Origin of the sequence: Variovorax sp. RCC_210 (genome assembly GCF_041355175.1) — a bacterium.
Taxonomy (GTDB): Bacteria; Pseudomonadota; Gammaproteobacteria; order Burkholderiales; family Burkholderiaceae_C; genus Variovorax.
This window is the reverse complement of the sequence record NZ_JBFUPJ010000004.1, coordinates 339,972-393,620: the sequence shown is the minus strand read 5'-3', so window position 1 is coordinate 393,620 and position 53,649 is coordinate 339,972. Positions and strand designations below refer to the sequence as shown.

The window sequence follows — 53,649 nt, the reverse complement described above, 5'->3', positions numbered from 1 at the left end:
TGAAAGTAGGTCATCGTCAGGCTCTTACAGCCCAGAAAACCCCAGTCAGAATTGACTGGGGTTTTTTGCTTTGCGCGAACGAATTCGAAGCAGCAAAGAAACAGAGCCCGCAAAGCACGCAGACAATAAAAAGCCCGGAAGGATCAACCTCCGGGCTTTTGTTATTTAGAACAGCTGAATATCAAGCAGCCAAGCGCTGCTCAATCGCAGCCTTCGTCTCCGGCAATTCCTTCGGCAGATGATGTTCCAGCTGCTTGAAAAGCTCTTCATGCAGCTTCAACTCGGCTTCCCACGCCGCCTTGTCGATGCTGGTCACCGTTGCGAATTGCTCCGCGCTGAAATTCAGACCCGTCCAATTCAGGTCTTCATAACGCGGGCTCACTCCTGTGATGTGCTCGATGCCTTCCGTCTGGTTGCCTTCGACGCGGTCGATCATCCACTTCAGCACACGCATGTTCTCGCCATAACCAGGCCAGACGAACTTGCCGTCGGCGCCTTTGCGGAACCAGTTGGTCGTATAGATCTTCGGCAGCTTGGCGCCCGACGCCTCGAGCTTCTTGCCCAGGTCGAGCCAGTGCTGGAAATAGTCGCTCATGTTGTAGCCCATGAACGGCAGCATGGCGAACGGGTCGCGGCGCACCACGCCTTGTTGGCCAGCCGCTGCCGCGGTGGTCTCCGAACCCATGGTCGCCGCCATGTAGACGCCTTCGACCCAGTTACGGGCCTCGGTCACCAGCGGCACGGTTGTCGAGCGGCGGCCGCCGAAGATGAACGCGTCGATGGACACGCCCTTCGGATCGTCCCAGGCCTCGTCGAGCGCCGGGTTGTTGGTCGCGGCAACGGTGAAGCGCGCGTTCGGGTGCGCCGCCTTCGCGCCGGTTTCCTTGGCGATCTGCGGCGTCCAGTCCTTGCCTTGCCAGTCGATCAGGTGCGCCGGCAGCGCCTTGCCCGGTGCGTCTTGCTCCATACCTTCCCACCACACGTCGCCGTCGTCCGTCAGCGCGACGTTGGTGAAGATCACGCCGTCGTCCAGGCTGCGCATGCAGTTCGGGTTGGTCAGCATGTTGGTGCCGGGGGCCACGCCGAAGTAGCCGGCCTCGGGGTTGATGGCGCGCAGCGAGCCATCGGCTTGCGGTTTGATCCAGGCGATGTCGTCGCCGATGGTCGTTACCTTCCAGCCCTCGAAGCCTGCCGGCGGCACCAGCATCGAGAAGTTGGTCTTGCCGCAGGCGCTCGGGAACGCCGCAGCCACGTGGTATTTCTTGCCCTCGGGATTCGTCACGCCCAGGATGAGCATGTGCTCGGCCAGCCAGCCTTCGTCGCGGCCCATGTTCGATGCGATGCGCAGCGCGAAGCACTTCTTGCCCAGCAGCGCGTTGCCGCCGTAGCCCGAACCGTAGCTCCAGATCTCGCGCGTCTCGGGGTAGTGAACGATGTACTTGGTCTTGTTGCAGGGCCAGGACACGTCCTTCTGGCCGGCTTCCAGCGGCGCGCCCACGGTGTGCACGCACGGCACGAAGTCGCCGTCGGCGCCCAGCACCTCGTACACGGCCTTGCCCATGCGCGTCATGATGCGCATGTTGACCGCCACATAGGGCGAGTCCGACAGCTCGATGCCGATGTGCGCAATGGGCGAGCCCAGCGGGCCCATGCTGAACGGCACGACATACATGGTGCGGCCCTTCATGCAGCCGTCGAACAGCGGTTGCAGCGTGGCGCGCATTTCGGCCGGTGCCATCCAGTTGTTGGTGGGGCCTGCGTTTTCCTTCTGCTGCGAGCAGATGAAGGTGCGGTCTTCAACGCGTGCCACGTCGGTCGGGTCGGACACCGCCAGGAACGAGTTGGGGCGCTTGGCCGGGTTGAGCTTCTTGAACGTTCCGGCGTCCACCAGCTGCTGGCAGAGGCGGTCGTATTCTTCCTTGCTGCCGTCGCACCAGTGAATGGCTTCAGGCTTGCACAGTGCGGCCATGTCGGCCACCCAGGCGATCAGTTTCGCGTTCTTGACGTATGAGGGCGCCTGAATGGTGAGGCCCTGCATCGTGGGTGCGTTCATCGGAAAAACTCCTAAGTTGAAAAATCGTCTTTCCGAACGGGGCGCCATGCCTGCGGCGGCATGGAGGTCCGTTTGAGAAAACGTTTCGCCTTGGGGAGACTGCGTCAACGCGGGCTGCACTGCCCGCGGACAAGGTCGCCAATGCCTGTCAGCGTCAGGCCATGTAGACCGCGATGGATGCCAGCAGCAGCATCAGCACGCCACCCGCCAGGGGCAGCACGATGGGCATCAGGTGAACGACCGACTCGACGGCGTCTTTTTCGACGGCAGCGCCGTGGCTCGGTTCGACGGGTGTGGGGTTGGACATCGGGAAGTACCTCGAATACACAAATTGACAGACTCGGGCCATTTTACCGGCGGGTAGCCTCCGACCGGTCTAGGGGGTTGCGAGCCCCCCGATCGGGTTAGCCCGCTACCCATGCATGCCGGTGCTCGCAGCTCAGTGCTGCTCCTCCGCCTCGAAGCCCGCATCCTTCAGCGCGACCAGCACGCTGGCCAGGTGCGCCCGTCCGCGGGTCTGCAGCACCAGCTCGATGTCGACGTTCTGCGCCGCCAGCATGGTGAAGGCGCGCTGGTGGTGCACCTCGTCGACGTTAGCGCCTGCTTCGGCCACGGTCGCGGTGATCTGGGCCAGCGAGCCCGGCACGTCGCGCGCACTCACGCGCACCCGGGCCAGACGGCCGGCGCGCACCATGCCGCGCTCGATGATGGCCGCGAGCAGCAGCGGATCGATGTTGCCGCCCGACAGCACCAGCCCCACGCGCTTGCCTTTGAAGCGTTCCGGGTGCCGTATCAGCGCCGCGAGCCCGGCCGCGCCGGCGCCCTCGACCAGCGTCTTCTCGATTTCGAGCAGCATCAGCACGCCTTGCTCGATGTCGCCTTCGTCCACCAGCAGCAGGTCGTCGACCTTGCTCGCGATGATGGCCTGCGTCAGCACGCCGGGCGTTCCGACCGCGATGCCTTCGGCGATCGTGCTCTTGCCCTGCACGTGGTGCGTGCCCTTCACAGCGTTCACCATGGCCGGGAAGCGCGTGGTCTGCACGCCGACGATCTCGATGTCGGGCCTGCGCTCGCGCGCCGCCACCGCCATGCCCGCGATGAGCCCGCCGCCGCCGACCGCCACCACCAGCGTGTCGAGGTCGGGCACCGCGTCGAGCATTTCCAGCGCCACCGTGCCCTGGCCCGCGATGATGGCTTCGTCGTCGTACGGATGCACGAAGGTCAGGCCCTCGCGCTGCGCAAGCTCCAGGGCGTGCGCGCGTGCGGCATCGAGCGAGTCGCCGTGCAGCACCACCTCGGCGCCGAAGCCCCTCGTGCGTTCGATCTTCACGCCGGGCGTGAAGCGCGGCATGACGATCAGCGCGCGCAGGCCGAGGCGTTGCGCGTGATAGGCCACACCCTGCGCATGGTTGCCCGCAGACATGGCGATCACTCCGCGTGTACCGTTCTCGGAAAGATCGACCAGCTTGTTGCACGCACCCCGTTCCTTGAACGAGGATGTGAACTGCAGGTTCTCGAATTTCAGGAACACCTGGGCTCCGACGATCTCCGACAGGGTGCGCGATTCCACGCACGGCGTGTTGAGCACCTGACCTTGCAGGCGCGCCGCGGCGCGCTGTATTTCATCGATTCCGACCATGGCGCGCATTGTGGCTGGAATCGCACCATCAGGGTTTTTACCGTTTGCGAGTCTTCCCGAAGCCAAAAGTCTGCGTTATGGTCTCTCCGAGATTTTCCTCGTTGGAGGTTGCCTGATGGCCAAGCGTGCGGGTGTCGATGTGGTGGCTGCTGCGGTACGCGGGCAGGCATTGCCGTCGCCCGGCCTCAAGGAAGCACCGGTGCTGGAGCTCATGTGCTCGCACTTCGTGCTCACGCTCGCGGCCAAGCAGGGGCCGCGCTTCAATGTGCGGCGCGACATCAACGGCCTGCTCTCTCTCACCGGCCGGCACCTGGTGTGGCCCGCGGCGGTGCTGCAGCGGCTGCGCGAGTTTCTCGGACGGCGGTGCGCCGGCAACGAAGCATGGAAGGGCGTCGAGAACTTCGACGGCCGCACGCTGCTGGAGCGTCACGGCGTGTGGCGCGGCCCGTATGAGGAGGGCACGCTCTTCTTCTACCTCGACGAATACGCCAAGGACCAGCCGAAGGATCTGCTCTCGGTGCTGGCCGTCACGCGCGACTGGCTCACGCATGCATTGCGCAAGCAGTCGACGCTGGTCGAGAAGAACATCGAGGCCCTCGCCGGCCTGCTGCAACTGAACAAGGCCGAGCGCGCGTTGCTCCTGTACGGCACGCTCGCGCGCTACCAGCGCGACCTGCGTTCGCTGCTGGTCGAGTTCAAGGTCAACAACGCGCCCGAGGCCTACGCGGCCATCGCCGACATCGCCGGCGTGAACGCGAGCGAAGTGGGCGAGGCGCTGCGCGCGGGCTCTCGGCTGGAGCGCATCGGCCTGGTCGAGAACCTCATCTCCGAGCACAACATCACCGACCTCGCCGACCTCATGAAGGTCAGCGAGAAGCTGCCGCCCGTGCTCATGCGCGAGTACCGCGACCACAACGAGCTGATGGCCGTGTTCACGCGGCCCTCGGCCAAGAGCGCGCTCACGCCGCACGACTTCTCGTTCGTGCAGGAAGACGCGCAGATGCTCGTCACCTTGCTGCGCGCGGCGGTCGCGCGCAAGGAGCCGGGCGTCAACGTGCTGCTGTACGGCCCGCCGGGCACCGGCAAGACCGAGCTGGCGAAGGTCGTGGCGCAGGCCGCGGGGCTGGAACTCTTCGAGGTCGAGTACGCCGACCGCGACGGCAATTCTTTGAGCGGGCGCGACCGCTACCGCTCGCTGCAGATCGCGCAGGTGTTCCTCAAGGGCAGCGCGCAGGCTGCGTTGCTGTTCGACGAGGTCGAGGACGTGTTCCCGCCCATCAGCACCGAGGCCGCGCAGTTCATGGCGCGCGCCGAGCAGATTCCCGCGCCCACCAGCGGCAGCGTGAGCGGCAAGGCCTGGGTCAACCAGATCCTCGAGGCCAACCCCGTGCCCACGCTGTGGGTCACCAACCGCATCGAGCAGATCGACCCGGCCTTTCGCCGCCGCTTTGCGTACCACCTGGAGCTGAAGTCGCCGCCGCCCGGTGCGCGCGAGCAGCTCGTGAAGAAGACGCTCGAAGGCGTGGTCGTGTCCGAGGCCTTCACCGCCAAGCTGGCCGAGCGCAAGGGCCTCACGCCCGCGCAGATCCGCACCGCGGTGCGATTCGCGGGACTGGCGCGCACCGACGATGCATCTGTCGAGGCCCTCATCGAACGCCAGCTGCGCAACGCCGACCTGGCGCTCGGCACGCTGGACACCGGCCGCGGCGAGCGCCGCAGCGTGACAACCTACGACCTCGACATGCTCAACGTGGAGACCCGCTTCGAGCTCCCGCGCATCGTGGAGGCGCTGAAAGCGCGTGGCCACGGCACGCTGTGCTTCTACGGCGCGCCCGGCACCGGCAAGACGGCGCTGGCCGAGCACATCGCCAAGGCCATCGGCCGCCCGCTCATCGTCAAGCAGGCCAGCGACCTCATGAGCAAGTACGTGGGCGAGACCGAGCAGAACATGGCCGCCATGTTCCGCGAGGCCGAGAGCGAAAAGGCGGTGCTGCTGCTCGACGAGGCCGACAGCTTCCTTCAGGACCGGCGCGGCGCGCAGCGCACCTACGAGGTCACCGAGGTCAACGAGATGCTGCAGGGCATGGAGCGCTTCAACGGCATCTTCGTGTGCACCACCAACCTGCTCGACCGGCTCGACCAGGCGGCGCTCAGGCGCTTCACCTTCAAGATCAAGTTCATGCCGCTCACCGCGGCGCAGCGTGAGCACATGTTCGTCACCGAGGCGCTGGCTGGCGACGCGGCGCTGATGGCCGGCGCGCTGCGCACCCGGCTCGCGCAGCTGACCCAGCTGTGCCCGGGGGATTTCGCGGCCGTGAAGCGGCAGACCGATATCCTGGCCACCGAGTTCTCGGCCGCCGAGTTCATGGACCAGCTCGAGGCCGAGCACCGCATCAAGCCCGAAGTGCGCGAGTCGCGCGGCATGGGCTTCGTGCAGTAGCCGCAGAGCACAAGAGAAGAAGAGCACAGCGCCGGGCGGGATGCCCGGGGGAGCGCAGCGCGGGCAAGGCCGTTGCACGCTGCGAAACATCCGTCCGCCACCGTGGACATCAGGAGGAGCACATGGGTTTTCGCAAGATCGACGCGCGGCGGTTGCCGCGTGCGGGTGCCTGGGCCTCGGGCGCAGCTTTCGCCGCGCTCGCCGCGACCTGCCTGCTGGCGGGCTGCGGGGGCGGTGGGGGAGGCGGCGGCGGCGGCGGCTTGCCGATCGGCCTGCTCCCCGGCGTGACCCCGCCGCCCGCCGCGGGCGACAACAACACAGGCGGCTCCGGCATCGTGGCGTCGGCCACCGTGGCCGCCCAGTGCGCCGCGCCGCGCACCGGCATCAACCCCGCCACCAACCGCGCCTACCCCGACACCGCCGGCTCGCTCGACACCGAAAAGAGCTGGGTGCGCGGCTGGATCGACGAAACCTACCTCTGGTACAGCGAAGTGCCCGCCGCCCTGAAGGCGGCCGACTACGCCACCCCGGTGGCCTGGTTCAACGTGCTGAAGACGCCGGCCACCACCAGCTCGGGCCGCGCCAAGGACCGCTTCCACTTCACCTACGACACCGAGGTGTACCGCCAGCTCAACCTGGGCGGCGTGTCGGCGGGCTACGGCATGGAGACGGCGTCGGTGCGCAGCTCGCCGCCGCGCGACATCCGCATCGCGCTGGTCGAGCCCGGGCCAACCTCGCCCGCCGCCAAGGCCGGCATCCAGCGCGGCGCGAAGATCCTCACCATCGACGGCGTGAACGTCGTCAGCGCCACGGGCACCGCCAACGTGAACGTGATCAACGGCGCCCTTTCGCCGAAGGCCCGGGGCGAATCGCACACCTTCACCTTCGACATGAACGGCACGCAGTCGACGGTGGTACTCACCGCAGATAAGGTCACCAGCACGCCGGTGCAGAACGTGAAGGTCATCGACCCGGCCGGCGCCAACGTGGGCTACCTGCTGTTCAACGACCACATCACGACCTCGGAGCCCTTGCTCATCAGCGCGGTCAACACCTTCAAGGGCGCCGCCATCAAGGACCTGGTGCTCGACATGCGCTACAACGGCGGCGGCCAGCTCGCCATCGCGAGCCGGCTGGCGTACATGATCTCGTCGCCCGGGGTCACGGCCGGCAAGACCTTCGAGCAACTGGTCTACAACGACAAGAACCCGTTCCGCCAGACGGCGGCGCAAACCCTCACGCCCTTTCTCGGCACCAGCAACAGCGGCCAGCCGCTGCCCACGCTCGGCCTGTCGCGCGTGACGGTGCTTACCGGCCCCGACACCTGCTCGGCCAGCGAGTCGGTCATCAACAGCCTGCGCGGCGTGGGCGTGGCGGTCAACCTGGTGGGCGGCACCACCTGCGGCAAGCCCTACGGCTTCATTCCGCAGGACAACTGCGGCACCACCTACTTCGCGATCCAGTTCAAGGGCGCCAACCAGCAGGGCTACGGCGACTACAGCGACGGCTTCGCACCCGACGCCAACTGCACCGTGGCCGACGACTTCGGCCACGAGCTGGGCGACCCCGCCGAGGCCCGCCTTGCCGCCGCGCTCAACCTGCGCAGCGCGGGCGCGTGCCCGGCGCCCAGCTCGACCAAGACCCTGGCCGACGCGGCGCTCAACAAGTCGCAGCCGGCGCCCCAGGCCGAACAGCCCTACCTGCTCGACCGCTCGCCGCTGCGCGAGAACCGCCTGATCGACACCCTGTCGAACCCGGGCTGAAGCCCTCGAACCCCTCCCGCGCTTTCCCCGGGGCGGCAGGCGGCGTCCCGCGGAAAACCCCTAGGCCACGGCGCTTGCCACCCCCGTGGCAAGCGCCGTAGAGTTTGTGAAACGTTTGCGCAAAGGTTTGCGCAAACGTTTGTATTTCATTGCTGTCGAGTGAAGCAGCACTGAGAACCTAACTCTTAGCTCCAGGAGAAGCAGATGCGCAAATGGCTTGTGGCGACCTTGGTCGTCGTCAGCACGGTGCTGGCGGGTTGTGGCGGTGGCGGCAACGGGGGAGGCGCAGGGGCCGGAGGCATCGGCCTCGGCCCGGGCTTCGGCGGACAGCCCGGCTCCTCGGGCGGCACGGCCCAGAAGATCATCATCGACAGCGACTACAACACCATGAGCGACGACGGCCAGCTCGGCGTCATGGCCGCGCAGCTGCAGGCCGACGGCAAGGTGCAGGTCATGGGCATCAGCGTGGTCTCGGGCAACCAGTGGCTCCGGCAGGGCGTGGCCGACGCGCTGATGTCGGTGGAGCGGCTGGGCGTGGGCGACCGCATCGGCGTGTACGTGGGAGCGAACTACGCGCTCAACCACACGCTGGCCGACGTCGACGCCGAGATGGCCGCCGGCGCGGGTGGCGACGGCTACCTGGGCGCCTGGGGCGGCCCCGAGCCCAAGACCGACGCCGACCTGAAGCCTTCGCCCGACGGCTTCGCCAGGCACACCGTGGTGCAGCGCAAGAGCGCGGTCGACTTCATCGTCGACACCGTGAAGGCCAACCCCGGCGAGGTGACCATCCTGGCCATCGGCCCGCTCACCAACATCGCGCTGGCCGTGAAGCAGAACCCCGAGATCGTCCCGCTCATCAGGAAGATCATCTACATGGGCGGCGCCGTCGACGTGCCGGGCAACACCACCAAGGCGGCCGAGTTCAACTGGTGGTTCGACCCCGACGCCGCGCAGTTCGTGGTGCGCCTGCCCATCCCGCAGGTGGTGGTGCCGCTGGACGTGACCGACACCGTGTTCCTCACCAAGCCGGTGTACGACCGCATCGCCCACCCGGCCAAGCCCACGGCCGTGACCGACGTGTTCCAGAAGCTCAACGGCTACGGCTTCGACGGCAAGAACGGCTTCGAGACCAACGCCAGCTACACGCAGAACATCTGGGACACGCTGACGCTCGCCTACCTCATCGACCCGAGCTACGCCACGCAGACCGCGCAGCGCTACGTCGATGTGGTCGCCAAGCCCGGCGCGCCCGACAACGGCCGCTCCATCGGCTACAGCGCGCAGCCGGCCGGCCCCACGCTGCAGAAGATGACGGTGGTGCAGAGGTTCGACAACGCGCGCTTCTTCGACCTGTACGTCGACCTGCTCACGCGGCCGGTGCCGGTCGTGCTGCCGGCGTCGAACTGAGCCGCAGGCTCGCAGGTGAGCAGGCTCGCAGGTGAGCCGGGCCTTCGGCTCAGAAAGCCTCGCACACCCGCAGCACTTCGGACCCGTAGGCCTCCAGCTTCTTGGTGCCGATGCCGCTGATGCCCTGCAGGTCTTCGAGCGTCGCCGGCGCGCGCTCGGCAATGGCGGCCAGCGTGGCGTCGTGAAAGATCACGTAGGCCGGCAGGTTGTGCTCCTTGGCCACTTCGGCGCGCCACGCCTTCAGCGCCTCGAAGCGCTTCTTGCCGGTGTCGTCCAGCGAGGCGGCGGCCGGCGACGGCGCGCCCTTGGCCACCTTCTCGCGCCGGGGCTTGCGGTCCGCTGGCGACGAGACCGACTCGCGCAGCGACACCACGGCCTCGCCCTTGAGCACCGCGCGCGAGCCCTCGGTGAGCTTCAGCGTGTTGAACGCTTCCGCGTCCACCGCCAGCGCGCCGGTGGCGATCAGCTGACGCAGCACGCCGCGCAGCGCCACCTCGCTGAACTCCGCGCCAATGCCGAAGGTGCTCACGCGCTCGTGGCCGAACTGCTTCACCTTCTCGGTCGACTTGCCGCGCAGGATGTCCATGATGTGCCCCGCGCCGAAGCTGATGCCGCTCAGCTGCTGCACGCGGTAGATGGTGCTCAGCAGCTTGCGCGCGGCGTCGGTGCCGTCCCACACCTGCGGCGGGTTCAGGCAGTTGTCGCAGTTGCCGCAGGGCGTGCTCTGCTCGCCGAAGTAGCCCAGCAGCCGCACGCGCCGGCAGTCGCTGGCCTCGGCCAGCGAGAGCAGGGCGTCGAGCTTGCCGCGCATCACCTGCTTGAATTCTTCGCCGGCCGGGCTCTCGTCGATCATGCGGCGCTGGTTCACCACGTCGTTCAGGCCGTAGGCCATCCAGGCGTCGGCGGGGCCGCCGTCGCGGCCGGCGCGGCCGGTTTCCTGGTAATAGCCCTCGATGTTCTTGGGCATGTCCAGGTGGCCGACAAAGCGCACGTCGGGCTTGTCGATGCCCATGCCGAAAGCGATGGTCGCGACCATCACGATGCCTTCCTCGCGCAGGAAGCGGTCCTGGTGCTTCTGGCGCACCGCGGCGTCCAGGCCCGCGTGGTACGGCAGCGCGTTCACGCCCGCGTCGCGCAGCGTGCTCGCCAGGTCTTCCACCCGCTTGCGCGACTGGCAATACACCACGCCCGCGTCGCCCTCGTGCTCGCGCTCGATGAAGCGCAGCAGCTGCGTGGTGGCGTCTTTCTTTTCGACGATGGTGTAGCGGATGTTCGGCCGGTCGAAGCTGGAGACGAACTGGCGCGCCTCCTCGAGCTGCAGCCGTTCGACGATGTCGGCGCGTGTGAGCGCGTCGGCCGTGGCCGTGAGCGCGATGCGCGGCACGCCCGCGTAACGCTCGTGCAGCACCGTGAGCGCGCGGTACTCAGGACGAAAGTCGTGGCCCCACTGGCTCACGCAATGGGCCTCGTCGATGGCGAAGAGCGAGAGCTTGCCGCGCTCCTTCAGCGAATCGAGCTGCGACAGAAAGCGCGGTGTGTTCACGCGCTCGGGCGCCGCGTACAGGAGCGTGATCTCGCCGCGCAGCATGCGGCGCTCCACGTCCTGCGTCTGTTCCCAGTCGAGCGTGGAATTCAGAAAGGCCGCGTTCACGCCGGCCTCGTGCAGCGCGCCCACCTGGTCGTGCATCAGCGCGATCAGCGGCGACACCACGATCGACACGCCGCGCCCCGCGCGCTGCCGCGCGATGGCCGGGATCTGGTAGCACAGCGACTTGCCGCCGCCCGTGGGCATCAGCACCAGCGCGTCGCCGCCGCCCACCACGTGGTCGACGATGTCCTGCTGGGCCCCGCGGAACTGCGAATAGCCGAAGACCTCGTGGAGGATGTCGGCGGGAGCGCTGCTGCCGGAGGCGTCGATGGGGCGGGGAGCGAGAGAGGACACAGGCAACGTGGGGAAGGCCAGGAGGCCGAATGGCGAAAGGGCGGTGAAGGCGGGGGCCGCCGATTGTCCCCCAGCAGCACGGAAATGACTGTGGCACGAGGTTTGCGATGGTCACCCCCGTCCCGCAGCCTTTCTTGTCTAGACAGCAAACCGGTGCATTTCCCTCAGCGATGCACCAAAAAAGACCTTTCGGGTTATCCTGTATATACAAGCTGGGGCGCTTGGCAACAATGCGAGGCGCGTGCAGCCCGGCCCCGGGCGCATCGCCGAGCCATCTCTCAAGAAACGGAACCAGGAGTACCCATGGTCAAGACGACGGTAGTTGTGAAAGTCGCTTCGCTGCTGGCAGCAGGTGCATGTGCAGCGGGCATGGCCCAAACGGCCGCCGCCCAGGAAACGAAGATCGCGCTCGGCATGTCCGGCTGGACCGGCTTCGCGCCGCTCTCGCTGGCCGACAAGGCCGGCATCTTCAAGAAGAACGGGCTCGACGTCGAACTCAAGATGATCCCGCAGAAGGACCGCCACCTGGCGCTGGCCTCCGGCGCCATCCAGTGCGCGGCCACCACGGTGGAAACGCACGTGGCCTGGAACGCCAACGGCGTGCCCATCGTGCAGATCTTCCAGATGGACAAGTCCTACGGCGCCGACGGCCTCGCGGTGCGCGGCGACGTGGCCAAGTTCTCCGACCTCAAGGGCAAGACCATCGGCGTGGACGCGCCCGGCACCGCCCCCTATTTCGGGCTGGCCTGGATGCTCAGCAAGAACGGCATGACGCTGAAGGACGTGAAGACCACCACGCTGTCGCCGCAGGCCTCGGCCCAGGCCTTCGTGGCCGGCCAGAACGACGCCGCCATGACCTATGAGCCGTACCTGTCGACCGTGCGCGCCAACCCCGCGGCCGGCAAGATCCTGGCCACCACGCTCGACTACCCCATGGTGATGGACACCGTCGGCTGCGCGCCCACCTGGCTCAAGGCCAACGCCAAGGCCGCCGCCGCGCTCACCAAGTCGTACTTCGACGCGCTCGACATGATCAAGGCCGAGCCCGAGAAGTCGAACGAGCTCATGGGCTCCGCCGTGAAGCAGAGCGGCGAGCAGTTCGCCAAGTCGTCGGCCTTCCTGCGCTGGCAGGACAAGGCGGCCAACCAGAAGTTCTTCTCGGGCGAGCTCACCAGCTTCATGAAGGAGGCCACCCCCATCCTTCTGGAAGCCGGCGTGATCCGCAAGGCACCCGAGGACCTTTCGGTGACCTTCGACGCGAGCTTCGTCAAGTAAGGCCATGGCAGAGATGACGCAGGCATCGAACGCGGTGCGCGCGGTGGCGGTAGCGCCGGCACAGGCTGCGCCATTGGCGCAGCCCGTGCGCCGGCGCGGCCTGGCGCCGCTGGAGCCCATCGGCACGCGTGCGCGCGTGCTGCTGGGGCTCGCGTTCTTCGTGGTCTTCGTGCTGGTGTGGGCGGCCGCCACGCTCGGCGGCTTCGTGCCGCCGACCTTCCTCGCGAGCCCGCCGACCATGGTGAAGGAGGGCTGGCTGCTCTTCACCGAGTACGGCTTCCTGGGCGACATCGGCATGACTGTGTGGCGCGTGTTCGGCGGCTTCCTGCTGGCCGCAGTGTTCGCGGTGCCGCTGGGCATCGCCATGGGCACGTGGAAGACGGTGGAGGCCTTCTTCGAGCCCTTCGTCTCGTTCTGCCGCTACCTGCCGGCCTCGGCCTTCATTCCGCTGCTCATCCTGTGGGCGGGCCTGGGCGAGATGCAGAAGCTGCTGGTGATCTTCATCGGCTCGTTCTTCCAGATCGTGCTGATGGTGGCCGTCACCGTGGGCGGCGCGCGCCGCGACCTGGTCGAGGCCGCCTACACGCTGGGCGCCAACAGCCGCGGCATCGTGGCGCGGGTGCTCATTCCGGGCGCGGCGCCGGGCATCGCCGAAACGCTGCGCCTGGTGCTGGGCTGGGCCTGGACCTACGTGATCGTGGCCGAGCTCATCGGCTCGTCCTCGGGCATCGGCCACATGATCACCGACAGCCAGGCGCTGCTGAACACCGGGCAGATCATCTTCGGCATCATCGTGATCGGTGTCATCGGCCTTTTGTCCGACTTCGCTTTCAAGGCGCTCAACCGCCGCCTCTTTGCATGGGCCGCACTTTGATGACGACGCAAAACCAGCTTTCCATCCAGGGCGTCTCGCGCGTCTTCACCGGCGCCAAGGGCCAGCGCACGCAGGCGCTGCAGCCCATCGACTTCGAGGTGAAGGAGAACGACTTCGTCACCATCCTCGGCCCTTCGGGCTGCGGCAAGTCGACGCTGTTGCGCATCGTGGCGGGGCTCGACTTTCCGACCACCGGCCAGGTGCTGCTCGACGGCCAGCGCATCGAGGGCCCCGGCGCCGACCGCGGCGTGGTGTTCCAGAGCTACACGCTGTTCCCGTGGCTCACGGTGGCGCAGAACATCCGCTTCGGCCTGCGCGAGCGCGGCATGAGCGAGGCCGACCAGAAGGCCCGCAGCGAGTTCTTCATCGCCAAGGTGGGCCTGCGCGGCTTCGAGAACCACTTTCCCAAGCAGCTTTCGGGCGGCATGCAGCAGCGCACGGCCATCGCCCGCGCGCTGGCCAACGACCCCAAGATGCTGCTGCTCGACGAGCCCTTCGGCGCGCTCGACAACCAGACCCGCGTGCTGATGCAGGAGCTGCTGCTGGGCATCTGGGAGTCGGCCCAGAAAACGGTGCTGTTCGTCACGCACGACATCGACGAGGCCATCTTCATGGCCAACCGCGTGGCGGTGTTCAGCGCGCGGCCGGGCCGCATCAAGACCGAGATCGCGGTCGACTTTCCGCACCCGCGCAGCTACACCATCAAGACCTCGCCCGAGTTCATGGACATCAAGGCGCGGCTCACGGAAGAGATTCGCGCCGAGTCGATGGCGGCGGCGGAGCACTGAAAGCACGATGAAACGCGACCTGCCCACCCTGGCCCTCTACGCGCAAGTCAAGGACCACATCTCCCGCAAGATCCAGGACGGCACCTGGCCGCCCGGGCACCGCCTGCCGTCGGAGCACGAGCTGGTCGCCCAGTTCGGCATGGCGCGCATGACGGTGAACCGCGCGCTGCGCGAGCTGGTGGAGCAGGGCCGCATCGTGCGCGTGGCCGGCGTGGGCAGCTTCGTGGCCGAGAACAAGCCGCAGTCCACGCTGCTGCAGATCGCCAACATCGCCAGCGAAATCCGCCAGCGCGGGCACGACTACCGCTGCGACATGATCGAAGTGGAGCGCATCGCCGCCTCGCCCGACGTGGCCGCCTGGCTCGACCTGCGCGCCGGCGCCTCGGTGTTCCACAGCGTGTGCCTGCACCTGGAAAACGGCACGCCCGTGCAGCTCGAAGAGCGCTACGTCAACCCGCAGGTGGTGCCCGACTACCTCGAGCAGGACTTCGTCGCCATGCCGCCCAGCGAGTACCTGGTGCGCAACGTGCCCTTCGACCAGATCGAACACGTGGTCGACGCCGTGCTGCCCACCGCCGAGCAGGCCGAGCGCCTCGCCATGGAACCCACCGCCCCCTGCCTGCTGCTCACGCGCCGCACCTGGAGCCGCAACACGCCCGTCACCTGGGTGCGCTGCCTGCACCCGGCCTCGCGCTACAGCCTGGGCAGCCGTTTCAAAGCCGACGGCAACCCGACCTTCGGTTGATTTCTTGTCCACGAAGACGCATTGTTTTCTCTCGCCCCTACTTGTATAGACAGGTTCACATGCCAAGCACACACACCACTTCCCCAGAAGCCTCCCGCACTCTCCTCACGCTGACGCCCGGCCACGTCGACCTGGCGATGCTGCGACGCATCCAGGCCGGCGGCGTGCAGCTGTCGCTCGACCCTTCGGTGCGCGACGGCATGCTGCGCGCCGAGGCCGCCGTGCGCCACATCGTGGAGAACGACCAGGTCGTCTACGGCATCAACACCGGCTTCGGCAAGCTCGCGAGCACGCGCATCGGCAACGACCACCTGGCCGAGCTGCAGCGCAACCTCGTGCTGTCGCACAGCGTGGGCACGGGCGAGCCGCTGGCCGCGCCGGTGGTGCGCATGGTGCTCGCCACCAAGGCCGTGAGCCTGGCGCGCGGCCACTCGGGCGTGCGGCCCGCGCTGGTCGATGCGCTGCTGGCGCTGTTCAACGCGGGCGTGGTGCCCAGCATTCCGTGCAAGGGCTCGGTGGGCGCCTCGGGCGACCTGGCGCCGCTCGCGCACATGGCCTGCGTGCTGATCGGCGAAGGCGAAGCGACGCTGGCCGACGGCACGGTGGTCGGCGGCGCCGAAGCGATGCGCAGCATCGGCCTCGAGCCCTTCGTGCTCGGCCCCAAGGAAGGGCTGGCGCTGCTCAACGGCACGCAGGTGTCGACCGCGCTCGCGCTGCACGGCCTGTTCGGCGCGGAGGACGTGTTCGCTTCTTCGCTGATGTCGGGCGCGCTGTCGCTCGAAGCCATCCAGGGCTCGATCAAGCCCTTCGACGCCCGCATCCACGCCGCGCGCGGGCAGCTCGGGCAGATCGCCGTGGCGGGTGCCGTGCGCACGCTGCTCGACGGCAGCGAGATCGTGCCTTCGCACGCCGACTGCGGCCGCGTGCAAGACCCGTACTCGGTGCGCTGCATTCCGCAGGTGATGGGCGCCTGCCTCGACAACCTCGCGCATGCCGCGCGGGTGCTGGTCATCGAGGCCAACGCCGCTTCGGACAACCCGCTGGTGTTCGTCGACACCGGCGAGGTGATCTCGGGCGGCAACTTCCACGCCGAGCCCGTCGCCTTCGCGGCCGACATCATCGCGCTGGCCATCAGCGAGGTGGGCGCCATCGCCGAGCGCCGCATCGCGCTGCTGCTGGACACGGGCCTGTCGGGCCTGCCGCCGTTCCTGGTGCGCGACGGCGGGCTGAACTCCGGCTTCATGATCGCGCAGGTCACGGCGGCCGCGCTCGCGTCCGAGAACAAGTCGCTCGCGCACCCCGCCAGCGTCGACAGCCTGCCCACGTCGGCCAACCAGGAAGACCATGTGTCGATGGCCACCTTCGCGGGCCGCCGCCTGGGCGACATGGTCAACAACACCGCGGTGGTGGTCGGCATCGAGGCGATGGCCGCCGCCCAGGGCATCGAGCTGAAGCGCGGGCTCAAGAGCTCGCCGCTGGTGGAGGCCGAGTTCAGCAACATCCGCCAGAAGGTCGCCTTTCTCGAACGCGACCGCTACCTCGCGCCCGACATCGAAGCCATGCGCCAGTGGGCACTGAAGGCCGAGCTGCCTGCCGCGCTGCTCGACATCCTGCCCAGCCGCGCTTAAGCAATCCCCCGCTACCGATCCACCGATCACCGATTACCGACAAGGAGAACCCAGCCATGAACGCTCCCGAAAAATTCGCCCTGAACCCCGCCGATGCGGCTGCCGCCGCCGACCCGCGCCACGACCCCACGCGCGTGATCCGCGCCCCGCGCGGCAGCGAGCTCAACTGCAAGAGCTGGCTCACCGAGGCCCCGTTCCGCATGCTGCAGAACAACCTCGACGCCGAGGTGGCCGAGCGCCCGCAAGACCTGGTGGTGTACGGCGGCATCGGCCGCGCCGCGCGCAACTGGGCCTGCTACGACCAGATCCTGGCGTCGCTGAAGGAGCTGAACGACGACGAGACGCTGCTCATTCAATCGGGCAAGCCGGTGGGCGTGTTCAAGACGCACGAGAACGCGCCGCGCGTGCTGCTGGCCAACTCCAACCTCGTGCCCAAGTGGGCCAACTGGGAGCACTTCAACGAGCTCGACCGCCAGGGCCTGTTCATGTACGGCCAGATGACGGCGGGCAGCTGGATCTACATCGGCAGCCAGGGCATCGTGCAGGGCACCTTCGAGACCTTCGTCGAAGCCGGCCGCCAGCACTACGGCAACAGCCTCGCGGGCAAGTGGATCCTGACGGCCGGCCTCGGCGGCATGGGCGGCGCGCAGCCGCTGGCGGCCACGCTGGCGGGCGCGGTGTCGCTCAACATCGAATGCCAGCAGAGCAGCATCGACTTCCGCCTGCGCACGCGCTACGTCGACAAGCAGGCGCGCGACATCGACCACGCCTTCGAGCTCATCAAGCAGCACACCGACGCGAAGGAAGCCGTGTCGATCGCGCTGCTGGGCAACGCGGCGGACATCCTTCCCGAGCTGGTGAAGCGCGCGAAGGCCGGTGGCCACAAGCCTGATCTGGTGACCGACCAGACCTCCGCGCACGACCTCATCAACGGCTACCTGCCCTCGGGCTGGAGCGTTGCGCAATGGCAGGCCGCCATGAAAGACCCGTCGCAGCACGACGCGCTGAAGAAGGCCGCCGCGCAGTCGTGCGCCGTGCACGTGCAGGCCATGCTCGACTTCCAGGCCATGGGCATCCCCACGGTCGACTACGGCAACAACATCCGCCAGGTGGCCTTCGACGAGGGCGTGAAGAACGCCTTCGACTTCCCCGGCTTCGTGCCCGCCTACATCCGCCCGCTGTTCTGCGAGGGCAAGGGCCCGTTCCGCTGGGTGGCGCTGTCGGGCGACCCGGAAGACATCTACAAGACCGACGCCAAGATCAAGGAGCTGTTCCCCGAGAACACGCACACCCACCGCTGGCTCGACATGGCGCGCGAGCGCATCGCCTTCCAGGGCCTGCCGGCGCGCATCTGCTGGCTGGGCCTGGGCGAGCGCCACATCGCGGGCCTGGCCTTCAACGAGATGGTGAAGAACGGCGAGCTCAAGGCGCCCATCGTCATCGGCCGCGACCACCTGGACACCGGCTCCGTGGCCAGCCCCAACCGCGAGACCGAGGCCATGAAGGACGGCACCGACGCCGTGAGCGACTGGCCGCTGCTCAACGCGCTGCTCAACACCGCGGGCGGTGCCACCTGGGTCAGCCTGCACCACGGCGGCGGCGTGGGCATGGGCTATTCGCAGCACTCGGGCGTGGTGATCGTGTGCGACGGCACCGACGCGGCGGCCAAGCGCATCGAGCGCGTGCTCTGGAACGACCCGGCCACCGGCGTCATGCGCCATGCCGACGCGGGCTACGACATCGCGGTGGCTACGGCCAAGGCCAAGGGGCTGAAGCTGCCGATGGTGAAGTGACGGCACCGGCAGCCAAGAAGCTGAGACGCTAAGACGTTAAGACGCTAAGAAGAAGGTAGAAAGAAAAACCGGGCCCATTCCCACTCGCTGGGAATAGGGGCTTGGAAGTGAGAACGGCGAGCAAGATACTGCACGCCGGTTCCACTCCGACCCGAGATTGCCCGCCATGACCCTCCCGACCGACACGCCCGCCAACGACCGCGCGCTCTTCGTGCTGTCGGTGCTGGCGCAGAGCAAGTCGGCCATGACGGCGGCCGAGCTGGTGCAGGCCACCGGCCTGTCGCAGAGCACGCTGTACCGCCAGGTCGCCACGCTGCGGCGCTGGGGCTTCGTGATGGAGTCCGACGGGCGCTACTCGCCGGGCCCGGTGAGCGTGCAGCTGGCCAGCGGCTTCGACGGCAACTCCGACCTCGTGATGGCCGCGCGCGCCGACATGCGCGCGCTGGCGCAGCAGACGCACGAGAGCGTGGCGCTGGTCACGGTGGTGAACGACCGCGTCGTGTGCCTGGAGATGATCGACAGCGAACAGTCGCTGCGCTGCTCCTTCGACCGCGGCCGCAGCGTGCCCGCGCGCGACGGCGCCAGCGCCAAGTGCCTGCTGGCGCACCTGCCGCTCGACCAGCGCGACGCCCTGCTCGAAGGCCTGGACGAAACGCCCGAGCGCCGTGCCGAGCGCGCCGCCGAACTCGACGCCATCCGCGAAGCCGGCCATGCCGTGACCCACGGCGAGGTCGATGCCGGCGTGTGGGGCGCGAGCGCGCCGGTGCTCGCCAGCGCGCGGCGCCTGCGCGGCGCGATCACGCTGATGGCGCCGCTCACGCGCGTCGAGGGCATGGAAGCTGCATTGCTCCACATGACCGTCGTCACGGCGGCCCGCATCTCCCGCGCCCTGCAGTAGTTGCGCGCTGCTTCTTTCTTCCCTTTCTTTTCATTCCCACGAAAGCCCCCTTGCCATGAACACCCGCCGCACCCTTGTCGCCGCCGCTTTTTCCAGCCTCGCCTTCGCCGGCCTCTTCGGGCTCGCCGCCGGCGCCCACGCCCAGGGCGAGCCGCTGCGCGTGGCCACCGACGCCACCTTCCCGCCCATGGAGTTCGTGGAGAACGGCAAGCGCACCGGCTTCGACGTGGAGCTGGTGGAAGCCATCGGCAAGACACTGGGCCGCAAGGTCGAGTGGATCGACATCGACTTCAAGGGCCTGGTGCCGGGCCTGATCTCGAAGCGCTTCGACATGGCCGTGTCGGGCATCTACATCACCGACGAGCGCAAGAAGGTCGTCGACTTCACCGTGCCGTACTACGCGGGCGGCCTGGTCGTGATGGTGAAAGAGGGCAACACCGCCATCAAGACGCCGGCCGACATCAACGGCAAGAAGGTCAGCGTGCAGGTGGGCACCAAGTCGGTGTCGTACACCAAGGAAAAGTACCCGCAGGTCCAGCTGATGGAAGTCGAGAAGAACCAGGAGATGTTCAACCTGGTGGACATCGGCCGCGCCGACGCCGCCGTCACCGGCAAGCCCGCCGCCTACCAGTACGTGCGCACGCGCGGCGGCCTGAAGGTGCTGCCCGAGCAGATCACCACCGAGGAGTACGGCATGGCCATCCGCAAGGACACGCCCGAGCTGACCAAGGCCGTGAACGGCGCCATCGACAAGCTGAAGGCCGACGGCACCTACGACCAGATCGTCAAGAAGTGGTTCAGCGCCAGCGCCAAGTAAGAAAAGCACGGCATCGGTATGGATCTCGATTTCTCGCCCGTCTGGCAGGGCTGGCCCGACCTGCTGCGCGGCGCGCTCGTCACGGTGGAAATCACCGCCTGCGCGCTCGCCCTCGGCTGCGTGCTGGGCCTGCTGGTCGGCATCGGCCGGCTGAACCCGAAGCGGCGCTGGATCTACGGCGTGTGCACCGCGTACGTGGCGGCCATTCGCGGCACGCCGCTGCTGGTGCAGCTGTTCATCCTGTTCTTCGGGCTGCCGCACTTCGGCATCCTGCTGCCCGCGTTCCTGTGCGGCGTGCTGGGGCTGGGCGTGTACTCCGGCGCGTACGTGTCGGAGATCGTGCGCGGCGCGATCCAGTCGATCGACAAGGGGCAGACCATGGCCGCGCAGTCGCTGGGCATGACGCCCGGCACCGCGATGCGCCAGATCGTGCTGCCGCAGGCGGTGGTGCGCATGATTCCGCCGCTGGGCAACGAGTTCATCGCGCTCATCAAGAACTCGGCGCTGGTGTCGCTGCTGACCATTCACGACGTGATGCACGAGGGGCAGAAGATCATCAGCGTGTCTTATCGGTCGCTGGAGGTGTACCTGGCGATCGCCGTCGTGTACTTCGTGCTGACGGGCACGATGACGCTGGTGCTCAGGCACTTCGAGCAGAAGCTGCGCCAGGGCGGGTTGATGCGATGAACAGCGCACTGCGTTTCTCACGCGCCACCCTGCCTGTCACGCCCTGGAAAAACGGCGGCGGCACCACGCAGGAAATCATTAGCTGGCCGCAAGGCGCGGCGCTCGACAGCTTCGGCTGGCGCATCAGCATCGCCACCATCGCGGCGCCCGGCCCGTTCTCGGTGTTCGCGGGCATCGACCGCGTGATCACGCTGCTCGAAGGCGACGGGGTGCGGCTCTTCACGCAGGACGCGCGCATCGACCACGCGCTCGACGTGCCGCTGCAGCCCTTCGCCTTCAGCGGCGACGAGGCCATCGACTGCACGATGCGCGGCGGCCTGACCACCGACTTCAACGTGATGACGCGGCGCGGCCAGTGGCGTGCGGACGTGAAGGTGCTCGACGGCGCATCGGCCATCGAGCCCGCACCGCACGGCGTGCTGCTGGCCCTGCGCGGCGCGTGGCGCCTGAACGATGCGCCATGCGACGAAGGCGAGGGCCTGCACTGGGCCGACGCCGCACAGGCGTGGCAGGCGACGCCCGAAGGCCCCGGCGCGCGATTGATGGCCGTGCGCATCCTGCCGGCCTGACACCCGACAACCACGACGCGAGACACGATGACCCCCGCCAAAAACTACCCCTCGGCCGACGGCCTGTGGACCGGCCTGCGGCTGGCATCCGCGCCGCATGAAGAAGCCGCCGTCGCGGTCGCCCAGGGCGCGGTCCGCTGGGCCGGCCCGCGCGGCGCGTTGCCCGCCGAGTTCGCCGCCCTCGCTGCCATTGCGTCGCACGACGGCGGCGGCGCGCTCGCCACGGCGGGCCTGGTCGACTGCCACACGCACCTCGTGTACGGCGGCCAGCGCGCCAACGAATTCGCGATGCGGCTCGCGGGCGCGACCTACGAAGAGGTGGCGAAGGCCGGCGGCGGCATCGTCTCGTCGGTGCGCGCCACGCGCGAGGCCGATGAAGACACGCTGTTCGCGCAGGCCGCGCCACGCCTCGAGCAACTGCTGGCGGACGGCGTGTGCGCCATCGAGATCAAGTCGGGCTACGGCCTGTCGCTGGCGCACGAGCGCAAGCAACTGCGCGTGGCGCGCCGCCTGGGCGAGGCCTACGGCGTGACGGTGCGCACCACCTTCCTCGGCGCGCATGCGTTGCCGCCCGAATACGCCGACCGGCCGCACGGATCGGCCGACTACATCGACCTCGTCTGCAACGAGATGCTGCCCGCGCTCGCGGCCGAAGGCCTGGTCGACGCGGTCGACGTGTTCTGCGAACGCATCGCCTTTTCGCTGGCCGAAACCGAGCAGGTCTTCCAGGCCGCGAAGGCGCTGGGCCTGCCGGTGAAGCTGCATGCCGAGCAGCTGTCGGACATGGGCGGCGCCGCGCTGGCCGCGCGCTACGGCGCGCTCTCGTGCGACCACATCGAACACCTCTCCGCGGACGGCATCGAGGCCATGCGCCGCGCCGGCACCGTCGCCGTGCTGCTGCCCGGCGCGTACTACACGCTGCGCGACACGCACCTGCCGCCCATCGACGCGCTGCGCGCCGCGGGCGTGCCGATGGCGGTGTCCACCGACCACAACCCCGGCACCTCGCCCGCGCTGAGCCTGCTGCTGATGGTGAACATGGCGTGCACGCTGTTTCGCCTGACCGTGCCCGAGGCGCTCGACGGCGTCACCGTGCACGCCGCGCGCGCGCTGGGCCTGCAGGACACGCACGGCGCCATCGCCGCCGGCATGCCCGCCAACTTCGTGCTGTGGAACGTGCGCGAGGCGGCGGAGCTCGCCTACTGGTTCGGCCAGCAGCCGGTGCGTACCGTGGTGCGCCAGGGCCGTATCGCGATCGGAGCCTGACGAATGACGAAGACGCTTTTCGCAGCCGATGCGCTGCTGCCCCAGGGCTGGTCGAAGAACGTGCTGCTGGCATGGAACGACTCCGGCCAGCTCACGCAGGCGCAGGCCGATGCCCGGCGCCCCGCCGACACGCCTTCGGTCGACGGCCCGCTGATTCCCGGCATGCCCAACCTGCATTCGCACGCCTTCCAGCGCGCCTTCGCCGGGCTGACCGAACACCGCGCCGAGCAGCACGACAGCTTCTGGAGCTGGCGCACGCTGATGTACCGCTTTGCCGCGCGCCTCGGCCCGCAGCACATGGAAGCCATCGCGACCTGGCTCTACACCGAGATGCTGGAGGCCGGCTACACCAGCGTGTGCGAGTTCCAGTACGTGCACCACGATGTCGATGGCCGGCCCTACGCCGACGACGCCACGCTGAGCCTGGCGCTGCTGCGCGCCGCGCAAAAGACCGGCATCGGCTTCACGCTGCTGCCCGTGCTCTACCAGACCGGCGGCTTCGGCGACATGCCGCCCACCGACGGGCAGCGCCGCTTCATCCGCTCGACCGAGTCGATGCTGCGCCTGCTCGAAGCGCTCAAGCCCGTGTGCGACGCGCAGGGCGCGCGCCTGGGCCTGGCGCCGCATTCGCTGCGCGCCGTGCCGCCCGAAGGCCTGCGCGATGCCATCGCGGGGCTGGACGCCATCGACCGCACGGCGCCCATCCACATCCACATCGCCGAGCAGACCAAGGAGGTGGACGACTGCGTGGCCTGGAGCGGCCTGCGCCCGGTGGAGTGGCTGCTCGACCATGCGCCGGTCGATGCGCGCTGGTGCCTGGTGCATGCCACGCACATGAACGACGCCGAGTACGAATACGCCGCGCAGAGCGGCGCGGTGGCCGGCCTGTGCCCGACGACCGAGGCCAACCTGGGCGACGGCATCTTCGACTTCGCGAAATGGCGCGGCCATGGCGGCGCCTGGGGCGTGGGCTCGGACAGCCACGCCAGCGTGAACGCGGCCGAAGAGCTGTTGATGCTCGAGTACAGCCAGCGCCTGGCCAGGCGCCAGCGCAACGTGGGCGCGACGGCGGCGCAGCCGCATGTCGCCACGGCGTTCACGCTCGACGCGGTGCGCGGCGGTGCGCAGGCGTCGGGCCGCGGCGTGGGCGGGCTGGCCGCGGGCCAGCAGGCCGACTTCGTGCTGCTCGACGCATCGCACCTGGCGCTGCAGGGCCTGTCGGCGCCCGATATGCTGTCGGCCCACGTCTTCGCGAGCCACCGCACCTCGGCCATCGACACCGTGTGGGTGGCCGGCCGCCCGCGCGTCTCGGCCGGCCGGCATGCGCTGCACGGCGACGCCGCGGCGGGCTTCGTGGCCGCGCGCACCCAACTACTCAAGGATTGACAGACCCATGGCCACCTCGGCTTTCACCACCACCGAACCGGCGTTCCGCTTCCGCCAGGGCACGCGGCCGCTGCTCATCTCGATGCCGCACGTGGGCACGCACGTGCCGCCCGCGCTGGCCGCGCGCTTCACCGACGAGGCGCGCCACGTGCCCGACACCGACTGGCACCTGGAGCAGCTCTACGACTTCGCCGATGCGCTGGGCGCCTCGGTGCTGGTGGCCACGCACTCGCGCTACGTGGTCGACCTGAACCGCCCGCCGGACGGCGCCAGCCTGTACCCGGGCCAGAGCGTGACCGGCCTGTGCCCGGTCGACACCTTCGACGACACGCCCGTGTACGCGAACCCCGCCGACGTGCCGGGCGACGAAGAAATCGCGCAGCGCCGCGACGCCGTCTGGCAGCCGTACCACGCCAAGCTGGCCGAAGAACTCGCGCGCATCCGCACGCAGCATGGCGTGGCCGCGCTGTGGGACGCGCACTCCATCCGCTCGGTGCTGCCGCGCTTCTTCGAGGGCAAGCTGCCCGACCTGAACCTGGGCACCGGCAACGGCACCAGCTGCGATCCGGCGCTGGCCGAGACGCTGCTGCGCATCGCCAGCTCGGCCAAGGGCTACACCGGCGTGCTCAACGGCCGCTTCAAGGGCGGCCACATTACGCGCCAGTACGGCGACCCGGCCGGCGGCGTGCACGCGGTGCAGCTGGAGATGACGCAGTCGAGCTACATGCAGGAGCAGCTGCCGTTCGACTACCTGCCGCAAGTGGCGGCAGGTGTGAAGCCGTATGTGCGCGACATGCTGGAAGCGGTGCTGGCCTTTGCCGAGGCGCGCGCAGCGCGCTGAGTCGAGAACGCGCGCGCGGCGCGCTGGCTTCAGCTGCTTTCCAGGCTCACAAAGGTCCTGGAGAAATCGCCGAGCGCCAGGTCCTTCATGTGGATGCTGAAGCAGAGCGTGCCCGCGTCCCAGAAGCAGAAGCCGGGGCGGTTGTCCGACGCGAGCATCAGCAGGTTGACCCATTCGCCGGGCAGCCCGCCGCGCTCGGCCGACGCCTGCTCCTCGGGCGATTCGTGCTGCGTGAACACATGCGCGTTGACGAGGTGGCAGTCGTCTCGCCTCCCGCTTTCCACACGCTCCGCGCTCTTTCCTGACAGCTCTTCCTGCAGCGCCCAGTAGGCCTTCTGCAGCTTGTCGTTGTCCTCGATGTTCAACAGCACCGCGTCGCGGCCGGTCAGCCGGTCGCGCGCGTTGTAGAGGCTGGGCACCGATACGGTCGCGGTGGCGACCGCCTTGAAGCCAGGGAACACGTCGCCGTTCTCGAACGTGGCGTCGTCGGGGTACACGTAGGTCCGCAGCGACGAGGCGGGAGCGGTCGAGTGAATCACGCGGTGCTTCTGCAGCTCTTCCTGGTCCTCGCCGAAAAAGTAGAGCATGCCGTCGCGCGGCAGCCAAGGCTGCAACCCGGCGATGTCGGCCAGGCGCAGCTGCGCATAGAAGCGCCAGTGCGTGCCGTCTTCCGCGAGGGGAAACTCGATGTCGGGCGGCAGGTCGGGCGCGCCGCCGAAACGCGTGTTGCCAATGTGCGCATGGTCTTCCGGCTCGGTGGTGCGGTAGCACACGGCGTTGCGGGCCAGGCGCAGCAGCGCGGGCAGGTAGCGCTTGAGCTTGTGCCGGGCGCAGGCGGCTTCCAGCAGGGCCGCGTGCTCTGCGCTGTCGCGCGCCAGGAAGCTTTCGGGCTTCAGCGCGACGTCGATGTCGGGCCGATAGCGGATGTCCAGGTACAGCGCCTTGAGCTTGTTCTCGAGCGTGACCTTCCTGATTTTCTTCAGCGACGCCGGCAGCGAGACGAAGGGGTTCTTCTCGACGTTCAACAGCGTCAGCGCCGGCAGGTGGCCGACGCAGTCGGGCAAGGTGGTGAGCGCGTTGCCGGGCAGCACCAGCCGCTGCAGCCGCGTGAGGCTGCCGATGCTGTCGGGCAGGTCGCGCAGCTTGCCGTACTGCAGGAACAGCGCCTCCAGCTGCCCGAGCGCACCGAAGTTCTCGGGCAGGTGCTCGATGGCCGAGCCGCGCACGAACAGCTCCTTCAACGACGAGAGGGAACAGAACGCGTCGGGCAAGGCGGTGAAAGTCGCGTGTGCCGGCGACATGAATTGCAGCGACAGGAACTCAAGGTTCTCGAACTGCAGGATCTCGGGCGGAAAGGCCTCGATCTTCGGGGTGTCGCTTTGCCACGGTTGTTGGATCAGCAGCCGACGCACGCGTTCGGGCGGCACCTCGGCGGCCTCGGCGAGGCTCATGTAGGTGTGCGGTTGCAGGCTCACTTCGCCGGGCGTGAAAGCCTTGCGGATGTGGATGGGAACGCGCTTGCCGTCGTCGTAGCGCGATCGCATGTCGCCCCGCAGCTCGACGCACGAAGGCGTCAGCGTCACCGTGCCGTGGAAGCTGTCGAGCGCAAAGCCGCGCTCGTACAGGTGAAGTCGAAAGTGGCCGGCTGGTGCTGCGGCATATGCACCGTGCGCAGCGCTTCGCCGGTCTTGTCGTGGAAGAAGAACGCGCCGTAGGTGCCGAACTGCGGCGCGACCAGGCCCGGTGAAGGGTTGTCCACGTCGTCGGGCTGGAAGGCGGGCGCGTGCAGCGCCGCGTCGAACGCCACGGCAGTCGTGTGCAGCTCGAACTGCATGCCGCCGTCGACGAAGCTGGCCGAGGATTGCGCGGTGAACGCGAAGTGCGCGTCGCCGACCTGGAAGATGTCTTCTTGCATGGAGATGAAGATGGAAAGCGCCGGGTGCCTGCGCCCGACCTTGCCAGACCGGCAAGGCATGGGCAAGACCAAGGCCCGAAGGGGGCGGCCCCAAGTCCCGGGGCGGAACGGGGCGATGGGCTCGTTTCTACAATCGGGGGCTATGAAGCCCATCGTCTACACCCGCGGCCAGGCCTTGCCCGGCATCCTCGCAAAGCGCATCGCCATCCTCGACGGCGCCATGGGCACGATGATCCAGCGCTTCAAGCTCACCGAGGAACAGTACCGCGGCGAGCGCTTCAAGGACTTCGAGCGCGACGTGAAGGGCAACAACGAGCTGCTCTCGCTCACGCGGCCCGACGTGATCCGCGACATCCACGAGGGCTACCTCGCGGCCGGTGCCGACCTCATCGAGACCAACACCTTCGGCGCCACCACCATCGCGCAGGAGGACTACAAGATGGCCCACCTGGCGCGCGAGATGAACCTCGAATCCGCCAAGCTGGCGCGCGCGGCCTGCGACAAGTTCAGCACGCCCGACAAGCCGCGCTTCGTGGCCGGCGCGCTGGGCCCGACGCCCAAGACGGCGAGCATCAGCCCCGACGTGAACGACCCCGGCGCGCGCAACGTCGACTTCGAGTCGCTGCGCGCGGCGTACTACGAGCAGACCGAGGCGCTGGTCGAAGGCGGCGCCGACGTGATCCTGGTCGAGACCATCTTCGACACGCTCAACGCCAAGGCCGCGCTGTTCGCGGTGGACGAGTATTTCGACAACAGCGGCCAGCGCCTGCCGCTCATCATCAGCGGCACGGTGACCGACGCCTCGGGCCGCATCCTGAGCGGGCAGACCGTGACCGCCTTCTGGCACAGCGTGCGCCATGCGCAGCCGCTGGCCGTGGGCCTGAACTGCGCGCTGGGCGCGGCGCTGATGCGCCCGTACATCCAGGAGCTGGCGCGCGTGGCGGGCGACACCTTCATCAGCTGCTACCCCAACGCCGGCCTGCCCAACCCGATGAGCGACACCGGCTTCGACGAGACGCCCGACGTCACCTCGCGCCTGCTGCACGAATTCGCGTCGGCGGGGTTGGTGAACATCGTGGGCGGCTGCTGCGGCACCACGCCGGACCACATCGCGGCCATCGGCCGGGCCGTGGCGCCGGTGGCGGGCCGTGTGCTGGGCGGTGGCAGCAACGGCTTCTACCAGGAAGCGGCGTGAGAAGCCAAAGCCGTGTGAGCGATTTCGCCTCGCCGGCGTCCCGCCACTAAGCGTTTCGGGCTGATTGACGGCTTGTTGCTCCCTGCCTACGCTGGGTGCAAGGAGATCTTTCATGAACCCACTTTCCTGGCGCTGGACCGGCGCCGGCGCGCTGGCATTGGCCCTGGCCGTGCCGCTCGCGGCCACGGCACAGCAGGCTTTCACCCGCGGCACGGTCAACATGCGCGCCGGCCCCTCGGGCGACTACCCGCTGGTGACGCAGCTGGCGCCGGGCCAGCCGCTGGACGTGGTCGGCTGCACCAACGGCTACGGCTGGTGCGACGTGGTGCTGCCCGACGGCGAGCGCGGCTGGGTCTGGTCGCGCAACCTCGACTACGCCTACCAGGACCAGCGCGTGCCGCTGGCCACGTACGGCGCCCTCATCGGGGTGCCGATCGTCGGCTTCGCCATCGGCAGCTACTGGGCCGACTACTACCGCGACCGGCCCTGGTACGGCGACCGCCGCTGGTGGGGCAACCGGCCGCCGCCCCCGGTGACGGGCTGGCGCCCGCCGCCGCCGGTGCGTCCCGGCTGGCAGCCGCATCCGTGGAGGCCGGGGCCGGGGCCGGGGCCGGCGCCGGGGTTTAGGCCACCGGGACCCGGGTTCCGCCCACCGCCCGCGCCGGGCTTTCGTCCGCCGGTGGACCCGGGCTTCCGGCCGCCGCGGCCCCAGCCGGGGTTCCGCCCCGGGCCGCCGCCGGGCATGCCGCATCCGCACCCGGGTGGCGGTGGACGCCCGCACGGTGGCGGGGGTGGGCATGGGGGTGGCCACGGCGGCGGAGGCCATGGCGGCGGCCACGGCCGCTGACACCGGCGCGGCCACCGGCGGCTAGAGCGCGCCGGTCTTCACCCCGCCGGGCTTCCCGCTGCAGGTGTTCGCCGCCTGCCGGTCGCGCCCGATCAGCGACACGAAGCGCTGCGCGCCCAGCCCCAGCGGCCGCTCGCGCGACCACACCACGTCGACCCACAGATCGAGCCCGTTGCTGAGGTTTTCGAACGGAATCTCGATGAGCGCGCCCGCCGCGACGTGCGGCTTGGCGAAGTTGCGCTGCAGCCAGCCCCAGCCCAGCCCGGCGGTGATCAGGCTCAGCGCGGCCAGCGCGTTGTCGGTGCGCCAGACGTGGCGCGCGAACACGAAGCGCGGGTCGCTGGTGGCCAGGTCGCGCCCGGCCACGACGATCTGGCGGGTGTTGGTCAGGTGGTCTTCGCGCAGCCGGCCGCCGTTGGTGGCGAGCACCGGATGGTCGGGCGCGATGACGGCCACCATCAGGTCGCTGCCCACTTCCTGGAAGCCCTCGCGACCGTCCAGGCTGGGGCGCTCGAACACCAGCGCCAGCTGCGCGCGCCCGCTGTGCAGCAGGGCCAGCGCGTCGGCCTGCGGCGCGGCCAGCACCTCGACCTGCAGCAGCGGATGCTCGCGCGCCAGTTCGGCCAGCGGGCCGCTCCAGGGCGCGGCCAGCAGCTCGGGCGCGATGGCGATGGTGAGCCGGTCTTCCAGCCCCTGCGTGAGCGCCAGCGCCTGCACCTGCAGCTGCCTGAGCTGCGAGGCCAGCAGCCGCGCCTGCGGCTCCAGCGAGCGCGCGGCGGGCGTGGGCTGGGGCTCGCGGCCGCTGCGATCGAAGAGGGGCAGGTCGAGCTCGGCCTCCAGGTTGGCGATGGCCATGCTCACGGCCGACGGCACCTTGCGCAAAGCCCGCGCCGCGGCGGAGAAAGAGCCTTGGTCGATCACGGCCAGGAAAACCTCGACGTTGTCGCTGGAGAAAGCCATGCGGCCTCCGATCTGTCAATAAAACTGAAACAAGTTAACTTTTTATATCAGCGCACGACACATAAAGTCCAGTCATCGCAGTCAGAAACCGAAGAGAAAAGTCATGCAGGGCATTCAACGTCGCATCGTCTACATCAGCCTTTACGAAGGCATTGCCATCGTCGCGGCTAGCGCCGGGCTGGCGCTCATGACGGACGCCGGCCTCGGCCATTCGGGCGTGCTGGCGGTGGCCGCCTCGGTCATCGCGGTGATCTGGAACCTGGTGTTCAACTGGTTGTTCGAGCGCTGGGAGTCGCGCCAGGCCGTGCGCGGGCGCAGCGTGCGCCGCCGCATTGCGCACGCCATCGGCTTCGAGGGCGGGCTGATCGCCTTCCTGGTGCCCATGTTCGCGTGGGGCCTGGGCGTGTCGCTGTGGCAGGCCCTGGTGATGGACCTGGGGCTGGTGGTGTTCTTCCTGGTCTACACCTTCGTCTTCAACTGGGCCTTCGACCGGGCCTTCGGCCTGCCGGCCTCGGCCACGGGCGAGTGCCAGCCCGCGTAAGCCTGCGCTTACTTATCTGCCACTGTCCGCCGGCTTGGGCTGGCCGGTGGCGCGCAGCGCCAGGGCGCCGTTCAGGCGCAGCTGTTCGGCCTCGTTGAAAAGCATCTCGCGCAGCTGCGCTTTCTCGGCCGCCGAAGCATTGGCGTAGCGGTCGAGGCGGGTGTTCCATTCGTGGTCTTGCTGGTCGAGCGTCGCCAGGTTGCGCGCCGCCTCATGGCCATGGGTCTTGCTGCGCTCGGCAAAACGCTCCTGGGGGCTCGCGCCGCGGGCCTCCAGCGCCTCGGTCTGGCGCATGGCGTCGACATGCGCCACGGCCTCCTTGCGGGCCTCGCGCTGCTCCGGTGAGAGCCAGGCCTGCTCGCTCTGCTCGAGCGCGGCGGCACGCTGCTCGGGCGTGAGCGCGGGGTTGGCCAGCGCCTCCATCTTGTCGGCCATGAAGTGGTCCTGGCGCATCTGCTCGCCGAACAGGCCTTCGATTTCCTCGGGCCTGAAGAACTGGCGGCGCAGCGCGTCCTGGGCCTGCAGCGCGCGGCGCAGGTAGGCGGGGTCGCCGGGCACCGGGGGCGGCATGGCGTGCATCGCTTCCTGCAGGTCGACATAGCGCTCGAACAGGCCGAGCGCGCGCACGCGCCAGTCTTCGCGCAGGTACTTGGCGAGCAGGGCAGGGGCCTTGGCCATCAGCGCAGCCTTGCTGTCGGCCTGCGCTTCGTGGAGGACGCGCTCGAAGATGGCGACGAGCGCGTCGTTCAGCAGCGCATCGGGGGCGTCGGGGGCCGCTGGCGCGGTGGTCGCTGGAACAGCCGACCGCGCGGTGGACGACACGGTGGCTGCCGCCGCCGCGGCATCGGCGTGGCCGGCCGCCGGCTCGCCCGCGGTGGGCTCCGCCGCCAGCCAGCCGCCGATGCCGATCAGCACCGCGCAGCCCGCGCCCCACAACATCAAGCGCGTGCGCATGTGCATGCGAATGCCCTCAAAGGCCCGCGCTTTTTAGCCGCTCCGCGTGCTCCGTGTAGATCGCGGGCACCTTCTTCTCGCGGTACGGAAAGACGCTGCCGTAGGTGTTGCCAAGCACCTGGTTGATCGCGTCCAGGTGGTTCTGGCGGTAGTCGCCCAGGTGGGTGCCGAGCCGGGTGGTGCAGGTGGCGACCAGCCCGTCGTTGGCCTCGCCGAAGAAGGCGAAGGTGCCCAGCGCCTGCAGCGGAAAGTCGCTCAGGTCGAACAGGTTGAAGCCGGTCGACGCGCCGGCCCACGAGTAGTAGCGCACGCCGTCGACCACCGACGCGCCGCTCTTCACGTCGCACGACGACCCCGCCGGCGGGCGCGCCTGCGGAAACTTGCGGTCGAAGGCCGCGCCGCCCACCGTGGTGAGCGAGGTCAGGGCGCTCAGCGGAGCCTCGGGGTAGTCGCTCGTGTTCCGGCCCGACAGCACGCCGACCGTGCGGTTCCAGTGGTTGACGACCTTCAGCGCCACGGTCTGGAGAAAGCCGCCCGGGCGCAGCGAGGCCAGCAGGTCGGCCACCTTCGAGCCGCCGTTCGTGCCGCTCACCGACGTAACCGACGCGACCAGGTCCGGCGCCACGGCCGCCACGTAGCGCGCGGTGGGCGCGCCTTGCGAGTGGCCGATCAGGTTGTACTTCTGCGAGGGGTTCTGCGAGAGCGCGCGCAGCGTGCGCAGCTCTTTCAGCAGTTGCTCGCCGCGCACCTCGGAGGTGTTGGTGCCCGAGAGCTTGGCCACGTAGATCTTGCCGCCCGCCTGGACCAGCGCGCCCCGAATGCCGTAGAAATAGTCCACGCCCAGCACGTTGTCGAAACCGAGCAGACCGTGGACCAGCACGATGGGGTATCTGGTCCTGGCTTCGTCGGTGGTGGCGCGGGCCGGCAGCGCGACGGCCGTCGCTGCGGCCACGGCAGCGAGGCCGCAGCGGAACACGACGGCGCGCGCCGCGCGCACGGGTTTGGCTGCAGGCCGCAGCGATGCATGGTTGTCTCTGGCCATTTTGGCTCTCTCCCTTTGGCGTTGCTCGAAAAACGAACGGTCGTTCGAAAACAACTGGGCGGATTCTGTGGCGCAGCCCCTGGAATGAAACTGGGGTTTCCCCCCGGCACATTTCGAATCGCCCTAAAATGCGCGACTTCCCAAGGAGCGTTGCAGCGGTGGGCCTCGCAGGCCTTCCGTCAGGCTTGGGGCGACAACGACGCTCGCCTGTTCGACTCTTCCGCAGGTGAGGCCATGTCCCAGATTTCCGCTCCGTCTTCAGCTTCAGATTCCGCTCCCGACTCCTCGCTTCCGGGCTCTCCCGCGCCTGCCGTCGCTCCCCCGCCCATGAAGCTGTCCGGCCTCGAGCCGGTCGCCATCGGTGCGGACACGCTGTTCGTCAACATCGGCGAGCGCACCAACGTCACCGGCTCCAAGGCCTTCGCGCGGATGATCCTGAACGGCCAGTTCGAAGAGGCCCTGGCCGTCGCGCGCCAGCAGGTGGAAAACGGCGCGCAGGTCATCGACATCAACATGGACGAGGCCATGCTCGACAGCAAGGTCGCCATGGTCCGCTTCCTGAACCTGATTGCCAGCGAGCCCGACATCGCGCGCGTGCCGGTGATGGTCGACAGCTCGAAGTGGGACGTCATCGAGGCCGGGCTGCGCTGCATCCAGGGCAAGGGCATCGTCAACTCCATTTCCATGAAGGAGGGGGTCGACAAGTTCAAGCACGAGGCCAAGCTGGTGAAGCGCTACGGCGCCGCCGCCGTGGTGATGGCCTTCGACGAGAAGGGCCAGGCCGACACCTACGCGCGCAAGATCGAGATCTGCGAGCGGGCCTACCGCATCCTGGTGGACGAGGTCGGCTTTCCGCCCGAGGACATCATCTTCGACCCGAACATCTTCGCCATTGCCACCGGCATCGAGGAGCACGACAACTACGCGGTCGACTTCATCGAGGCCGTGCGCTGGATCAAGGAGAACCTGCCGGGCGCCAAGGTGTCGGGCGGGGTGAGCAACGTGAGCTTCAGCTTTCGCGGCAACGACCCGATGCGCGAAGCGATCCACACCGTGTTCCTGTACCACGCCATCAAGGCGGGCATGGACATGGGCATCGTCAACGCCGGCATGGTGGGCGTGTACGACGACCTGGAGCCCACGCTGCGCGAGCGCGTGGAAGACGTGGTGCTCAACCGTCGCCCCGATGCCGGCGAGCGCCTCGTCGAGATCGCCGAGACCGCCAAGAGCGGCGCCAAGGACGAGAGCAAGCGCCTCGAATGGCGCGGTACGCCCGAGCAGCCGGTGCACGTCAACCAGCGGCTCTCGCACGCCATGGTGCACGGCATCACCGACTTCATCGTGGAAGACACCGAGGAGGCCTACCAGCAGATCCTGGCCAAGGGCGGCCGGCCGCTGCACGTGATCGAAGGCCCGCTCATGGACGGCATGAACATCGTGGGCGACCTGTTCGGCGCCGGCAAGATGTTCCTGCCGCAGGTGGTGAAGTCGGCGCGCGTCATGAAGTCGGCCGTGGCCCACTTGCTGCCCTACATCGAGGAAGAAAAGCTGCGCGACGAGGCCGCGGGGCGCGACGTGCGCACCAAGGGCAAGATCATCATCGCCACGGTGAAGGGCGACGTGCACGACATTGGCAAGAACATCGTCACCGTCGTGCTCCAGTGCAACAACTTCGAGGTGGTGAACATGGGCGTGATGGTGCCGTGCCACGAGATATTGGCGCGCGCCAAGGTCGAGGGCGCGGACATCGTGGGCCTGTCGGGCCTGATCACGCCCAGCCTCGAAGAGATGCAGTTCGTGGCCGGCGAGATGCAGCGCGACGACCATTTCCGCATCAAGAAGATTCCGCTGATGATCGGCGGCGCCACCACCAGCCGCGTGCACACGGCCGTGAAGATCGCGCCGCACTACGAAGGCCCGGTGGTCTACGTGCCCGACGCCTCGCGCAGCGTGAGCGTGGCGCAGAGCCTGCTGTCCGACCAGGCCTCGGCGTACATCGACGAGATCAACGCCGACTACGACAAGGTGCGCACGCAGCACGCCAACAAGAAGCAGGTGCCGCTGTGGCCGCTGGCCAAGGCGCGCGCCAACAAGACGCCCATCGACTTCGCGAACTACCTGCCGCCGGTGCCCAAGTTCATCGGCCGGCGGGTGTTCAGGAACTTCGACCTGACCGAGCTCGCCAAGTACATCGACTGGGGCCCGTTCTTCCAGACCTGGGACCTGGCCGGGCCGTTCCCCGCCATCCTGAAGGACGAGGTCGTCGGCACCGAGGCCGTGCGCGTGTACGCCGACGGCCAGCGCATGCTCAAGCGCCTGATCGAGGGGCGCTGGCTCAGCGCCAGCGGCGTGGTCGGCTTCTGGCCGGCCAACACGGTGAACGACGACGACATCGAGCTGTACACCGACGAAAGCCGCAGCGAAGTGGCGCTCACCTGGTACGGCATGCGCCAGCAGACCGAGAAGCAGGCCATCGAGGGCGTGATGCGCCCGAGCCGCTGCCTGTCGGACTTCGTCGCGCCCAAGGCGAGCGGCGTGAAGGACTATGTGGGCATGTTCGCCGTCACCGCGGGCCTGGGCGTGGAGAAGAAGGAGAAGTACTTCATCGACGACCTGGACGACTACTCGGCCATCATGCTCAAGGCCCTGGCCGACCGGCTGGCCGAGGCCTTCGCCGAGGCGCTGCATCACCGCGTGCGCACCGACCTGTGGGGCTACGCGGCCGACGAGGGCCTGAGCAACGACGACATGATCGCGGAGAAATACCGCGGCATCCGCCCCGCGCCCGGCTACCCCGCCTGCCCCGACCACAGCGTGAAGGGCCCGATGTTCGACCTTCTGGCGTGCGCGGACATTGGCATGACCCTGACGGAAAGCCTCGCTATGATGCCGGCCGCCAGCGTGAGTGGTTTCTACCTGGGTCACCCCGATGCGACGTACTTCAACGTCGGCAAGATCGGGCACGACCAGCTGCAGGACCAGGCCGCCCGGCGCAAGCAAAGCGAAGCCGAGCTCGAGCGCCTGCTGGCGCCGAACCTTTGAACCTGCCGGCCGGCGTGGCCGCCCGGCACCGGGAGTTGTTATTCAGAAGCTGATGTTTGCAGCCGCGCACTACGCGGCATTGGCGGTTTTCGTGTTCAGCTGCTGGGGGTACGGCCGCGCGCTGCTCGGCCGGCTGGCGCCGCCGCCGCGGCGCGACGCGGGGCTCGAGGCGGCCATGGCCGTGGCGCTGGGCGTCGGGTTCTTCATCTGCGCGTTCCAGGCGCTGGCCATCTTCGGTGCCTTCAAGACCGGTGCCACCGTGGCCGTGGTGGTGGCGGGCTTCGTCGCCGCGGCGGTGCAGCTGCCCCTGTGGCTGCGCGAGCGCCGCGCCCTGCGCGCCGGCGAGAGCCGCGCACCGTGGACCCGCGCGGAGCGCATCGCCGCCATGGCGCTGGCGCTGGTCGCGTTGCCCGCGCTGGTCGCGCCGCTGGTCCCGCCCATCGCCTTCGACGAGCTCATGTACCACCTGCCGTACGCGCGCCAGGTGGCGCAGCAGGGCACGCTGGGCATCCACGACTGGCTGCGCTACCCCTGGTTCCCCTACAACTACAACCTGCTCTACGCCGCTGCGCTGCAACTGGGCGACGACGTGCTGCCGCACTTTCTCAATGCGCTGGCCGGCGCGCTGTCGGTGTTCATGGTGTACCGCCTGGGCGTGCTGCACGCGAGCCGGCTCACGGCCTGCATCGGCGCGGCCATCTGGCTGGGGCTGGGCGACTATTCGAACGCGCTCATCGACATGGGCGTGGCGCTGTTCGTGCTGTCGGCCTGCGTGGCGCTGTGGTGGTGGCGCGAATCGGCGCCGGCAATGCCCGCGGCCGCCCAGCGCGGCGTGCATGGCGGCATGCGCTGGCTCGGCGTGGCCGCGTTCTGCCTCGGGGTGGCGGCAGGCTGCAAGTACCAGGCGCTGATCTTCCTGCCGCTGGTGGCGCTGTTCGTGGTTCGCCACGAGCGCCGCGTGAAGGCGTGGGCGCTGGTGCTCGGCTGCTTCCTGCTGCCGTGCGTGTACTGGTATGCGCGCAACGCCGTCATGACGGGTGACCCGTTCAACCCCATCGGCGCGCGCGTCTTCGGCTTCACCGAATGGACGCCGGCCGACTACGTGCAGCAGGTGGCCGACGTGCGCGTGCACGCCGAGATGCCCAACGCGCTGATCTGGTCGGTGTTCTTCGCGCCGTTCAGCATCTGGTGGAAGCGCTCGGCCGCGGTGCGCGCGGCCGGCTGGTTCTGCCTGTACTCGGTGGTGGTCTGGGTCGTGACCTCGCGCTACCCGCGCTACCTGACGGCCTCGTTCCCGCTGCTGGCGGCCATCGCGGCCATCGGCTGGCAGGTGCTGTTCGGCTGGGCGGCGGCGGGCGTGCGCCGGTTGTTCGGCGTGGGCAAGCCCGGGCACGACGAGGGTGCTGGCGCCGGTAGCGTGGCCACCGGCGCCATGAGCCGCGACACCGCGCGCGGCGGCGCCCGCGTGGCCGACTGGATTCCCGTGCTGCTGCTGGCCGTGCTGGCCGCGGTGGCGGTGCGCCAGACCGCGGTGAAGGTCGCGATGATCTCCGTCACGCCCGAGGCGCGCGAGGCCGTGCTGCGCCAGCACGTGCCCGGCTATGCCGTCATGGACTACCTGCGCCACAACGCCACCGGCCGCGTCTACCAGATCGCGCTGAACGAGGCCATCTACTACGGCCCCAACCCGATCTGGGGCGACACCCTGGGCCCGTGGCGCTACACCGACTTCGGGGCGCTGTCGGGCGGTGACCTCGCGCGCAAGCTCGGCGGCCTGGGCTTCACGGCCGTCGTGCTCCCCAACTCGGTGGTGCCGGTGTTCAGCGCGCGCACCGATTTCGACAAGCACTTCGCCGTGCAGTACGAGAAAGACGGCAGCCGGGTCTACCGTATCCTTCCCGCCGCACCATGACCGACACCGAAGCCTCCTCCCTCCGCGACGACAGCCGCCGCGCCCTGCGCATTGCCGCGGTCATCCCTTGCTACAACGAGGCGCTGGCCATCGCGCAGGTGGTGGCGGGCTTCAGGGCCGCGCTGCCCGAGGCCGAGATCCACGTCTTCGACAACAACTCCAGCGACGATACGGCCGCCGTAGCGCGCGCGGCCGGCGCCACTGTCACGCACGTGGCCTTGCGCGGCAAGGGCAACGTGGTGCGGCGCATGTTCGCCGACGTGGAGGCCGACGTGTACGTGATGGTCGACGGCGACGCCACCTACGACACCGGCGCCGCGCGCCGCCTCATCGAGCGCCTGGTGCGCGACAACCTCGACATGGTGGTGGGCAGCCGCGTGGACGACGGCCACGACGCGCTCACCTACCGCGCCGGCCACCGCCTGGGCAACCGCATGCTCACGGGGGCGGTGGCGCAGTTGTTCGGCGGCGGGCTGACCGACATGCTCTCGGGCTACCGCGTGTTCTCGCGGCGCTATGCCAAGTCGTTTCCGGCGCTGTCGCGCGGCTTCGAGACCGAGACCGAGCTCACCGTGCACGCGCTGGAGCTGCGCATGCCCTACGCCGAGGAAAGCACGGCCTACAGCACGCGGCCCGAAGGCTCGGTGAGCAAGCTGTCGACCTACCGCGACGGCTGGCGCATCCTGAAGACCATCTGCAAGCTGTTCGTGAGCGAGCGGCCGCTGCAGTTCTTCTCGATCATCGCGGCGATCCTGGTGGCGTTGTCGGTCGGGCTGGTGGTGCCGCTGTTCATGACCTACATGCACACCGGCCTGGTGCCCCGGCTCCCCACGGCGGTGCTCGCCACGGGCTCGATGCTGGGCGCGATGCTGTCCTTCGTGTGCGGCATCGTGATGCATACCGTGACGCTGGGGCGGCAGGAGACCAAGCGGCTGCGCTACCTGGCGATTCCGGGCGTGCGCGAAAACGCTTCCCGCCGCGACAGCGACAGCCTGCCCCCCGCTTCGCGATGAAGATCGGGCGCGAGTTTCTTTCCTTCGCCGTGGTCGGCGTGGTGGGGCTCGTGGTCGACGTGGTGGTGCTCTACGTGCTGGCGCCATGGCTGGGCTGGTACGTGGCGCGCGTGCTGTCGTTCCTGGCGGCGGCAACGACGACATGGGCGTTCAACCGGCGCTACACCTTCGCATCGCGCATCGGCGAGGGCGGATCGGTGTGGCGCGAGTACCTCGGCTACCTCGTCACCATGCTGGGCGGGGCGGTGCTGAACTACGGGGCGTATGTGCTCACGCTGCACTGGGTCGAGGGACGCTGGGCCGCGGCGCTGGGCGTGGCGATCGGTAGCCTGGCGGGCATGGGTGCCAACTTTTTGTCGGCGCGGTATCTGGTGTTCAGGGCTCGCTAGGCGCAAAGCAAGGCGAACCCATCGCCGTGGTGTCTTGTCCCCTCTCCGGCAGGGAGAGGGAACACAACGCGCAAACGCTCAGTGCGCGCCCGACACCACCACCGGAATCTCCGTCGCAGGCGGCGTGTTGCGGCTGCGGCCCGAGCGCACGATGCCGTCGATCATCACCATGCCCACGCCCGGAATGTCGCCCAGCTGCACGCTTTCGAGCAGGCCCGCCGCCGGCGAATGCTGCGCGCGGTCCATGAAGACGAAGTCGGCGTCGCGGCCCACCTCGATCAGCCCGCAGTTCAGCTTGCGGATCTTCGCGGTGTTGCCCGTGGCGAAGCAGAACACCAGCTCCGCCGGAATGTTCGCGATGGACGACAGCATCGCCACCATGCGCAGGATGCCCAGCGGTTGCACGCCCGAGCCCGCGGGGCCGTCGGTGCCCAAAATAACGCGATGCGGGCACTTGAGCTCCAGCGCCGCCTTGGCCGCCGCGATGGCCACCTTCTCGTTGCCGTTGTGCACGATCTCGATGGCGCGCGTGCTCTTCTCGCACAGCTCGCACACATGCGCCTCGGGCAGCGAGGTGTGGCCGCCGTTGATGTGGCCGATGATGTCGGCGTCGGCTTCGAGCACCACGTCCTTGTCGATCAGGCCCGAGCCCGGAATCGACGGGCCGCCCGTGTGGATCGTGCTTTGAATGCCGTACTTGCGCGCCCACGCCACCATTTCCTTCGCCTGGTAGCCGGCCTTCACCGAGCCCAGGCCCACTTCGCCCAGCAGGCCCACGCCGGCCTCGGCCAGTTCCTTGAAATCGCTCTCGACCATGCCCTGCTCGATGATCGGCGCGCCCGCCAGCACCTTCACGCCGTTGGGGCGGAAGTTGTCGAACGCACGCTGCGCGGTGATGGCCAGCGCCTTCAGGCCGACGATGTCCTTCGGGCGGCCGGGCAGGTGCACCTCGCCGGCCGAAATCATGGTGGTCACGCCGCCGTGCATGGTCGACTCGATCCAGCCGATCTGGCCCTGGCGCGGCGTCCAGTCGCCGAACACGGGGTGCACGTGGCTGTCGATGAGGCCGGGCGCCACGCAGGTCTTGCGCGCGTCGATGACGGTCTGCGCGCCTTCGAGGTCGCAGTCCTTTTCCTTGCCGACCGCCACGATGAGGCCGTCGTTCACCACGATGGTGTCTGCGTCCAGGATGGGCTTGTCGATGTCGCCCGAGAGCAGCAGCCCTATGTTCTTGATGACGACCTTGCCCGACTTTGCGCCGGCTGCGATTTCTGCCATTTCGATGTGTCCTCGTGGGGTGGGGGAGTGGTGTTGTTGTCTTGCGCTTCCTGCAGCTCGTCCGCGCGCACGGTGCGCAGCAGCGTCTCGATCACGAAGTCTTCCCAGTGCGTGACGGCTTCCGGCGACTCCATCGGCTCGCCGAGGAAGGCCGTGAGCGTGTGGCGGTTCGAGGTGTAGAAATAACCCGTGGAGGCGATCAGCAGGTAGATGTCGCGCGCCACCAGGTCCTTGCGGAACAGGCCCTGGGCGGCGCCGCTGGCCAGTATTTCCGCAATGATCGCCACCGCGCGCGACGAGTACTCGCGTGCGCGCAGCGACTTCGAAATGTGCCGGCCCTTGTGCAGGTTCTCGGTGTTCAGCAGCGTGACGAACTCGGGGTTCTTGCGGTAGTAGCCCAGCACGAAGCGAATGACTTCGGTGAGCGCCTCCACCGGCCGCGTGGCGTCCATGGCGATCGCGGCCTCGGCGTCGTCCATGCGCTTGTAGATGCCTTCGAGCACGGCAATGAAGAGGCCTTCCTTGCTGCCGAAGTAGTAATAGATCATGCGGTCGTACGACTTGGCGGCCTTGGAGATCTTCTCCACGCTGCCGCCGTCGTAGCCGTACTTGGCGAACACCTTGGTCGCCGATTTCAGGATGCTGTCGCGCGTGGCCTGGGCGGCCGCCTCGCGCACGCCCGTGCGACGCTGGGGCTTGGTCTTGGGTGCGGAGCGGCTGTCGGCCATCGGGCGCGGTGTTGCGTCTGGGTTGCCGGTGCGCTTACTTCTCTGCGAACGCGCGCTCGACCACGAAGTCGCCCGGCGTGCTCGTGTTGCCTTCCTTGAAGCCGCGCTTTTCCAGGATGTGCTTCAGGTCGACCAGGAGGCCGGGGCTGCCGCACAGCATGACGCGGTCTTCCTCGACGTTCAGCGGGGGCAGGCCCAGGTCGTCGGTGAGCTTGTTGTTCTCGATCAGGTCGGTGATGCGGCCCTGGTTGCGGAACTCTTCGCGCGTGACGGTCGGGTAGTAGAGCAGCTGCTTCTCGATCATCTCGCCCAGGATCTCGTGCTTGGGCAGGTGGTCGGTCACGAGGTCGTGGTAGGCCAGCTCGTCGACCTGGCGCACGCCGTGCACCAGGATGACCTGTTCGAACTTCTCGTAGGTGTCCGGGTCGCGGATGATGCTCATGAACGGTGCAAGGCCGGTGCCGGTGCCGAACAGGTACAGGCGCTTGGCCGGCAGCGTGTAGTCGATGAGCAGCGTGCCGGTGGGCTTGCGGCCCACGATCACGGTGTCGCCCACCTGGATGTGCTGCAGCTTCGAGGTGAGCGGGCCGTCTTCCACCTTGATGCTCAGGAACTCGAGATGCTCCTCGTAGTTCGGGCTCACGATGCTGTACGCGCGCAGCAGGGGCTTGTTGTTGACCTTCAGGCCGATCATCGTGAAATGGCCGTTGGAGAAACGCAGCGCCGGGTCGCGCGTGGTGGTGAAGGTGAACAGGCGGTCGGTCCAGTGGTGGACGCTCAGGACGCGTTCTTCGCTGAATGCACTCATACGGAACTCAAGAGTTGGTTGGTAACAGGGAGGACTGGCTGAGCCGGCATGCACGCCCTTGGGGCGAAACCTGCCGGCCGGCTCCGAACCCTCCATTGTCGTTGGTCGGAAAAACCCCGATGGATACCGCGAGAAAACACCATTGCAAGCATCGGGCCCGTTTGCTACATTGATCTCGAATGTAGTGAACGCAACATGAAAGTGTAGGGAATGCTACACAAACGCAAGTCGCCGCACAAGCGGGCAGACGGCACGTTTGTTGCAACGACCCAAGCACCGGAATTGCCCCTCACTCATGACCGACACGCTCCACGAGATCGCCCCGATGACTGAACACACCAAGACAGATGGCCTCCCCGGCATGGACATGCCCGTGCTCGCGGAAGCGGGCGCCTTCGGCAAGGCGCCGCCACGCAACGAGCGCATGAGCACGGCCAAGGTCGAGTGCAACGCCTGCCCGGTGCTGTGCCAGATTTCCGACGGCCGCACCGGCGCCTGCGACCGCTACGCCAACAAGGACGGCGTGCTGGTGCGCGTCGACCCTGTGGTGCTGCTGCGGCGCACCGTGCAGAGCGACGCGCCCACGCTGGTGCCCTTCAACCGCTCGGGCGCGGAATCGACCGATGCTGCAGACGCAGCAGTGGCCGTCGTCGATCCCGACTGGAACGGCGACCTGCTGCACGCCGACGAGGTCTTCGTCACCGGCGTGGGCTCGTCCACCACCTACCCCGACTACAAGCCCGCGCCCTTCATCGTGGCTTCCAAGGCGCAGGGCGTTGACATGGTCACCGTCGTCACCGAAGGCATCTTCAGCTACTGCAGCTTCAAGGTGAAGATCGACACCGACCGCTTCCTCGGCTCCGAGCAGGCCAACGTGCGCTACCGCGGCGAGGTGGTGGGCCACGTCACCACGGCCGAGTACGGCTCGCAGATGCTGTCGCTGGGCGGCGTGCACCACCTCACCGGCGGCAGCAAGAAAGAAGGCCGCATGACGGCCGAGCTGATGCAGTTCCTGGGCAACAAGAAGGCCGTGGAGTGCACCATCGACGGCGGCTCCACGCTCGTCATCCAGGCCGGCAAGGCGCCCATCGTCAACGGCGTGGAAGAGCAGCGCATGCGCGTGGGCTGCGGCTCGGCGGCCGTGGGCATCTTCGCGCGGCAGTTCGCGGGCGTGGCCGACGAGGTGGTGGTGGTGGACGACCACATCACCGGCGTGCTCACCGAGCACCAGGCCGGCCGCTGCCTCGACATGGCGCCGTCGGGTATCCAGATGCTGGGGCGTAAATCGACGCCGGGGCGCTACTTCCAGGTGGCCAACCCGGGCAACGGCTGGGGCGGCACCGACATCGCCGATCCGCTGTCGATCATCGAAGGCTGGGAAGAGGGCGTCGCGCGCCCCGGCCTGCGCCTGCTCATGACATCGACCACCGGCGAACATGCGCAGTGGTATGTGCTCGACGACGCGCTCAAGCCCGTCGAGCACCCGATGCCGGCCGAAGTGAAACGCATCGTCGAGCGCATCGGCGAGAACTGCGAACCATCGCTGTGCACCGTGCTGTTCCTCGGTGGTGCGGGCGGCAGCCTGCGCGCGGGCGTCACCGAGAACCCGGTGCTGCTCACGCGCGCCATCAAGCGCGCGCTGGTCAACGTGACCTGCGGCGGCGCGCCGGCCTATGTGTGGCCCGGCGGCGGCATCACCGTGATGGCCGACGTCATGCGCATGCCCGACAACAGCTTCGGCACCGTGCCCACGCCGGCCATCGTCGCGCCCATCGAGTTCAGCATGCGACGCGACGACTACGAGGCGCTCGGCGGCCACATGGAACACATCTTCCCCCTCGAGCAGGCGCTTGCGCGCGGTGCGTGGCAGGAAGACGGCGCACCGCTCGCGCGCCAATGGCTCGCGATGGACGATGCCAATCCGTGGCCGCTCGGCCACGCCCCCATGCTGGGCTGACCATGACCGCCCAACGCACGGCGCTCGACAAGAACCGCTGGCACTTCAACCACGGCCCGATCGACATCGTGGCCGAGGCGCATGGCGATCCGTACGCCGTCGCGGCCGCGCACGACGCGGCGTGGGCGCGCTTCGTCCACGTGCTCGACGAACTCGTGCGCGAACTGCCGCTGCTGCGCCTGCCCGTCACCGACCGGATGCGCCCGCGCAATGTCGTGGCGCGCCGCATGTGGGATGCGTGCGCGGCGTTCTCGCCGACCTTCATCACGCCGATGGCGGCGGTGGCCGGCTCGGTGGCGCAGGAGCTCATCGCGTTCTACCAGCGCCCCGGCGTCGAGCGCGCGTGGATCAACAACGGCGGCGACATCGCGCTGCATCTCGCGCCCGGCCAGTCGGCGCGCGTGGGCGTGTTCTCCGACCTGGCGCGCTTCGACCTGCGGGATCACATCGTTCGCGAAGGCGGCGTGCTCACCACCGACGGCCAGTTCGAACTGCGCGCCGACCAGCCCGTGCGCGGCGTGGCCACCAGCGGCTGGCGCGGGCGCAGTTTTTCGCTGGGCATCGCCGACAGCGTCACCGTGCTGGCCCCCACCGCGGCGCAGGCCGATGCGGCCGCCACGGTGATCGCCAATGCCGTCGATGTCGACGACCCGGCCATCGCACGCCGCCCCGCGAGCGAATGCAAGGACAACAGCGACCTCGGTGACACGCTCGTGACCGTCGACGTGCCCACGCTGGCCCCCGCGCAGGTGCGCAGCGCACTCGATACGGGCGCGGTGTGCGCCAAGGTCCTGCAAAAAGGCGGGCTCGTATGGGCCGCTCTGCTCGTTTGCCAGGGGCAGTGGCGCCTTGTCGAGCCCTTATGCTCGAAGGCGCTCAAGGCAGCGCCTTCCAATGCAGTTGGTTCAGTATTTGCTTAACGAAAAGCCAGGTCCTTTTTCATGATCGAAATACGTCGCGTCTTCACCCATGTCGAGCACATCCACCACGAGTTCGGCCCGCGTGCCGATACGCCGCTGGTGCGCGGTGCCATCGGCGTCGTGCTGACCAATCCCTTCGCGGGCCGCTACGAGCCCGACATCCTTCCCATGATGGCGCTGCTCGACCCCGTGGGCGTCGACATGGCGCACCGCCTGCACGCCGCCATGGACGTGCCGCTGGAGCAGATCGCCACCTACGGCAAGGGCGCCGTGGTCGGTGCCGACGGCGAGCTCGAGCACGGCGCGCTGTGGCATGTGCCCGGCGGCTACGCCATGCGCGAGCTGCTCGGCTGGAAGGGCGACCGCGCGGCCTACACCGCAGGCAAGGGCGAAGAAAGAACCGGCCAGCCCGGCAACGCGCTGTCCATCGTGCCGTCGACCAAGAAGGTCGGCGCGCCGGGCACCGCGCTCGACGTGCCGCTCACCAACATCAACGCCAGCTACGTGCGCGGCCAGTTCGATGCCATCGAGGTGCGCGTGCCCGGCGCACCCGCCGCCGACGAGATCGTCTTCATCCTCGCGATGAGCACCGGCTACCGCATCCACGCACGCGTGGGCGGCCTGCTGGCCAAGGACATCAGCAAGTGGGACGGCCTGCGCTGACCCGCATCGCATTGCACAGAGACAAGACAAGGAACACACAGAACATGACCGCCAACATCCGCAAGCTCATCGTCCAGGTCGATGAAACCCGCAAGGAAATGGGCCAGGACGTGTCGCCGCCCACGCGCCGCGCCGTCGCCATCGCCGTGATCGAGAACCCGTACGCGGGCCGCTACAGCGAGAACCTCGACGAGCTCATCGCCATCGGCGAAGAACTCGGTGCGCTGCTGGGGCAGAAGGCCGTGAAGGCGCTGGGCATCGAGCCCGGCCAGGCCCAGAGCTACGGCAAGGCCGCCATCGTCGGCGAACGCGGCGAGCTCGAGCACGCCGCCGCCATCCTGCATCCCAAGCTCGGCGCGCCGCTGCGCGTGGCCGTGGAGAAGGGCGCGGCGCTCGTGCCCTCGGCCAAGAAGCAGGGCACGCTGGGCACCGCCATCGACGTGCCGCTGGGCCACAAAGACGCCGCCTTCGTGCGCAGCCATTTCGACGCCATCGAGGCCCGCGTGTCCGACGCGCCGCGCGCCAACGAGATCGTGGTGGCGGTGGCCGTCACCGACAGCGGCCGTCCGCTGCCGCGCATCGGCGGGCTGCAGGCCAGCGAGATCAAGGGCGAGGACGGCCTGCGCTGAGCCGCCGTTTCTTCACCGTCATTCCAGCCACCATTCACGCCGTTTCCCTTTCTCTTTCGATCCCAAGGAGTTTCCCCATGAACCCATTGCGTCACGTCTTCAGCGCCGCGGCCCTCGCCGCGCTGACCACCGCTCTCGTTCCCGCGCATGCGCAGGGCGTGATCAAGATCGGCGAGGTCAACAGCTACAAGTCGCAGCCCGCCTTCCTCGAGCCCTACAAGAAGGGCATGGAACTGGCCGTCGAGGAAATCAACGCCAAGGGCGGCGTGAACGGCCGCAAGGTCGAGCTCATCACGCGCGACGACAACGCCAACCCCGGCGACGCCGTGCGCGTGGCCGAAGAACTGGTGGCGCGCGAGAAGATCGATGTGCTGACCGGCACCTTCCTGTCGAACACCGGCCTGGCCGTGGCCGACTTCGCCAAGCAAAAGAAAATCTTCTTCCTGGCTGGCGAGCCGCTCACCGACAAGATGACCTGGCAGGGCGGCAACGAGTACACCTACCGCCTGCGCCCCGGCACCTACATGCAGGCCGCCATGCTGGTGCCCGAGGCCGCCAAGCTGAAGAAGAAGCGCTGGGCCGTCGTGTACCCCAACTACGAGTACGGCCAGTCGGCCGTGGCCGCGTTCAAGACGCTGCTGAAGGCCGCGCAGCCCGACGTGGAGTTCGTCGCCGAGCAGGCGCCGCCGCTGGGCAAGGTCGACGCGGGCGCCGTGGCGCAAGCCCTGGCCGATGCCAAGCCCGACGCCATCTTCAACGTGCTGTTCGGCGCCGACCTGTCGAAGTTCGTGCGCGAAGGCAATACGCGCGGCCTGTTCAAGGACCGCTCGGTGGTCAGCGTGCTCACCGGCGAGCCCGAGTACCTCGATCCGCTGAAGGACGAGACGCCCAACGGCTGGATCGTGACCGGCTACCCCTGGTACGGCATCCAGACGCCCGAGCACAAGGCCTTCTTCCTCGCGTACCACGAGAAGTACAAGGACTACCCGCGCCTGGGCTCGGTGGTCGGCTACAGCATGATCAAGTCGGTCGCGGCGGGCATCGCCAAGGCCAAGAGCACCGAGACGCCGAAGCTGGTCGAGGCCTTCAAGGGCCTGCAGGTCGACACGCCGTTCGGCAAGATCAGCTACCGCCCCGAAGACCACCAGTCCACCATGGGCGCCTTCGTCGGCAAGACGAAGAACGAGAACGGCAAGGGCGTGATGGTCGACTACACCTACTTCGACGGCGCCAAGTTCCAGCCGTCGGCCGCCGACGTGAAGAAATCGCGCGCCGCGGATTGATCGGCTCGCCCCCAGGCTGCGCGCACTTCGTGTCGCTACTCCAACCCCCTGCCGGGGGCAACACCGGAGGCCCGGCAAAGCCGGTTCCTCGGTGTTCCCGGTATGGCTCCCTTCCCTTCCGGGGGAGGGTTGGGGTTGGGGGCGATGGCGCTACCCACCGAGCTGCACCGAATACGGACGCTTCCCCCATGAATGAAAACCGCCACCAAAAGGCCTTCGGATGAGTCTTTCGTCATTGCTGCTTCAGTTCCTGACCGGGCTGTCGTCGGCTTCGTCGCTGTTCCTCGTGGGGGCCGGCCTGTCGCTGATCTTCGGCGTCACGCGCATCGTCAACTTTGCGCATGGCTCCTTCTTCATGGTCGGCATCTACGTGGCCTACACGCTGGCCGAGAAGCTGGGCTCCGGCGTCGGCTTCTGGTCGGCGCTGGTGATCGCGGCGGTCGCGGTCGGCGTGCTGGGTGCGCTCATCGAGATGGTGCTGCTGCGCCGCATCTACAAGTCGCCCGAGCTGTTCCAGCTGCTGGCCACCTTCGCGCTCGTGCTTGTCATCAAGGACGCGGTGCTCTACTTCTGGGGCCCTGACGAACTGCTCGGCCCGCGCGCGCCGGGCCTGTCGGGCTCGGTCGAGATCCTGGGCCGGCAGTTTCCGACCTACGACCTGTTCCTGATCGTCGTCGGCCCGGTGGTGCTGGGCCTGATGTGGCTGCTGCTCACGCGCACCCGCTGGGGCACGCTGGTGCGCGCCGCCACGCAAGACCGCGAGATGGTCAGCGCGCTGGGCGTGAACCAGGCCTGGCTCTTCACCGCCGTGTTCGCGCTCGGCGCCATGCTCGCGGGCCTGGGCGGCGCGCTGCAACTGCCGCGCGAACCCGCCACGCTGGCCATGGACCTCAACACCATCGGCGCGGCCTTCGTGGTCGTGGTGGTGGGCGGCATGGGCTCCATTCCGGGCGCCTATGCGGCGGCCCTGCTCATCTCCGAGATCAAGGCCGTGTGCATCTGGCTCGGCGTGGTCGACATCTTCGGCTACAGCGTGTCGTTCTCCAAGCTCACGCTGGTGGTCGACTTCATCGTCATGGCCGTCGTGCTGGTGTGGCGTCCGTGGGGCCTGTTCGGCCGACCGCAGGCACCCAGCCGCTACGTGGGCATGGCCGAGGAGCCGCTGCGCCGCGCGAGCAAGGGCTACCTGTGGCTGGTCGCCGCGCTGGGCCTTGCGCTGATGGCCATGCCGCTGCTCACCGCCGATTCGCCCTACACCACGGTGCTGATGATCGACCTGCTGATCGCCGCGCTGTTCGCGGCCAGCCTGCACTTCATCATGGGCCCGGCCGGCATGCATTCGTTCGGCCACGCGGCGTACTTCGGCCTCGGGGCCTACGGCGCGGCGCTGCTGGTGCGCGCCAGCGGCCTTCCCATGGAAGTGGCGCTGGTCGTGGCCCCGCTGGTGGCGGCCATCGGTGCGTTTATCTATGGTTGGTTCGCGGTGCGGTTGTCGGGCGTGTACCTGGCCATGCTCACGCTGGCCTTCGCGCAGATCACATGGGCCATCGTCTACCAGTGGGATTCGTTCACCGGCGGCAGCAACGGCCTCACGGGCGTGTGGCCCTCGGAGTGGCTGTCGGACAAGCGCGCCTACTACTGGCTCACGCTGGTGCTGGTGGCCGCGGGCATCCTCATGCTGCGCCGCGTGCTGTTCTCGCCCTTCGGCTATGCGCTGCGCGCGGGCCGCGACTCGGTGCTGCGCGCCGACGCCATCGGCATCGACGTGAAGCGCATGCAGTGGACCGCCTTCGTCATCGCGGGCACCGCGGCCGGCCTGGCCGGTTCGCTCTATGCGTTCTCCAAGGGCAGCATCTCGCCCGAGAGCCTGAGCGTCGACAAGTCGGTCGACGGCCTGGTGATGGTGCTGCTGGGCGGCATCCAGACGCTGGCCGGGCCGGTGGTGGGCGCCGTCACCTTCAGCTGGCTGCACGACACCGTGGCGCGCAACACCGACTACTGGCGCGCGACGCTGGGCGCCATCATCCTCATCCTGGTGCTGCTGTTCCCGCAGGGCATCGCAGGCTTCGCGAAACAGCTGACCGACAAGCTGATGCGCCGCGGCAAGGCCGATACGGCACCGGCTGGCGCCGAAGTGAAGGAGGCCAAGGCATGAGCACCCCCCACGACACAACCACCGGCAAGGCACCCTTGCTCAAGGTCGAGAACCTCGGCAAGTCCTTCGGCGGCGTGAAGGCCGTCGACGGCATCAGCTTCGAGCTGCACGCCGGCGAGCTGCTCGCGCTCATCGGCCCCAACGGCGCCGGCAAGTCGACCACCTTCAACATGGTCAACGGGCAGCTCAAGGCCGACCAGGGCTCGATCCTGTTCGACGGCCACGAGCTGGTGGGCCAGAAGCCGCGCGCCATCTGGCGCAAGGGCGTGGGCCGCACCTTCCAGATCGCCGAAACCTTCGCCTCGCTCACCGTGGTCGAGAACGTGCAGATGGCCATGCTGTCGCACGACGGCAAGCTGTTCTCCATGTGGCGCCGCGCGGCCGACCACAAGCGCGACGAGGCGCTGGTGCTGCTCGACCAGGTCGGCATGAAGGCCCAGGCCGACCGCCCTTGCAGCGAGCTGGCCTACGGCGACGTCAAGCGCGTGGAGCTGGCCATTGCCATGGCCAACGCGCCCAAGCTGCTGCTGATGGACGAGCCCACCGCCGGCATGGCGCCCAAGGAGCGCAACTCGCTCATGGCGCTGACCAAGGACCTGGTGATCCAGCGCGGCCTGGCCGTGCTGTTCACCGAGCACAGCATGGACGTGGTGTTCGCCTATGCCGACCGCATGATCGTGCTGGCCCGGGGCCGCCTCATCGCGCAGGGCAAGCCGCTGGAAATCCGCGACCACCCGAAGGTGCAGGAGGTGTACTTCGGCAGCGGCAAGACATTCGAAAAGATCGCCGAGAAGGCTGCGGCCGTGTCGGCCGCGTTGGGAGAAACGGCATGAGCGGTGAACTGTTGCTCGAAGCGAAGGCCGTGTGCGCCTGGTATGGCGCCGCGCAAATCCTGTACGACGTCGACCTCGAGGTGCGGCGCGGCGAAGTGGTCGCGCTCATGGGGCGCAACGGCGCGGGCAAGTCGACCACGCTGAAGACGCTCATCGGCATGCTGGCCAAGCGCCGCGGCGCGGTGCGCTTCCTGGGCCGCGACATTTCCAGGAGCGAACCGCACGTGGCCGCGCGCCTGGGCCTGGGCTTCGTGCCCGAAGACCGGCGCGTGTTCACCGACCTCACCGTCACCGAGAACCTCGAGGTGGGCAAGCAGCCCGCGCGCCGCTGGAGCGACGGCACCGACGCGCCGCTGTGGACGCCCGAGCGCCTGTTCAAGCTGTTTCCCAACCTCGGTGAAATGCCCAACCGCCCGGGCGGGCGCATGAGCGGCGGCGAGCAGCAGATGCTCACCGTGGCGCGCACGCTGATGGGCAACCCCTACCTGGTGCTGCTCGACGAACCTTCCGAAGGCGTGGCGCCGGTGATCGTCGAGCAGATGGCCAACATGATCCTCGAGCTCAAGGCGCAGGGCGTGAGCATCCTGCTGTCGGAGCAGAACATGCACTTCGCCGAGCTGGTGTCCGACCGCGCCTATGTGCTCGAGAAGGGGCAGATCCGCTACCAGGCCACCATGGCCGAGCTGGCGGCCAACGACGAAGTGCGCCGCGCCTACCTCAGCGTCTGAGTTTTCTTCAACCCTCCGGAGTCCACGCCATGCATCGCAGAACCCTCGTGAAATCCGCCGCCGCCCTCGGGCTGGCCAGCGGCCTCGGCAGTTTCGGTTTCAACGCCTTCGCGGCCGGCAAGATCAAGCCCGGTGCCAAGGCGGCGTTGATCGTGGTCGATGTGCAGAACTGCTTCCTCGACGGCGGCACGCTGGCGGTGAAGGGCGGTAACGAAGTCATTCCGGTGATCAACGCGCTGGCGCCGGCGTTCGAGAATATCGTGGTCACGCAGGACTGGCACACGGCGGGCCATGCGTCGTTCGCCAGCACCTACAGCGGCAAGAAGCCCTTCGAGACCACCAAGCTCAGCTACGGCACGCAGGTGCTGTGGCCCGACCACTGCGTGCAGGGCACCGACGACGCCGCGCTCGGCAAGGACCTGAAGGTGCCCACGGCGCAGATCGTCATCCGCAAGGGCTTCCACAAGGACATGGACAGCTACTCGGCCTTCGAGGAAGCCGACCACAAGACCGCCACGGGCCTGGCCGGCTACCTGAAAGCGCGCGGCATCAAGACCGTGTTCGTCACCGGCCTGGCCACCGACTTCTGCGTGGCCTGGACCGCGATGGACGCGCGCAAGGCCGGCTTCGAGGCCTACGTGATCGAAGACGCCACGCGCGGCATCGACCTGAACGGCTCGCTGGCCGCCGCGTGGAAGCAGATGGCGGCCAAGGGCGTCAAGCGCATCCAGGCCGCCGACATCCAGGCGGCGTGAGCCCCGCGCCCCGCTCTGCGACAAAAACAAGAGACCCCCGACGCATGAAGTTCTCGATTTCAAGGCGCGCCATGGTGGCGGGCGGCGCAGCCCTGGCCTTCGGCCCTGCACTGCTGCGCACGGCACACGCCGACAACGGTGCCAGCGGCGTGAGCGACACCATCATCCGAATCGGCCAGTCGGCCGTGTTCAGCGGGCCGGCCAAGGACTTCGGCGTGGACTACCGCGCGGGCATCAAGCTGTACTTCGACCGCGTCAACAAGGCGGGCGGCGTGAACGGCCGCAAGATCGAGCTCATCTCCTACGACGACGCCTACGACCCCGCGAAGACGGCCGTCAACACCGCCAGGTTGATCGACGAGGACAAGGTCTTCGCGCTCACCGGCTACGTGGCCACCGGCAACCTCGCGGCGGCGATGCCGCTGGCCGAGAAGGCCGGCGTGCCGATGTTCGCGCCGCTGGTGGGCACCAGCTCGTTCCGCACCAAGACCAACCGCAACCTGTTCCACGTGCGCGCGGGCTACGACCTGGAGCTGCGCAAGATCATCAGCCACCTGTCGACCATCGGCATCCAGTCGATTGCCGTGGTCTACCAGGACAGCGCCTTCGGCAAGTCGAACCTCGCCACCTGCGAGGAGCTGGCCGCCGACTACAAGGTGAAGGTGCTGAAGACCTTCCCGCTCGCCATTGCCGCGGAAGACGCGAAGGCGGTCGTTGCCGGCCTTGCCGAGGCCAAGCCCGGCGCGGTGGTGATGATCATGGCGGGGCGCATGGTCGAGGTGTTCATGCACGACTACCGCGCGAGCGCGGGCGGCGCGCCGCTGTACACGCTGTCGGTGGGCATCACCGACGCGGCCGGTTCCGCCAAGCGGCTCGACGGCAAGCTCGCGGGCCTCGTTACCGCCAGCATCGTGCCGCCGCCGCAGGGGCTGCGCGTGCCCATCGTGGCCGACTACCAGCGCGACCGCGCGGAGTTCGGCGAGAAGATCGACAGCTACACCGCGCTGGAGGGCTACATCGTCGCGCGCGTGATGGTCGAGGGCCTGCGCCGCGCGGGCAGGGCCCTGACGCACGACAGCTTCATCGCCGGGCTCGAGAGCATCGGCAGCACGCGCTTCGGCGATTTCCCCGTCGAGTACAGCGCGAAGAACCACAACGGCTCGACCTTCGTGGACCTGGAGATGTACACCCGTGACGGCCAGCTGCGGCGCTGAACCGCTGCTGCACCTGCAGGTCAACGGGCAGGCGCACGCCATCGGCGGCGTGCCGCGCCAGGCGACGCTGCTGCACCTGCTGCGCAACGACCTGGGGCTGAACGGCCCCAAGTACGGCTGCGGGCTCGGGCAGTGCGGCGCGTGCACGGTGCATGTCGACGGCGTGGCGGCGCGCGCATGCGTGATTCCCGCGCACGGCGTGGCGGGCCGCGCGATCACCACGCTCGAAGGGCTGGGCGCGCGGGGCGATTGGCATCCGGTGCAGGCCGCGTTCGAAGAGGCGCAGGCCGCGCAGTGCGGCTATTGCCTGAACGGCATGGTGATGCAGGCCGCGGCCCTGCTGGCGCGCGACCCCGAGGCGAGCGAGGCGCGGATCCGCGCGGAGCTGTCGGGCAACCTGTGCCGCTGCGGCACGCACATCGAGATTCTCGACGCGGTGCAGCGCGCGGCTGTGCGCATGCGGGGAGGGGTGAGGTCATGAGTGGCCCGTCTTGCCCCCTCTGCCTGCGCAAGAGGAAGAAAACCTCATGACCCGCCGCGCCGATCTCCCGCAGACCCGCGCCGAGTTCCTCGCGTCCGACGGCGTGCTGCTCGTCGTGCGCGAAGCCCCGCCCGCGCCGCCGCCCGCCAAGGGCCAGCCCGCGCTCATCGCCGGCAACCCGATCGAAGGCGACGAGATCCTGCTCGCAGTGTGGGACGACGGCAGCGCCTCCGCGCTCAACGGCCACGTCGACCTGGGCACCGGCATCCAGACCGCGCTCGGGCAGATCGTGGCCGAGGAGCTCGACCTCGGCATGCCCTGCGTGCGCATGATGCTCGGCGATACCGCGCGGGTGCCGAACCAGGGCGCGACCATCGCCAGCGCGTCCATCCAGATCCATTCGCAGCCGTTGCGCCTGGCCGCCGCGCAGGCGCGCGCCTGGCTGCTCGCGCGCGCGGCCGAGCGGCTCGGCGTGGCCGTCGATGCCCTGCAGGTGCGCAACGGCATCGTGCGCGTCACCGAGACGCCGGAGCGTCACCTCGGCTATGCCGAGCTGGTGGCCGGCCAGCGCACCGTGCTGCGCCTCGACGCGAAGG

The 53,649-nt window shown here is 68.4% G+C and carries 48 protein-coding genes and 1 riboswitch (1 of these 49 cut by a window edge); of the genes, 36 read left to right on the top strand and 12 right to left on the bottom strand.

The window, feature by feature from the left end:
* Window positions 1–242: hypothetical protein (locus AB6807_RS16595; protein ID WP_371085426.1), on the top strand; the 242-nt coding region annotated here is incomplete at its 5' end.
* On the opposite strand, the gene AB6807_RS16590 is transcribed toward AB6807_RS16595, so the two are convergent.
* The 3 genes from AB6807_RS16590 to AB6807_RS16580 all read right to left on the bottom strand — a co-directional run bounded on the left by AB6807_RS16590 (window position 182) and on the right by AB6807_RS16580 (window position 3,692).
* The gene (locus AB6807_RS16590) at window positions 182–2,053 is read right to left on the bottom strand and encodes a phosphoenolpyruvate carboxykinase (GTP) (protein ID WP_116911634.1); all 1,872 of its coding nucleotides are present in this window, start codon (window positions 2,051–2,053) and stop codon (window positions 182–184) included. The two genes, AB6807_RS16595 and AB6807_RS16590, sit on opposite strands and share 61 nt — an antisense overlap.
* Window positions 2,054–2,207: 154 nt before the next feature.
* Window positions 2,208–2,360: a hypothetical protein gene (locus AB6807_RS16585; RefSeq protein WP_165840413.1), complete on the bottom strand. Its 153-nt coding sequence runs from the start codon at window positions 2,358–2,360 to the stop codon at window positions 2,208–2,210.
* A gap of 132 nt (window positions 2,361–2,492) precedes the next feature.
* A complete protein-coding gene (locus AB6807_RS16580; protein WP_207786763.1) occupies window positions 2,493–3,692 on the bottom strand; it encodes a threonine ammonia-lyase in 1,200 nt (399 codons plus the stop codon).
* Between the two features lie 115 nt (window positions 3,693–3,807).
* Here AB6807_RS16580 and AB6807_RS16575 point away from each other — a divergent pair, with 115 nt between their 5' ends.
* The 3 genes from AB6807_RS16575 (at window position 3,808) to AB6807_RS16565 (ending at window position 9,302) form a co-directional block, all read left to right on the top strand.
* Window positions 3,808–6,132: an ATP-binding protein gene (locus AB6807_RS16575; RefSeq protein WP_371085425.1), complete on the top strand. Its 2,325-nt coding sequence runs from the start codon at window positions 3,808–3,810 to the stop codon at window positions 6,130–6,132.
* 122 nt (window positions 6,133–6,254) lie between these two features.
* Complete coding sequence (locus AB6807_RS16570; protein ID WP_371085424.1) at window positions 6,255–7,895, top strand: S41 family peptidase; 1,641 nt, start codon at window positions 6,255–6,257, stop codon at window positions 7,893–7,895.
* Window positions 7,896–8,099: 204 nt separating this feature from the next.
* On the top strand, window positions 8,100–9,302 hold the full coding sequence (locus AB6807_RS16565) for a nucleoside hydrolase (protein WP_371085423.1): 1,203 nt from the start codon (window positions 8,100–8,102) through the stop codon (window positions 9,300–9,302).
* A 49-nt stretch (window positions 9,303–9,351) separates the two neighbouring features.
* On the opposite strand, the gene recQ is transcribed toward AB6807_RS16565, so the two are convergent.
* Window positions 9,352–11,244: a DNA helicase RecQ gene (recQ, locus tag AB6807_RS16560; RefSeq protein WP_371085437.1), complete on the bottom strand. Its 1,893-nt coding sequence runs from the start codon at window positions 11,242–11,244 to the stop codon at window positions 9,352–9,354.
* Window positions 11,245–11,547: 303 nt separating this feature from the next.
* Between recQ and AB6807_RS16555 the strand changes: the two genes are divergently transcribed.
* From AB6807_RS16555 to hutG, 13 genes are all read left to right on the top strand, one after another.
* Complete coding sequence (locus tag AB6807_RS16555) at window positions 11,548–12,519, top strand: ABC transporter substrate-binding protein (protein ID WP_116911628.1); 972 nt, start codon at window positions 11,548–11,550, stop codon at window positions 12,517–12,519.
* Window positions 12,520–12,532: 13 nt separating this feature from the next.
* Window positions 12,533–13,393 (top strand): ABC transporter permease, encoded by an 861-nt coding sequence (locus tag AB6807_RS16550; protein WP_207786767.1) that lies wholly within the window; start codon window positions 12,533–12,535, stop codon window positions 13,391–13,393.
* A complete protein-coding gene (locus AB6807_RS16545) occupies window positions 13,393–14,181 on the top strand; it encodes an ABC transporter ATP-binding protein (RefSeq protein ID WP_371085422.1) in 789 nt (262 codons plus the stop codon). The genes AB6807_RS16550 and AB6807_RS16545 overlap by 1 nt, the downstream gene beginning before the upstream one ends.
* Window positions 14,182–14,188: 7 nt before the next feature.
* A complete protein-coding gene (gene hutC / locus AB6807_RS16540; protein ID WP_116911626.1) occupies window positions 14,189–14,926 on the top strand; it encodes a histidine utilization repressor in 738 nt (245 codons plus the stop codon).
* A gap of 59 nt (window positions 14,927–14,985) precedes the next feature.
* A complete protein-coding gene (gene hutH, locus AB6807_RS16535) occupies window positions 14,986–16,554 on the top strand; it encodes a histidine ammonia-lyase (RefSeq protein WP_371085421.1) in 1,569 nt (522 codons plus the stop codon).
* A 56-nt stretch (window positions 16,555–16,610) separates the two neighbouring features.
* Complete coding sequence (hutU, locus tag AB6807_RS16530; protein ID WP_371085420.1) at window positions 16,611–18,347, top strand: urocanate hydratase; 1,737 nt, start codon at window positions 16,611–16,613, stop codon at window positions 18,345–18,347.
* Between the two features lie 166 nt (window positions 18,348–18,513).
* Window positions 18,514–19,245, top strand: coding sequence for an IclR family transcriptional regulator (locus AB6807_RS16525; RefSeq protein ID WP_371085419.1), 732 nt, complete (start codon window positions 18,514–18,516; stop codon window positions 19,243–19,245).
* A 55-nt stretch (window positions 19,246–19,300) separates the two neighbouring features.
* Complete coding sequence (locus AB6807_RS16520) at window positions 19,301–20,062, top strand: transporter substrate-binding domain-containing protein (protein WP_371085418.1); 762 nt, start codon at window positions 19,301–19,303, stop codon at window positions 20,060–20,062.
* 18 nt (window positions 20,063–20,080) lie between these two features.
* Window positions 20,081–20,749, top strand: a complete 669-nt coding sequence (locus tag AB6807_RS16515) for an amino acid ABC transporter permease (protein WP_116911621.1) — start codon at window positions 20,081–20,083, stop codon at window positions 20,747–20,749.
* A complete protein-coding gene (locus AB6807_RS16510; RefSeq protein ID WP_371085417.1) occupies window positions 20,746–21,318 on the top strand; it encodes a HutD family protein in 573 nt (190 codons plus the stop codon). The genes AB6807_RS16515 and AB6807_RS16510 overlap by 4 nt, the downstream gene beginning before the upstream one ends.
* A 27-nt stretch (window positions 21,319–21,345) precedes the next feature.
* A complete protein-coding gene (gene hutI / locus AB6807_RS16505; protein ID WP_371085416.1) occupies window positions 21,346–22,584 on the top strand; it encodes an imidazolonepropionase in 1,239 nt (412 codons plus the stop codon).
* Window positions 22,585–22,587: 3 nt separating this feature from the next.
* On the top strand, window positions 22,588–23,970 hold the full coding sequence (locus AB6807_RS16500; protein ID WP_371085415.1) for a formimidoylglutamate deiminase: 1,383 nt from the start codon (window positions 22,588–22,590) through the stop codon (window positions 23,968–23,970).
* 7 nt (window positions 23,971–23,977) lie between these two features.
* A complete protein-coding gene (gene hutG / locus AB6807_RS16495; RefSeq protein WP_371085414.1) occupies window positions 23,978–24,811 on the top strand; it encodes an N-formylglutamate deformylase in 834 nt (277 codons plus the stop codon).
* A 29-nt stretch (window positions 24,812–24,840) separates the two neighbouring features.
* On the opposite strand, the gene AB6807_RS16490 is transcribed toward hutG, so the two are convergent.
* Together AB6807_RS16490 and AB6807_RS16485 are read right to left on the bottom strand one after the other, a co-directional pair.
* Entirely contained in the window at window positions 24,841–26,394 is a 1,554-nt protein-coding gene (locus tag AB6807_RS16490; protein WP_371085413.1) for a DUF1963 domain-containing protein, read from the bottom strand.
* Entirely contained in the window at window positions 26,391–26,726 is a 336-nt protein-coding gene (locus tag AB6807_RS16485; RefSeq protein WP_371085412.1) for a hypothetical protein, read from the bottom strand. Before AB6807_RS16485 ends, AB6807_RS16490 begins: the two co-directional genes overlap by 4 nt.
* A gap of 142 nt (window positions 26,727–26,868) precedes the next feature.
* Between AB6807_RS16485 and AB6807_RS16480 the strand changes: the two genes are divergently transcribed.
* Together AB6807_RS16480 and AB6807_RS16475 are read left to right on the top strand one after the other, a co-directional pair.
* Complete coding sequence (locus AB6807_RS16480; protein ID WP_116911615.1) at window positions 26,869–27,921, top strand: homocysteine S-methyltransferase family protein; 1,053 nt, start codon at window positions 26,869–26,871, stop codon at window positions 27,919–27,921.
* A gap of 112 nt (window positions 27,922–28,033) precedes the next feature.
* Window positions 28,034–28,768, top strand: a complete 735-nt coding sequence (locus AB6807_RS16475) for an SH3 domain-containing protein (RefSeq protein WP_371085411.1) — start codon at window positions 28,034–28,036, stop codon at window positions 28,766–28,768.
* A gap of 21 nt (window positions 28,769–28,789) precedes the next feature.
* On the opposite strand, the gene AB6807_RS16470 is transcribed toward AB6807_RS16475, so the two are convergent.
* Window positions 28,790–29,728 (bottom strand): LysR family transcriptional regulator, encoded by a 939-nt coding sequence (locus tag AB6807_RS16470; RefSeq protein WP_371085410.1) that lies wholly within the window; start codon window positions 29,726–29,728, stop codon window positions 28,790–28,792.
* Window positions 29,729–29,831: 103 nt separating this feature from the next.
* Here AB6807_RS16470 and AB6807_RS16465 point away from each other — a divergent pair, with 103 nt between their 5' ends.
* Window positions 29,832–30,269, top strand: coding sequence for a PACE efflux transporter (locus tag AB6807_RS16465; protein WP_116911612.1), 438 nt, complete (start codon window positions 29,832–29,834; stop codon window positions 30,267–30,269).
* Window positions 30,270–30,281: 12 nt separating this feature from the next.
* Here the strand turns inward: AB6807_RS16465 and AB6807_RS16460 are convergent, their stop codons facing one another.
* Complete coding sequence (locus AB6807_RS16460; protein ID WP_371085409.1) at window positions 30,282–31,229, bottom strand: lipase secretion chaperone; 948 nt, start codon at window positions 31,227–31,229, stop codon at window positions 30,282–30,284.
* 10 nt (window positions 31,230–31,239) lie between these two features.
* The gene (locus AB6807_RS16455) at window positions 31,240–32,265 is read right to left on the bottom strand and encodes an esterase/lipase family protein (RefSeq protein ID WP_371085408.1); all 1,026 of its coding nucleotides are present in this window, start codon (window positions 32,263–32,265) and stop codon (window positions 31,240–31,242) included.
* A 136-nt stretch (window positions 32,266–32,401) separates the two neighbouring features.
* Window positions 32,402–32,477, top strand: a riboswitch (S-adenosyl-L-homocysteine riboswitch).
* 115 nt (window positions 32,478–32,592) lie between these two features.
* On the opposite strand from AB6807_RS16455, the gene metH reads away from it, so the two are divergent.
* Genes metH through AB6807_RS16435 form a run of 4 tightly spaced genes read left to right on the top strand, consistent with a single transcriptional unit; the run spans window position 32,593 to window position 38,621 of the window.
* Window positions 32,593–35,307: a methionine synthase gene (gene metH / locus AB6807_RS16450; RefSeq protein WP_371085407.1), complete on the top strand. Its 2,715-nt coding sequence runs from the start codon at window positions 32,593–32,595 to the stop codon at window positions 35,305–35,307.
* A gap of 52 nt (window positions 35,308–35,359) precedes the next feature.
* On the top strand, window positions 35,360–37,219 hold the full coding sequence (locus AB6807_RS16445; protein ID WP_371085406.1) for an ArnT family glycosyltransferase: 1,860 nt from the start codon (window positions 35,360–35,362) through the stop codon (window positions 37,217–37,219).
* Complete coding sequence (locus AB6807_RS16440; protein WP_371085405.1) at window positions 37,216–38,232, top strand: glycosyltransferase family 2 protein; 1,017 nt, start codon at window positions 37,216–37,218, stop codon at window positions 38,230–38,232. Before AB6807_RS16445 ends, AB6807_RS16440 begins: the two co-directional genes overlap by 4 nt.
* Window positions 38,229–38,621, top strand: a complete 393-nt coding sequence (locus AB6807_RS16435; protein WP_116911607.1) for a GtrA family protein — start codon at window positions 38,229–38,231, stop codon at window positions 38,619–38,621. Before AB6807_RS16440 ends, AB6807_RS16435 begins: the two co-directional genes overlap by 4 nt.
* 78 nt (window positions 38,622–38,699) lie before the next feature.
* Here the strand turns inward: AB6807_RS16435 and AB6807_RS16430 are convergent, their stop codons facing one another.
* The 3 genes from AB6807_RS16430 to AB6807_RS16420 are packed head-to-tail and all read right to left on the bottom strand — an operon-like array spanning window position 38,700 to window position 41,435.
* Entirely contained in the window at window positions 38,700–39,899 is a 1,200-nt protein-coding gene (locus tag AB6807_RS16430) for an amidohydrolase family protein (RefSeq protein WP_116911606.1), read from the bottom strand.
* On the bottom strand, window positions 39,845–40,627 hold the full coding sequence (locus AB6807_RS16425) for a TetR family transcriptional regulator (protein WP_116911605.1): 783 nt from the start codon (window positions 40,625–40,627) through the stop codon (window positions 39,845–39,847). The genes AB6807_RS16430 and AB6807_RS16425 overlap by 55 nt, the downstream gene beginning before the upstream one ends.
* Before the next feature lie 34 nt (window positions 40,628–40,661).
* Window positions 40,662–41,435, bottom strand: coding sequence for a ferredoxin--NADP reductase (locus AB6807_RS16420; RefSeq protein WP_116911604.1), 774 nt, complete (start codon window positions 41,433–41,435; stop codon window positions 40,662–40,664).
* Between the two features lie 325 nt (window positions 41,436–41,760).
* Between AB6807_RS16420 and AB6807_RS16415 the strand changes: the two genes are divergently transcribed.
* The 12 genes from AB6807_RS16415 to AB6807_RS16360 all read left to right on the top strand — a co-directional run.
* Window positions 41,761–43,392 (top strand): 6-hydroxynicotinate reductase, encoded by a 1,632-nt coding sequence (locus tag AB6807_RS16415; RefSeq protein WP_371085404.1) that lies wholly within the window; start codon window positions 41,761–41,763, stop codon window positions 43,390–43,392.
* Between the two features lie 2 nt (window positions 43,393–43,394).
* Window positions 43,395–44,312 (top strand): UPF0280 family protein, encoded by a 918-nt coding sequence (locus AB6807_RS16410; protein WP_371085403.1) that lies wholly within the window; start codon window positions 43,395–43,397, stop codon window positions 44,310–44,312.
* Between the two features lie 21 nt (window positions 44,313–44,333).
* Window positions 44,334–44,975, top strand: a complete 642-nt coding sequence (locus AB6807_RS16405) for an amino acid synthesis family protein (protein WP_371085402.1) — start codon at window positions 44,334–44,336, stop codon at window positions 44,973–44,975.
* A 44-nt stretch (window positions 44,976–45,019) separates the two neighbouring features.
* Entirely contained in the window at window positions 45,020–45,604 is a 585-nt protein-coding gene (locus AB6807_RS16400) for an amino acid synthesis family protein (protein ID WP_116911601.1), read from the top strand.
* Between the two features lie 77 nt (window positions 45,605–45,681).
* Window positions 45,682–46,887 (top strand): ABC transporter substrate-binding protein, encoded by a 1,206-nt coding sequence (locus tag AB6807_RS16395; protein ID WP_371085401.1) that lies wholly within the window; start codon window positions 45,682–45,684, stop codon window positions 46,885–46,887.
* A gap of 220 nt (window positions 46,888–47,107) precedes the next feature.
* Window positions 47,108–49,042: an ABC transporter permease gene (locus tag AB6807_RS16390; RefSeq protein ID WP_371085400.1), complete on the top strand. Its 1,935-nt coding sequence runs from the start codon at window positions 47,108–47,110 to the stop codon at window positions 49,040–49,042.
* Window positions 49,039–49,875 (top strand): ABC transporter ATP-binding protein, encoded by an 837-nt coding sequence (locus tag AB6807_RS16385; RefSeq protein WP_371085399.1) that lies wholly within the window; start codon window positions 49,039–49,041, stop codon window positions 49,873–49,875. The genes AB6807_RS16390 and AB6807_RS16385 overlap by 4 nt, the downstream gene beginning before the upstream one ends.
* Window positions 49,872–50,603 carry an ABC transporter ATP-binding protein gene (locus AB6807_RS16380; RefSeq protein ID WP_371085398.1) on the top strand — a complete coding sequence of 244 codons (732 nt, stop codon included), beginning with the start codon at window positions 49,872–49,874 and terminating at the stop codon, window positions 50,601–50,603. Before AB6807_RS16385 ends, AB6807_RS16380 begins: the two co-directional genes overlap by 4 nt.
* A gap of 29 nt (window positions 50,604–50,632) precedes the next feature.
* Window positions 50,633–51,358 carry a bifunctional nicotinamidase/pyrazinamidase gene (pncA, locus tag AB6807_RS16375; protein ID WP_371085397.1) on the top strand — a complete coding sequence of 242 codons (726 nt, stop codon included), beginning with the start codon at window positions 50,633–50,635 and terminating at the stop codon, window positions 51,356–51,358.
* A gap of 44 nt (window positions 51,359–51,402) precedes the next feature.
* Window positions 51,403–52,572 carry an ABC transporter substrate-binding protein gene (locus AB6807_RS16370; RefSeq protein ID WP_371085396.1) on the top strand — a complete coding sequence of 390 codons (1,170 nt, stop codon included), beginning with the start codon at window positions 51,403–51,405 and terminating at the stop codon, window positions 52,570–52,572.
* Complete coding sequence (locus AB6807_RS16365; protein ID WP_371085395.1) at window positions 52,550–53,053, top strand: (2Fe-2S)-binding protein; 504 nt, start codon at window positions 52,550–52,552, stop codon at window positions 53,051–53,053. Before AB6807_RS16370 ends, AB6807_RS16365 begins: the two co-directional genes overlap by 23 nt.
* A 46-nt stretch (window positions 53,054–53,099) precedes the next feature.
* Window positions 53,100–53,649: the start of a molybdopterin cofactor-binding domain-containing protein gene (locus AB6807_RS16360; protein ID WP_371085394.1), read on the top strand. 3,248 nt of this gene lie beyond the right edge of the window; the window shows 550 of its 3,798 coding nt (coding positions 1–550); its start codon is at window positions 53,100–53,102; its stop codon lies beyond the right edge, outside the window.

Coding starts and splice junctions, on each gene's coding strand:
- AB6807_RS16435 (WP_116911607.1), top strand. CDS start 38,229: ATGAAGATCGGGCGCGAGTTTCTTTCCTTCGCCGTGGTCGGCGTGGTG.
- AB6807_RS16460 (WP_371085409.1), bottom strand. CDS start 31,229: ATGCACATGCGCACGCGCTTGATGTTGTGGGGCGCGGGCTGCGCGGTG.
- AB6807_RS16590 (WP_116911634.1), bottom strand. CDS start 2,053: ATGAACGCACCCACGATGCAGGGCCTCACCATTCAGGCGCCCTCATAC.
- AB6807_RS16425 (WP_116911605.1), bottom strand. CDS start 40,627: ATGGCCGACAGCCGCTCCGCACCCAAGACCAAGCCCCAGCGTCGCACG.
- AB6807_RS16520 (WP_371085418.1), top strand. CDS start 19,301: ATGAACACCCGCCGCACCCTTGTCGCCGCCGCTTTTTCCAGCCTCGCC.
- AB6807_RS16475 (WP_371085411.1), top strand. CDS start 28,034: ATGAACCCACTTTCCTGGCGCTGGACCGGCGCCGGCGCGCTGGCATTG.
- AB6807_RS16455 (WP_371085408.1), bottom strand. CDS start 32,265: ATGGCCAGAGACAACCATGCATCGCTGCGGCCTGCAGCCAAACCCGTG.
- AB6807_RS16545 (WP_371085422.1), top strand. CDS start 13,393: ATGACGACGCAAAACCAGCTTTCCATCCAGGGCGTCTCGCGCGTCTTC.
- hutU (WP_371085420.1), top strand. CDS start 16,611: ATGAACGCTCCCGAAAAATTCGCCCTGAACCCCGCCGATGCGGCTGCC.
- AB6807_RS16485 (WP_371085412.1), bottom strand. CDS start 26,726: ATGCAAGAAGACATCTTCCAGGTCGGCGACGCGCACTTCGCGTTCACC.
- AB6807_RS16420 (WP_116911604.1), bottom strand. CDS start 41,435: ATGAGTGCATTCAGCGAAGAACGCGTCCTGAGCGTCCACCACTGGACC.
- AB6807_RS16585 (WP_165840413.1), bottom strand. CDS start 2,360: ATGTCCAACCCCACACCCGTCGAACCGAGCCACGGCGCTGCCGTCGAA.
- AB6807_RS16415 (WP_371085404.1), top strand. CDS start 41,761: ATGACTGAACACACCAAGACAGATGGCCTCCCCGGCATGGACATGCCC.
- hutI (WP_371085416.1), top strand. CDS start 21,346: ATGACCCCCGCCAAAAACTACCCCTCGGCCGACGGCCTGTGGACCGGC.
- AB6807_RS16430 (WP_116911606.1), bottom strand. CDS start 39,899: ATGGCAGAAATCGCAGCCGGCGCAAAGTCGGGCAAGGTCGTCATCAAG.
- AB6807_RS16565 (WP_371085423.1), top strand. CDS start 8,100: ATGCGCAAATGGCTTGTGGCGACCTTGGTCGTCGTCAGCACGGTGCTG.
- pncA (WP_371085397.1), top strand. CDS start 50,633: ATGCATCGCAGAACCCTCGTGAAATCCGCCGCCGCCCTCGGGCTGGCC.
- AB6807_RS16370 (WP_371085396.1), top strand. CDS start 51,403: ATGAAGTTCTCGATTTCAAGGCGCGCCATGGTGGCGGGCGGCGCAGCC.
- AB6807_RS16390 (WP_371085400.1), top strand. CDS start 47,108: ATGAGTCTTTCGTCATTGCTGCTTCAGTTCCTGACCGGGCTGTCGTCG.
- AB6807_RS16395 (WP_371085401.1), top strand. CDS start 45,682: ATGAACCCATTGCGTCACGTCTTCAGCGCCGCGGCCCTCGCCGCGCTG.
- AB6807_RS16550 (WP_207786767.1), top strand. CDS start 12,533: ATGACGCAGGCATCGAACGCGGTGCGCGCGGTGGCGGTAGCGCCGGCA.
- AB6807_RS16410 (WP_371085403.1), top strand. CDS start 43,395: ATGACCGCCCAACGCACGGCGCTCGACAAGAACCGCTGGCACTTCAAC.
- AB6807_RS16555 (WP_116911628.1), top strand. CDS start 11,548: ATGGTCAAGACGACGGTAGTTGTGAAAGTCGCTTCGCTGCTGGCAGCA.
- AB6807_RS16465 (WP_116911612.1), top strand. CDS start 29,832: ATGCAGGGCATTCAACGTCGCATCGTCTACATCAGCCTTTACGAAGGC.
- AB6807_RS16570 (WP_371085424.1), top strand. CDS start 6,255: ATGGGTTTTCGCAAGATCGACGCGCGGCGGTTGCCGCGTGCGGGTGCC.
- AB6807_RS16440 (WP_371085405.1), top strand. CDS start 37,216: ATGACCGACACCGAAGCCTCCTCCCTCCGCGACGACAGCCGCCGCGCC.
- AB6807_RS16405 (WP_371085402.1), top strand. CDS start 44,334: ATGATCGAAATACGTCGCGTCTTCACCCATGTCGAGCACATCCACCAC.
- hutG (WP_371085414.1), top strand. CDS start 23,978: ATGGCCACCTCGGCTTTCACCACCACCGAACCGGCGTTCCGCTTCCGC.
- hutH (WP_371085421.1), top strand. CDS start 14,986: ATGCCAAGCACACACACCACTTCCCCAGAAGCCTCCCGCACTCTCCTC.
- AB6807_RS16480 (WP_116911615.1), top strand. CDS start 26,869: ATGAAGCCCATCGTCTACACCCGCGGCCAGGCCTTGCCCGGCATCCTC.
- AB6807_RS16575 (WP_371085425.1), top strand. CDS start 3,808: ATGGCCAAGCGTGCGGGTGTCGATGTGGTGGCTGCTGCGGTACGCGGG.
- metH (WP_371085407.1), top strand. CDS start 32,593: ATGAAGCTGTCCGGCCTCGAGCCGGTCGCCATCGGTGCGGACACGCTG.
- AB6807_RS16500 (WP_371085415.1), top strand. CDS start 22,588: ATGACGAAGACGCTTTTCGCAGCCGATGCGCTGCTGCCCCAGGGCTGG.
- AB6807_RS16380 (WP_371085398.1), top strand. CDS start 49,872: ATGAGCGGTGAACTGTTGCTCGAAGCGAAGGCCGTGTGCGCCTGGTAT.
- AB6807_RS16510 (WP_371085417.1), top strand. CDS start 20,746: ATGAACAGCGCACTGCGTTTCTCACGCGCCACCCTGCCTGTCACGCCC.
- AB6807_RS16470 (WP_371085410.1), bottom strand. CDS start 29,728: ATGGCTTTCTCCAGCGACAACGTCGAGGTTTTCCTGGCCGTGATCGAC.
- hutC (WP_116911626.1), top strand. CDS start 14,189: ATGAAACGCGACCTGCCCACCCTGGCCCTCTACGCGCAAGTCAAGGAC.
- AB6807_RS16515 (WP_116911621.1), top strand. CDS start 20,081: ATGGATCTCGATTTCTCGCCCGTCTGGCAGGGCTGGCCCGACCTGCTG.
- AB6807_RS16400 (WP_116911601.1), top strand. CDS start 45,020: ATGACCGCCAACATCCGCAAGCTCATCGTCCAGGTCGATGAAACCCGC.
- AB6807_RS16525 (WP_371085419.1), top strand. CDS start 18,514: ATGACCCTCCCGACCGACACGCCCGCCAACGACCGCGCGCTCTTCGTG.
- AB6807_RS16445 (WP_371085406.1), top strand. CDS start 35,360: ATGTTTGCAGCCGCGCACTACGCGGCATTGGCGGTTTTCGTGTTCAGC.
- AB6807_RS16580 (WP_207786763.1), bottom strand. CDS start 3,692: ATGGTCGGAATCGATGAAATACAGCGCGCCGCGGCGCGCCTGCAAGGT.
- AB6807_RS16385 (WP_371085399.1), top strand. CDS start 49,039: ATGAGCACCCCCCACGACACAACCACCGGCAAGGCACCCTTGCTCAAG.